Annotated in this window: 53 protein-coding genes (2 of these 53 only partly in view); 16 read left to right on the plus strand and 37 right to left on the minus strand. The window is 43.3% G+C overall.

The features are described 5' to 3' along the window. Positions 1-352 carry the start of a dihydropteroate synthase gene (gene folP / locus EHO57_RS07385; RefSeq protein WP_135644329.1) on the minus strand. It extends 521 nt beyond the left edge of the window, so 352 of the gene's 873 nt are visible here — the first part of the coding sequence; its start codon is at positions 350-352; the stop codon falls past the left edge of the window. A gap of 81 nt (positions 353-433) precedes the next feature. Between folP and EHO57_RS07390 the strand changes: the two genes are divergently transcribed. Genes EHO57_RS07390 through EHO57_RS07405 form a run of 4 tightly spaced genes read left to right on the plus strand, consistent with a single transcriptional unit; the run spans position 434 to position 5,561 of the window. Continuing rightward, positions 434-2,506: an OmpA family protein gene (locus EHO57_RS07390; RefSeq protein ID WP_135644330.1), complete on the plus strand. Its 2,073-nt coding sequence runs from the start codon at positions 434-436 to the stop codon at positions 2,504-2,506. 9 nt (positions 2,507-2,515) lie between these two features. Next, positions 2,516-3,670 (plus strand): DUF1577 domain-containing protein, encoded by a 1,155-nt coding sequence (locus EHO57_RS07395; protein ID WP_135644331.1) that lies wholly within the window; start codon positions 2,516-2,518, stop codon positions 3,668-3,670. Between the two features lie 6 nt (positions 3,671-3,676). Continuing rightward, positions 3,677-4,996, plus strand: coding sequence for a histidine--tRNA ligase (hisS, locus tag EHO57_RS07400; protein WP_135644332.1), 1,320 nt, complete (start codon positions 3,677-3,679; stop codon positions 4,994-4,996). Positions 4,997-5,030: 34 nt separating this feature from the next. After that, positions 5,031-5,561 carry a phosphatase PAP2 family protein gene (locus tag EHO57_RS07405; RefSeq protein WP_135645432.1) on the plus strand — a complete coding sequence of 177 codons (531 nt, stop codon included), beginning with the start codon at positions 5,031-5,033 and terminating at the stop codon, positions 5,559-5,561. Here the strand turns inward: EHO57_RS07405 and EHO57_RS07410 are convergent. The 5 genes from EHO57_RS07410 to EHO57_RS07430 all read right to left on the minus strand — a co-directional run bounded on the left by EHO57_RS07410 (position 5,514) and on the right by EHO57_RS07430 (position 11,691). Continuing rightward, positions 5,514-6,677: a Re/Si-specific NAD(P)(+) transhydrogenase subunit alpha gene (locus tag EHO57_RS07410; RefSeq protein WP_135644334.1), complete on the minus strand. Its 1,164-nt coding sequence runs from the start codon at positions 6,675-6,677 to the stop codon at positions 5,514-5,516. The two genes, EHO57_RS07405 and EHO57_RS07410, sit on opposite strands and share 48 nt — an antisense overlap. 75 nt (positions 6,678-6,752) lie before the next feature. Then, a complete protein-coding gene (locus EHO57_RS07415; RefSeq protein ID WP_425460769.1) occupies positions 6,753-7,688 on the minus strand; it encodes a UDP-glucuronic acid decarboxylase family protein in 936 nt (311 codons plus the stop codon). Continuing rightward, positions 7,681-8,553, minus strand: coding sequence for a M50 family metallopeptidase (locus EHO57_RS07420; RefSeq protein WP_135644336.1), 873 nt, complete (start codon positions 8,551-8,553; stop codon positions 7,681-7,683). Before EHO57_RS07420 ends, EHO57_RS07415 begins: the two co-directional genes overlap by 8 nt. Before the next feature lie 79 nt (positions 8,554-8,632). Next, positions 8,633-10,327: a methyl-accepting chemotaxis protein gene (locus EHO57_RS07425; RefSeq protein WP_135644337.1), complete on the minus strand. Its 1,695-nt coding sequence runs from the start codon at positions 10,325-10,327 to the stop codon at positions 8,633-8,635. A gap of 158 nt (positions 10,328-10,485) precedes the next feature. Further along, positions 10,486-11,691 (minus strand): DUF445 domain-containing protein, encoded by a 1,206-nt coding sequence (locus EHO57_RS07430; RefSeq protein WP_135644338.1) that lies wholly within the window; start codon positions 11,689-11,691, stop codon positions 10,486-10,488. Between the two features lie 102 nt (positions 11,692-11,793). Between EHO57_RS07430 and EHO57_RS07435 the strand changes: the two genes are divergently transcribed. The 4 genes from EHO57_RS07435 (at position 11,794) to EHO57_RS07450 (ending at position 14,487) form a co-directional block, all read left to right on the plus strand. Next, complete coding sequence (locus tag EHO57_RS07435; RefSeq protein WP_135644340.1) at positions 11,794-12,264, plus strand: LIC_10042 family TonB-like protein; 471 nt, start codon at positions 11,794-11,796, stop codon at positions 12,262-12,264. Further along, positions 12,257-12,778 (plus strand): UpxY family transcription antiterminator, encoded by a 522-nt coding sequence (locus EHO57_RS07440; RefSeq protein WP_135644341.1) that lies wholly within the window; start codon positions 12,257-12,259, stop codon positions 12,776-12,778. The genes EHO57_RS07435 and EHO57_RS07440 overlap by 8 nt, the downstream gene beginning before the upstream one ends. Positions 12,779-12,780: 2 nt before the next feature. Further along, a complete protein-coding gene (locus tag EHO57_RS07445; RefSeq protein ID WP_135644342.1) occupies positions 12,781-13,749 on the plus strand; it encodes a KpsF/GutQ family sugar-phosphate isomerase in 969 nt (322 codons plus the stop codon). Between the two features lie 75 nt (positions 13,750-13,824). Then, positions 13,825-14,487, plus strand: a complete 663-nt coding sequence (locus EHO57_RS07450; protein ID WP_342776454.1) for a type I 3-dehydroquinate dehydratase — start codon at positions 13,825-13,827, stop codon at positions 14,485-14,487. Here EHO57_RS07450 and EHO57_RS07455 read toward each other — a convergent pair whose 3' ends face one another. The 7 genes from EHO57_RS07455 to EHO57_RS07485 all read right to left on the minus strand — a co-directional run bounded on the left by EHO57_RS07455 (position 14,488) and on the right by EHO57_RS07485 (position 22,963). Continuing rightward, positions 14,488-16,005 (minus strand): tetratricopeptide repeat protein, encoded by a 1,518-nt coding sequence (locus EHO57_RS07455; protein ID WP_135644344.1) that lies wholly within the window; start codon positions 16,003-16,005, stop codon positions 14,488-14,490. A 108-nt stretch (positions 16,006-16,113) separates the two neighbouring features. Beyond that, positions 16,114-17,727, minus strand: coding sequence for a GMC family oxidoreductase (locus EHO57_RS07460; protein ID WP_135644346.1), 1,614 nt, complete (start codon positions 17,725-17,727; stop codon positions 16,114-16,116). Positions 17,728-17,731: 4 nt separating this feature from the next. After that, on the minus strand, positions 17,732-18,235 hold the full coding sequence (locus tag EHO57_RS07465) for a hypothetical protein (protein WP_135644347.1): 504 nt from the start codon (positions 18,233-18,235) through the stop codon (positions 17,732-17,734). Positions 18,236-18,310: 75 nt separating this feature from the next. Continuing rightward, entirely contained in the window at positions 18,311-20,857 is a 2,547-nt protein-coding gene (locus EHO57_RS07470; protein ID WP_135644348.1) for a ribonuclease R family protein, read from the minus strand. Beyond that, entirely contained in the window at positions 20,854-21,543 is a 690-nt protein-coding gene (gene tsaB / locus EHO57_RS07475; protein WP_135644349.1) for a tRNA (adenosine(37)-N6)-threonylcarbamoyltransferase complex dimerization subunit type 1 TsaB, read from the minus strand. Before tsaB ends, EHO57_RS07470 begins: the two co-directional genes overlap by 4 nt. After that, entirely contained in the window at positions 21,540-22,097 is a 558-nt protein-coding gene (gene tsaE, locus EHO57_RS07480) for a tRNA (adenosine(37)-N6)-threonylcarbamoyltransferase complex ATPase subunit type 1 TsaE (protein ID WP_135644350.1), read from the minus strand. The genes tsaB and tsaE overlap by 4 nt, the downstream gene beginning before the upstream one ends. An 8-nt stretch (positions 22,098-22,105) precedes the next feature. Continuing rightward, the gene (locus EHO57_RS07485) at positions 22,106-22,963 is read right to left on the minus strand and encodes an Hsp33 family molecular chaperone HslO (protein WP_135644352.1); all 858 of its coding nucleotides are present in this window, start codon (positions 22,961-22,963) and stop codon (positions 22,106-22,108) included. A 170-nt stretch (positions 22,964-23,133) separates the two neighbouring features. Between EHO57_RS07485 and EHO57_RS07490 the strand changes: the two genes are divergently transcribed. From EHO57_RS07490 to EHO57_RS07500, 3 genes are read left to right on the plus strand one after another with little or no spacing between them, the layout of a single operon-like run. After that, a complete protein-coding gene (locus EHO57_RS07490; RefSeq protein WP_135645434.1) occupies positions 23,134-25,113 on the plus strand; it encodes a beta-galactosidase in 1,980 nt (659 codons plus the stop codon). Next, a complete protein-coding gene (locus EHO57_RS07495; RefSeq protein WP_135644353.1) occupies positions 25,110-26,060 on the plus strand; it encodes an LIC_10030 family protein in 951 nt (316 codons plus the stop codon). Before EHO57_RS07490 ends, EHO57_RS07495 begins: the two co-directional genes overlap by 4 nt. A 9-nt stretch (positions 26,061-26,069) precedes the next feature. After that, positions 26,070-26,915: an inositol monophosphatase family protein gene (locus tag EHO57_RS07500; RefSeq protein ID WP_135644355.1), complete on the plus strand. Its 846-nt coding sequence runs from the start codon at positions 26,070-26,072 to the stop codon at positions 26,913-26,915. Between the two features lie 48 nt (positions 26,916-26,963). Here EHO57_RS07500 and EHO57_RS07505 read toward each other — a convergent pair whose 3' ends face one another. From EHO57_RS07505 to fliG, 6 genes are all read right to left on the minus strand, one after another. Further along, the gene (locus EHO57_RS07505) at positions 26,964-27,335 is read right to left on the minus strand and encodes a c-type cytochrome (RefSeq protein ID WP_135644357.1); all 372 of its coding nucleotides are present in this window, start codon (positions 27,333-27,335) and stop codon (positions 26,964-26,966) included. Next, a complete protein-coding gene (locus EHO57_RS07510) occupies positions 27,335-28,048 on the minus strand; it encodes a urate hydroxylase PuuD (RefSeq protein ID WP_167882264.1) in 714 nt (237 codons plus the stop codon). Before EHO57_RS07510 ends, EHO57_RS07505 begins: the two co-directional genes overlap by 1 nt. Positions 28,049-28,196: 148 nt before the next feature. After that, complete coding sequence (locus tag EHO57_RS07515) at positions 28,197-29,405, minus strand: LIC10025 family lipoprotein (RefSeq protein ID WP_135644361.1); 1,209 nt, start codon at positions 29,403-29,405, stop codon at positions 28,197-28,199. Then, positions 29,402-29,905 carry a hypothetical protein gene (locus EHO57_RS07520; protein WP_135644363.1) on the minus strand — a complete coding sequence of 168 codons (504 nt, stop codon included), beginning with the start codon at positions 29,903-29,905 and terminating at the stop codon, positions 29,402-29,404. The genes EHO57_RS07515 and EHO57_RS07520 overlap by 4 nt, the downstream gene beginning before the upstream one ends. Before the next feature lie 142 nt (positions 29,906-30,047). After that, a complete protein-coding gene (locus tag EHO57_RS07525; protein WP_135645436.1) occupies positions 30,048-32,027 on the minus strand; it encodes an adenylate/guanylate cyclase domain-containing protein in 1,980 nt (659 codons plus the stop codon). Positions 32,028-32,259: 232 nt separating this feature from the next. Continuing rightward, a complete protein-coding gene (fliG, locus tag EHO57_RS07530; protein WP_008589915.1) occupies positions 32,260-33,273 on the minus strand; it encodes a flagellar motor switch protein FliG in 1,014 nt (337 codons plus the stop codon). Between the two features lie 128 nt (positions 33,274-33,401). On the opposite strand from fliG, the gene EHO57_RS07535 reads away from it, so the two are divergent. Beyond that, positions 33,402-33,764 carry an arsenate reductase family protein gene (locus EHO57_RS07535; RefSeq protein WP_135644365.1) on the plus strand — a complete coding sequence of 121 codons (363 nt, stop codon included), beginning with the start codon at positions 33,402-33,404 and terminating at the stop codon, positions 33,762-33,764. Positions 33,765-33,768: 4 nt separating this feature from the next. Here the strand turns inward: EHO57_RS07535 and EHO57_RS07540 are convergent, their stop codons facing one another. From EHO57_RS07540 to EHO57_RS07560, 5 genes are read right to left on the minus strand one after another with little or no spacing between them, the layout of a single operon-like run. Next, positions 33,769-34,758, minus strand: a complete 990-nt coding sequence (locus tag EHO57_RS07540; protein WP_135644367.1) for an aldo/keto reductase — start codon at positions 34,756-34,758, stop codon at positions 33,769-33,771. Between the two features lie 20 nt (positions 34,759-34,778). Beyond that, positions 34,779-35,396, minus strand: coding sequence for an L-threonylcarbamoyladenylate synthase (locus tag EHO57_RS07545; RefSeq protein ID WP_135644369.1), 618 nt, complete (start codon positions 35,394-35,396; stop codon positions 34,779-34,781). Next, positions 35,393-36,136, minus strand: a complete 744-nt coding sequence (locus tag EHO57_RS07550) for an SDR family NAD(P)-dependent oxidoreductase (protein ID WP_135644371.1) — start codon at positions 36,134-36,136, stop codon at positions 35,393-35,395. The genes EHO57_RS07545 and EHO57_RS07550 overlap by 4 nt, the downstream gene beginning before the upstream one ends. Beyond that, positions 36,133-36,636, minus strand: a complete 504-nt coding sequence (locus EHO57_RS07555; protein ID WP_135644373.1) for a hypothetical protein — start codon at positions 36,634-36,636, stop codon at positions 36,133-36,135. The genes EHO57_RS07550 and EHO57_RS07555 overlap by 4 nt, the downstream gene beginning before the upstream one ends. 39 nt (positions 36,637-36,675) lie before the next feature. Beyond that, a complete protein-coding gene (locus EHO57_RS07560) occupies positions 36,676-37,566 on the minus strand; it encodes a hypothetical protein (protein WP_135644375.1) in 891 nt (296 codons plus the stop codon). Positions 37,567-37,638: 72 nt separating this feature from the next. On the opposite strand from EHO57_RS07560, the gene EHO57_RS07565 reads away from it, so the two are divergent. Then, positions 37,639-38,193, plus strand: coding sequence for a nucleoside triphosphate pyrophosphatase (locus EHO57_RS07565; RefSeq protein WP_135644377.1), 555 nt, complete (start codon positions 37,639-37,641; stop codon positions 38,191-38,193). A gap of 147 nt (positions 38,194-38,340) precedes the next feature. Here EHO57_RS07565 and EHO57_RS07570 read toward each other — a convergent pair whose 3' ends face one another. Then, the gene (locus tag EHO57_RS07570) at positions 38,341-38,559 is read right to left on the minus strand and encodes a hypothetical protein (RefSeq protein ID WP_135644379.1); all 219 of its coding nucleotides are present in this window, start codon (positions 38,557-38,559) and stop codon (positions 38,341-38,343) included. Between the two features lie 107 nt (positions 38,560-38,666). Here EHO57_RS07570 and holA point away from each other — a divergent pair, with 107 nt between their 5' ends. Then, complete coding sequence (holA, locus tag EHO57_RS07575) at positions 38,667-39,776, plus strand: DNA polymerase III subunit delta (protein ID WP_135644381.1); 1,110 nt, start codon at positions 38,667-38,669, stop codon at positions 39,774-39,776. On the opposite strand, the gene EHO57_RS07580 is transcribed toward holA, so the two are convergent. Together EHO57_RS07580 and EHO57_RS07585 are read right to left on the minus strand one after the other, a co-directional pair. Further along, positions 39,721-40,617 carry an AAA-type ATPase lid domain-containing protein gene (locus EHO57_RS07580; RefSeq protein WP_135644383.1) on the minus strand — a complete coding sequence of 299 codons (897 nt, stop codon included), beginning with the start codon at positions 40,615-40,617 and terminating at the stop codon, positions 39,721-39,723. The genes holA and EHO57_RS07580 overlap by 56 nt on opposite strands. 7 nt (positions 40,618-40,624) lie before the next feature. After that, a complete protein-coding gene (locus EHO57_RS07585; protein ID WP_135644385.1) occupies positions 40,625-42,202 on the minus strand; it encodes an LIC10012 family protein in 1,578 nt (525 codons plus the stop codon). 134 nt (positions 42,203-42,336) lie between these two features. On the opposite strand from EHO57_RS07585, the gene EHO57_RS07590 reads away from it, so the two are divergent. Beyond that, entirely contained in the window at positions 42,337-42,891 is a 555-nt protein-coding gene (locus tag EHO57_RS07590) for a lipoprotein LipL21 (RefSeq protein ID WP_135645437.1), read from the plus strand. A gap of 116 nt (positions 42,892-43,007) precedes the next feature. On the opposite strand, the gene lenA is transcribed toward EHO57_RS07590, so the two are convergent. The 10 genes from lenA to EHO57_RS07640 all read right to left on the minus strand — a co-directional run bounded on the left by lenA (position 43,008) and on the right by EHO57_RS07640 (position 55,857). Continuing rightward, positions 43,008-43,760, minus strand: coding sequence for a lipoprotein LenA (lenA, locus tag EHO57_RS07595; protein ID WP_135644387.1), 753 nt, complete (start codon positions 43,758-43,760; stop codon positions 43,008-43,010). A 78-nt stretch (positions 43,761-43,838) separates the two neighbouring features. Further along, complete coding sequence (gene dusB / locus EHO57_RS07600) at positions 43,839-44,792, minus strand: tRNA dihydrouridine synthase DusB (RefSeq protein ID WP_135644389.1); 954 nt, start codon at positions 44,790-44,792, stop codon at positions 43,839-43,841. Next, positions 44,789-47,302: a DNA gyrase subunit A gene (gene gyrA, locus EHO57_RS07605; protein ID WP_135644391.1), complete on the minus strand. Its 2,514-nt coding sequence runs from the start codon at positions 47,300-47,302 to the stop codon at positions 44,789-44,791. The genes dusB and gyrA overlap by 4 nt, the downstream gene beginning before the upstream one ends. A gap of 29 nt (positions 47,303-47,331) precedes the next feature. Continuing rightward, positions 47,332-49,242: a DNA topoisomerase (ATP-hydrolyzing) subunit B gene (gyrB, locus tag EHO57_RS07610; protein WP_135644393.1), complete on the minus strand. Its 1,911-nt coding sequence runs from the start codon at positions 49,240-49,242 to the stop codon at positions 47,332-47,334. An 88-nt stretch (positions 49,243-49,330) separates the two neighbouring features. Beyond that, positions 49,331-49,792 (minus strand): DciA family protein, encoded by a 462-nt coding sequence (locus tag EHO57_RS07615; protein WP_135644395.1) that lies wholly within the window; start codon positions 49,790-49,792, stop codon positions 49,331-49,333. After that, a complete protein-coding gene (recF, locus tag EHO57_RS07620; protein WP_135644397.1) occupies positions 49,782-50,885 on the minus strand; it encodes a DNA replication/repair protein RecF in 1,104 nt (367 codons plus the stop codon). Before recF ends, EHO57_RS07615 begins: the two co-directional genes overlap by 11 nt. Positions 50,886-50,896: 11 nt before the next feature. Next, on the minus strand, positions 50,897-52,018 hold the full coding sequence (gene dnaN, locus EHO57_RS07625; RefSeq protein WP_135644399.1) for a DNA polymerase III subunit beta: 1,122 nt from the start codon (positions 52,016-52,018) through the stop codon (positions 50,897-50,899). 326 nt (positions 52,019-52,344) lie between these two features. Then, complete coding sequence (gene dnaA, locus EHO57_RS07630) at positions 52,345-53,652, minus strand: chromosomal replication initiator protein DnaA (protein WP_135644401.1); 1,308 nt, start codon at positions 53,650-53,652, stop codon at positions 52,345-52,347. A 315-nt stretch (positions 53,653-53,967) separates the two neighbouring features. Next, positions 53,968-54,915, minus strand: coding sequence for a hypothetical protein (locus tag EHO57_RS07635; protein WP_135644403.1), 948 nt, complete (start codon positions 54,913-54,915; stop codon positions 53,968-53,970). Between the two features lie 18 nt (positions 54,916-54,933). Further along, on the minus strand, positions 54,934-55,857 hold the full coding sequence (locus EHO57_RS07640; RefSeq protein ID WP_135644405.1) for a branched-chain amino acid transaminase: 924 nt from the start codon (positions 55,855-55,857) through the stop codon (positions 54,934-54,936). A 112-nt stretch (positions 55,858-55,969) separates the two neighbouring features. On the opposite strand from EHO57_RS07640, the gene mnmG reads away from it, so the two are divergent. Further along, on the plus strand, positions 55,970-57,671 hold the 5' portion of the coding sequence (gene mnmG / locus EHO57_RS07645) for a tRNA uridine-5-carboxymethylaminomethyl(34) synthesis enzyme MnmG (protein WP_135644407.1). The gene runs 221 nt beyond the window's last position; the window shows 1,702 of its 1,923 coding nt (coding positions 1-1,702); the start codon lies at positions 55,970-55,972; its stop codon lies beyond the right edge, outside the window.

Raw genomic sequence — 57,671 nt, forward strand, 5'->3', positions numbered from 1 at the left:
CCACGCCGGACTCTAAAGCCTTTCGCATCACGTACGGACGGAAAGTATCGATGGAGATCGAAACCTTCTGCTTTTTTAATTCTTGGATCAGGCCCTGCATTCTTTCCCATTCCAATTCTTGCGAGATCGGGGCGGCCTTCACATTGGAGGACTGGGCGCCGATATCGATCACGTCGGCCCCTTCTTCCAAGAGGGATCTTGCCTTGGCTAGCGCCTGGTCCTCTTGGAGATATTTTCCCCCATCCGAGAAAGAGTCCGAAGTAATATTCAAAACGCCGAATAGGATGGGTCTTGGAGGCAGAATCCTGGGCGGATTTCCATCCTTAAGAAGGGGTTCAGACTTAGTTTCCATCTTGATACTTACGGTCCTTCTTCCGATACTAAAACCAAATGCTGGAAAATCCAGGGATTTTCTCCGAGTAAAGGATCGCCGATGTTTTTTTCCAATCTCCAGAATCCGAGCAACGCGAGATCGCGAAATCTTCTATATTCTATCCTCGCCGGAATTCTTTTCATTTCCTTTCTTCCCTCGGATAGAGAGGCGCAGCCTATTCCTAGTCTCTTGGAAAGAAATTTCGGATCTCCTCTGAACACTCAGAATGACGAGTACAATCCGATCATCAGTCCTGATGGAAGATACTTAGTATTCCAATCCAATCGCCCGGGCGGAGAAGGAGAATCGGATCTATGGCTTTCCGAAAATGCAAACTATAAGAAAAGGGATGGAGAAGCGGATTGGAGAAAGCCGGTAAACTTGAACCAAGATATTTGGGAAAGGAATAAGAACGAACTCCCAGCCGGAGAAAAGAAATCCAAGCTATTCAATACGGATAAATTCGAAGGAGGGATCTCCATTCGTTTCGACGAATCCGGAAATCCTCTAGAGATCTTTCTCACTTCCGTTCGCAATGTAAGAGCGGATAGAGAAGGTCTGGATGCATTAGATATTTATTATACAAAACGTGACGATAAGACAAAACGCTGGAGCGATCTTATAGGGATCCCCGAGATCAATTCTAACTTTAACGAAAAAATGCCCGCGATCTCTCCCGACGGAAAGTATCTGGTTTTCTCTTCCGATCGCCCAGGCGGATCCGGAGAATACGATCTTTGGATCAGTCATAGAAATATTTCTACAAGTACTTGGTCTTCTCCGATCAATATGGGCTCTGAAGTGAACTCTAAATCCAGCGAGATCCTTCCTTATATTCATCCAGATGGAGAACAACTCTTCTTTTCCACAAATAGGGAGAACGATAGAAAGAAGTTTTCTTTGTTTAGGGTTTTCTTGAATCTCCCCGGCGATTCGGATACGGAAGATCCAGAAGATACATTAACTACCGGAAAAACAAATCTGCCTTATCCTGTTCCGGACCCGGGAAGCTTAGAGAAACTTCCACATCCTTTCAATTTAGAAAATTCCGAGGGAATCGATTCCGAAGGGATTTCCTTCGACCAGGAAGGGGTTTGGGCCTATATTTCCTCCAATCGAATGGGAGGATTGGGCCAATACGATATCTATCGCTTTCAAGTCCCGGAGAATATGAGGAACTCTTACGATGTTTCCTTCCAAGGATTGGTCTTGGACGGTTCCGAGCCGACTATGATCGGATTGGATGCAACAATCAAGATCATCGATACGGTTGGACCTCCTAGAACGATCACCTCTCGTAGAATAGGAGGAGACCTTTCCAAAGGAAATCCTACGAACTTCAAAACTGTTCTGAAGACAGGACGATTGTATAAGGTGGAAATTTCTTCTCCTGGATTTTATCCTACGGAGGACAAACTAGATCTGAGAGGAAATGTAGAGAGAAATAAAAAGATCTACAAGACTTATGTTCTTCTTCCTATCAAAGACGAAGAGAAAGGAAAAGTTACTTCAGTAACGGGTGACGCAAAGGGACTTAATGTTGCGGTGTTAGATGCCACCACTAAAGAGCCAATACCTGGAGCGCTCGCTACAGTGTTTACTCCTAAGAACAGACAGGGAGAAGCGCTTAAATACGACGGTTCGTCAAGAAATTTCCATTTTGAAATGATTCCTGACACCGACTTCGAAATTTTCGCCAAGGCTGAGAAATATATTTCCGAAAGTGTAAACGTAATTAGAAAAGATCTTAAACCCGGATCTACAATCACGATTTTTCTGAGAAAAGAATCGGACGTACCGGTTGTTTTAAGTACTAAGCTTTATTTTGAATTCAATAAGACCGACATAACGGATGCTCATAGCAAACAGCTCGATCTAATTGTGGACTATCTCAAGAAGAATCCGTCCGATAAAATAGAGATTGGGGGCCATACTGATAATATTGCTTCCAAAGAATATAACACCCGACTAAGCGGGAACAGAGCGCGGAAAGTTTACGATTATATTCGTAGCAAGGGGATCCAAGCGACTCGATTGAAAACGAGAGCATATTGGTATTCCAGACCCGATTTTGATAACTCTACCGAAAATGGTAGAGCTAAAAACAGGAGGGTCGACTTCCGCAAACTATAAGGAGTTCAGATGGAAGTCGAATACCGTTCCTTCCTACAATCACCTCGAGTTTGGGATACGATCCGTGATCCTCAAAAGATCGGATATATATTAAAAGAGTACGTACATAATAACGGACTCTTCTTGAAAGAGAATCCTTATAAACAGGAATTACATATCCTGCAAACCACTCCGGATGGTAAAATGCTGCTCAGACTGGATCCGGAGCAGGTAAACGAAGAAGGCGAACTCACAGTATATAAGACTTTAAGCAAGCATATGGAGATCGGGTTCAAAGTGGAATCCGTGAACCAAGAAGACGGCGTAGTCGTTTGCATTCCTGAGTACATCCGCATCGCGAAAGACGGAAGGATCATGCCAAGAGTAGAAGGACTGCAAGGCAAAGTTGTCGCGCATCGCTTTCATATGCTAAAGAAGGAACAAGATTCCACCAAGGTCCTGGGAACTTCCGGACAAATCCTCTTAACGGATCTGCATAAAAATATCCTAGCCGAATATCCTTACTCAAGACTCGTATTTCCTTCGGGAAGAGAATTGAATGTGGAACAAGAACTTGCAAAACGCACTGGTAAGATCATCTTTGTAAAGGAAGCATTCTCACTCGAACCAATTTCTAAAGAAGAAGCGAACGGATTCGATGTGATCGATTTAAAGAAAGAACTAGAAGAAGAACTGATTCTAGAAGACAGATTAAAAGCCTTCCGAATGGGAAAGATCCATTCTTTTGCTATATACCCTATCTATTACAAAGATCCTCTTGGACCTAAGCTTGTGGCTCTCGGTTATGCGGAGACGAAGGATAGGACTTTGGATCCTGCTATTCTTAAAAAGTACGCCGAGTTAGAAGAAGTATTTAACGAAAGGATAGAAGACTCTAATACTGTTGATCTTGATGTTCGTCAGAATGTGATCAATGCTTCCGAAGGAGGGATCCTTTTAGAAGTCACCGAATCCCAATTAGTGGAATCCTTTTTACACAAGCCGTTCTTTACTGCAGACCTGACTTTCAAGATGCAAGCGCCACTGAGATTCGCATTCAAAATCCGACATATTTCTCAGATCGGGGAAATTTATCTGGTCGGTGCAGAAATAGTTGGCTCCAACGATGCCAAGGCGAATATGACTCTATTAAAGAAGAATTTAAGCTTCATTAAGAGCGTCTAACAGGCTTTGGAAAAACAAAAATCCTTTTTACCCACTGCCCCTTACAAGGGCACGAGAGACTTTTATCCCGATGAAATGAGGTTTCGAAACTGGATGTTTTCCGTGATGCGGGAGACTGTCCAATCTTTCGGGTACCAAGAATACGATGGGCCCATTCTAGAATCCTTCGAATTATATCAGGCAAAAAGCGGGGAAGAGATCGTACAGAGACAACTTTACGATTTCGTGGACAAGGGAGAACGCCGTGTTGCGATCCGTCCGGAGATGACTCCCACTCTTGCGAGAATGGTTGCCGGAGAAGTGCGAAATCTTGCAAAGCCGATCCGTTGGTTTTCCATTCCCAATCTTTGGAGATATGAGCAGCCGGGAAAGGGCCGTTTAAGAGAACACTGGCAACTGAATGTGGATCTCTTCGGTGTGAATTCATATAGAGCCGAAGTAGAGATCATCCTGATCGCCGATTCCATTTTGAAGAAATTCGGAGCTCCAAAGGGAAGTTATCAGATCAAAGTCTCTCATAGAGGGATTTTGGATTCCTTCCTGGGCAAAAGCCTGGGTCTCGCTGCTGAAAAATCCCAAGCAGTCTCCAAGCTTTTGGATAAGAAGGCCAAGATCAGCAAAGAAGCATTCGAAGAAGAGATCAAAGTACTATTAGATAACCCGAGCAAGCAATTAGATCTGATCTATAAATATCTAGATAGTAATCTGAATACAGTAGGTGATCTGCCCGGCATCGATCCTTCTTCTGTTGAATTTATAAAGAATTTATTCTCCGATCTAGCAGGCCTGGGAGTAAAGGATCAGCTAGAATTCGATCCTTCTATCATTCGTGGTTTTGATTATTATACCGGATGCATTTTCGAGGTATTCGATACCAATCCTGAGAACAGAAGATCCTTGTATGGCGGAGGGCGTTACGATAATCTGATCGGCCTCTTCTCCAATGATCAACTTTCCGGAATAGGGTTCGGATTGGGAGATGTGACCTTCAAAAACTTTTTAGAAGGACATAAACTCATTCCCGACCTGAACAAAAAGAATGCCGTGCTCATCCCGATCATGGAAGAGAAACTCTTTCCCGAAGTCTTGAAACTCGCAGCAGAATTAAGAGCGGAAGGGATCGGAGTGGAGACCATGTTGGAATCCGCGAAACTTGGAAAACAGATCCAAACCGCGGAAAAGAAAGGCTATCAATTCCTATTATTTCTAGGAGAATCGGAAGTGGCGGAAAACAAAGTCCAGATCAAAGACATTATTTCTGGCTCTCAAGATTTGGTTTCTAGAACAGAACTTATTTCCGTATTAAGGAAATCCCTGCTTGGATAAGACAATCTCCGATAAGCTTTCCCTATTTGAAAGAATGGACTATGCAGTTGCTTTGTTCATTCGAGAGAATATTCATGGCCCGCGTTTGAATCGTATTCTTTCTCAGATCAACCGGGGAGAGATGATGCTTCTTTTGATCATTCCTTATCTGGCTTATGCGGCTTGGAATCATCTGCTACCTTATCCTTGGTGGATCGTAATTCCATATGCAGGCTTGATCGCATATGCGAACGATAGATCCGTCTTGGCATTGAAAAAGATCATCTCCAGAAAGAGACCTTTGATCACTGTCGCCGGAAAAGTGGATCAGAATCCGGACATGAAACATTCCTTCCCGTCGGCTCACGCGTCAAATTCCATGACTGCGGCCCTGGTGCTTGTATTTCTATTCGGTTTTCCGGAATGGTTTTTGGTTTTGAGTCTGATGGCAGGGATAGGAAGATTATTATCCCTGCATCATTTCCCCAGCGACGTGATCGGAGGCTGGGTAATTGGAACTTGCTTCGGAAGCCTTGGCCTATTTCTTGGCCGCTGGCTTCTTCCCGCTATTTTTGGAACCACCTAAAGCGTCCAAAGTTAGCTTATGACGGATCTCTCCATCATAAGTAATTGTGGTGGAAGAAATGATCTCGTCGTTCAGATCCAGATTTATCTTCTTCTCTTTCACAAGTAGTTTCAAGAAATTTAATACGTTCTTAGCGAACATCCTGGACGCATCGGAAGGAAGCGAGCCTGCCAAATTCAAGTGACCAACCACAGAAACTCCGTTCTTGGTAAGAACAGTCTTTCCGTGTTGGGTATACTCGCAGTTTCCTCCGTTTGGAGAAGCGAGGTCCACTACTACGGATCCGGCCTTCATTCTATCCACGATCTTCTTAGTGATAATGATTGGAGCTTTTCTTCCAGGGATCAAAGCGGTCGTGATGATTACATCCGCTTTGGAAGCGAATTTCTCGATCGCTTCTTGTTGGCGTTTTTTGTATTCTTCAGTTTGCTCTACAGCGTAACCACCCGCAGCAGCGGAGTGAGTCGCACCTTCGACTTCTACGAATTTAGCGCCTAAGGATTGGACCTGCTCTTTTACTTCGGGACGAGTATCGAATACATCTACAACCGCGCCTAACCTGCGAGAGCTCGCAATTGCTTGTAGCCCTGCAACCCCTGCCCCGATGATCAGAACGGAAGCCGGAGTGATAGTTCCCGCTGCAGTAGTCAACATCGGAAAGAATCGAGTGAGATGAGTAGAAGCGATAAGAACTGCTTTGTAACCGGACACGGTCGCTTGGGATGAAAGAACGTCCATGGACTGAGCGCGAGTGATACGAGCGATCGCATCCAAGCTGCTTACAGTTACTTTTTGAGAAGAAAGCTTCTTAATTACCTGAGGATTTACCGCAGGTTGGAACATACCTAAATAGATAGAGCCTTTCTTGATCTTAGAAAGAGTGGCTCCGTCAGCCAAATGAATGCTTACTAGAATATCAGCCCTCTTAACAACATCAGCTCTAGAAGCGATGCTTGCTCCGGCTTTCTTATAATCTTCGTCCGAGAAAAATGCGCCTTCTCCGGCAGCTTTTTCAACAATAACAGAAGCGCCGATTTTTTTCAGAGCGTCTACGACGTCCGGGGTTACGGAAACCCTTGTTTCTTCCTTAGCTTCTTTCAATACTCCGATATTCATACAGCCTACTCGAAAGTTTTTTCGGTTTGATCCCAGTTTAGGGGAAAAGTAGGTCCAGATTTTCTTGGCGAACGATTAATCCAAGTGATTTTTGAAGTATTCGACCGTTTTCCGAATTCCTTCTAACAAAGGCACTTTAGGTTCATAACCTAGTTTTTGTCTGGCTAAAGTCAGATCAGGCTTTCTACGGCTTGGATCGTCCTGAGGAAGTGTTTTATAAACAATCTTAGAAGAAGAGCCAGTCTCTTTTAACACTAGTTCGGCAAGTTCTTTTACGGTGAATTCTCCATCGTTGCCCAAGTTAACAGGCCCGTTGAAGTCTTGGGTATTCATCATCTTGATAATCCCATCCACCAGATCGTCGACATAACAAAAGGATCTTGTTTGAGAACCGTCTCCATAAACGGTGATATCTTTTCCTGCCAATGCCTGGACCACGAAATTACTTACAACACGGCCATCATCCGGAAGCATACGAGGTCCGTACGTATTGAAAATACGGACGACTCTGATATCTACTTTATGATTTCTGTGATAGTCAAAGCAAAGGGTCTCGGCGACTCGTTTGCCTTCATCGTAGCAACTGCGGATCCCGATCGGATTCACATTTCCCCAGTAGGTCTCTTTTTGAGGATGCTCCAATGGATTTCCGTATACTTCGCTTGTTGACGCTTGTAAGATCCTGGCCTTTACTCTTTTAGCAAGGCCCAACATATTCATTGTTCCAAGTACATTTGTCTTAATGGTCTTGATCGCGTTAGATTGATAATGAATGGGACTCGCAGGACATGCAAAGTTATAAACCTGATCCACTTCTAATCGGATCGCTTCCGTAATATCGTGTCGGATCAATTCGAAGCGAGGGTTCGAAAGGAGTTTTTCTATATTCTTCTTTCTTCCGGTGTGGAAATTATCCACACAAATTACTTCGTTTCCTTCTTGGATGAGTCTTTCACAAAGATGTGAACCGATGAACCCAGCGCCGCCGGTTACTAGAACTCTATTAGCCATCAACTCTCTCTATATTCGTAAATTCCGGCGGTAAAGGCTTGCCATTCAGATCCAAGCCTCTGCTTAGAAACCATTCCATTACTTCAGGTGTTACTTCACCAGGGAAAGGTGTGTCCATGCCAGGGACGGCTCCTTCTTCAAAACCGGAAGTCTCAACAGGAGCAGAGGCAGGACCAACCGCACGTTTCAATGAAAAGAATATGATGGATACGCTAAAAAAGGACCAGAGTAGAGCAATCAAATATCCCAAGAAGAGAACCGATTTAGGGACCGCTCCTCCAGGCACAGTTCCGGTTGCCCAATGAGCCAAGATGCCTGCGTCCGTATTCTGTATATTGTCCGTGAAGTCCAAGAGATCGTAAAGACTATAGAGACTCACACTAGTCCCTAAGAATACTGTGATGATCCGGTCCCATCCGAACGGAAGAAAGGAAGCTACGAGTATCAAAATGCCCCAGACTAGTCCGGTCCTTTGAGCGAGTCCACCAGCTGTAGTATATTTCAATGTGAGAAGCAGAACTGCTCCGCCTAAAAGAAGAAGAGTAGGACGAACCAAGTTTCCTTTGAAGCCTCGGTTGATCAGAAAGCCACCGACTAAGCAAGATCCCAAATAGCCCGCGGATACAACGAAAACGAAGGGACTCTTTCCGGACATAGGAGAAGCAACCGTTTGGCCCGCCTCATCTCCTTGTAGCTCTATCATCTGCACAGAGCCGCCAGAGATCAGAGTTGCGATCGCATGACCTGCCTCATGGATCAAAACCACAAAGTCCTTCAAATAAGAAACCCATCCGTGATTCCAATAGGAAAGAAGAGTGACTACGATAGCAAGTAAGAGTGCGAGGCGAAGAAACCGATTCTCCATACTATATTGAGTATCGGCTTTTTATAAGAGAACTCTCGCAGAAATGTCCCTGCAGGAAACTTATGCGAAATAGTTTTATTCAGTCGGTTTTAAAATGGCTTAAAATCCCGCCGAATTTTTCGGAATGTTCTAAAGTATCCTGTACAGAATATCTAATATTTTCAGAAGTCTCAGCAATGCTTTCTGCGCTATTTGAGATAAGGTTCATAGAGTCGGAGATCTCTCCGGCAGCTACCTTTTGTTGCTCGGAGGCATTGGACATCATTTTTCCGAGAGTCAGTACCTGATCCGAATTCGCACGGATCTCTCCTAGTTTTTTAGATTGTTCCTCTAAGAGAGTTCTGACTCTGGATGCGGAAGTATGGACTTCCTCTATATAATCCTGAAGGTTCTTAAATACGTTTACGGATTGGCCTACTTTCAGAGCTCCCTCTTCGACAGACGTGGAAGTACTTCTTACAAGATTCGTAATGTCTTTAATGCTTAATTTAGTTTGTTCCGCTAGTTTAGAGATCTCATCTGCAACCACCGAGAACCCTTTTCCTGCTTCTCCCGCCCTTGCGGATTCGATAGAAGCATTTAAGGCGAGCATATTCGTTCTCTCCGAGATGCTTGTGATGATCCCCACGATCTTATTGATCTGATTCGAGAAGGACTTGATCTCTTCCATAGAACGAATGGCTTCATTAAAGATCTGTTTGGCCTGGTTCGCCTTTCCGGCAACATCTCCTGTTTGAGTCTCCAAATTCTCCATTGAATGAGAAGTCTCACCCAAAGAAATATCTATGGAACCGATGCTCGCGTTCACATTAGACAAGCTTCTGGTCTGCTCGCTAATTGTGAGAACGATCTCTTCTATCGTCTTAGAAAGCTCTTGAGAAGCTGCGGCAGTTTCTTCGACAGAAACCACTTGCTGCTGTGAACCGTTTTGGAAAGACTTGGAAGACTGAAAGAGTTGTTGGTATAAATTCAAATTTTTTTGGTAGTTCTCTTTCATTTGAACGAGAAGCCCCCAAAGACTGATGGTCATACAACGGATATCGGAATAGATCCGATCCACGCTTTGGTTCCCTTCCAGTCTGGGAATATCCGTATTTAAATTCCCGTTTACGATCTTTACTACGATCTCTTGGACTTCTCCCATCTTTCCGCGTAACCGAAGAACGGATCGAACCAAGAGAAAGACTCCCAAAAGGATCGAAAGATGAGCAATGACTGAGATAAGAGGATCTTGATCGAAAAGTTTTCGTAGAGCGTAGAGAGAAGGGATCAGAATAAACCCGAGTACACTAAAGGCTAAGATAGCCGAGCCGAATCTGTCTGCGATTTTCTTATAGAAAGAAGAAAGGAAACCGCCTATCTTGTTTTGGCGGTTCATCTGAGTATATAGTTTGTCAGCTTTCTCTATATGTTTTCGAGCCGCTTTCTTCCGGACCGACATATAACCGGTGATGATCCCGTTTTCCAAAACCGGGGTGACAGTAGCATCCACCCAATAATGATCCCCGCTTTTTGCGCGGTTCTTCACGATCCCGTTCCAAGGACGACCGCTTTGTATAGTGTCCCAAAGATCTTGGTATATAACAGGAGGAAGGTCTGGGTGACGAACGATATTATGAGGCTGTCCTAGCATCTCCGCTTCCGAGAATCCGGAAATTTCGGCGAAGTCCTTTGAGACATAGGTAATCCTACCCTTGGAATCGGTTCTGGAAATAATAACTGCGGTCTCGCTAAATTGGATTTCTCGACCTGTAATAGGAAGATTCTTTCTCATATTTTCCGTTCTAAGTTTTAATCTTTCAGAGTATAGTACATTTGGCGACTATTGATTAATTTGGGGTTTCTATGTATGGCTCTGATCTATATAAAGTGACTATTCATATATAATCTTTTTTGCTTATTCCTGAAAGGACAGGTCGATCGACCGTAAGTCTATTTTACAAAAACAAGATATGCTTGAACACAGCCTGCGATCCCGCCTAAAAAGGCGCCTAAACTGATCAAGGTGGCTTCGTCTTCTTTAAATACGGAATGCAATAGTTGCTCAAATTCCGCAGGCGGAAGAACGCTTAGGTTCTCAAATACCAACTTTTCTATCTCTAGACGCCCTTCTATATAGCTTTTCATTCGTTCGGCGGCTTCAGGAACAAGTTCTAAAATTGAACCGCAAATTTTTTCCTTTATCTCGTTCAATTTTTCGGAACCTAGCAAGAGAGAAGCGTACGGGATCTTGGATTTCAATTTTTGATCTAGGAGATCCTTGGTCTTACTGAGGAGCTCCGAGATGATCAGGTCTCCTCCCTTCTCCTTGAATATGATCCGAATTAAATTTTCAGGATTCAACACACGAGATGAGATCACAGAAGCAAATTCCCTCGAAACATCTACTTGGCGTTTTAGAAAAAGACCTTGGTATTTAAATATTATAAAATCCTTCACTTCTAAAGGAGAGAAGATCATCAGGATCGCAAGCCAGTTCGTAAAGTATCCTACAAAGATCCCCATCGCAGGCATGGTCCACCACTGATTCAAGTAAGTAAGAAAGGCGACCTGCACGCATCCGATCAGAAAACCGAAATAGATCCCGGAGCGTACGATAAACTTGAACTCCGGACCCCCGCATCGTCTGAAGATCTCGGTCAGGATCTTCGCGTTTTCTCCCGAAAGAGAGTCTCGGATGAGATCCTTGATCCGTAAGACTTGGTCCAGATCTTTTCCGAAAGCTTCATAGATCTCTTGTATCTTAGTAGGGATCTCTTCTCTAATCTCCTTTTCTAAGATCATTCTAGCCTCTTCAGGGAGTATAGACCAAAGAGCAGGACTTTCCGCTACGAGTATATCTCTTACTATGGATGCGGATTTTTCACCGATCTTGTCTCGGATGGATTCTGTGATCTGAGTTGGTTCTATCTTTTTATACAGATCGTAAGGCTTGATCAATCGATCTGTTAATATCTCCGCAATGAGTCCAGCCATCTTACCGGCATGTTTGGGAATGATCCCTTGCCAGCCGAAGATCCACCAGCCTTTGAATTTCAATGGAAAGAAGATCATCTGAACTGCAATGTAGTTTGTGATCCAACCGACAAAGGAACAAGTGATCAGGATAGAAGCAATTTCCACATATGAGTCCTTCATCGCACCGCAGCTTACTAGAATGCAAGCGGACAATTCAAGAAGAAATAAAGCTGGGAAAGATGGCTTTGTCTTTTAATTTGTAAAATATCGGAACAAGATCCTATGGAACTCAGAACTTCTCTCTTCGTTTCCTTTCTCATTCATTCGATCTTTTGCTTCCTTCTTATCTTTGTTCCATTACATAAAGAAGAAGTCTCTGAACAGATCCGACTCCAACTGAGCAAGGGTCAGATACCGAGTTTGTTCTTTCATCTTCCTCAAAATGAAGGGCAGGGGCAGGAAGCATCTAAGTTAGGCGGCCTTGCAGGAACTCCCGAAGCGGAGATTGAGAGATTCAAGAACGAGATCCATTACCCGCCTGCAGCCTTGGAGCAAAGACTGGAATCGGATTGTTCTTGGGAATTGGAGATCGGACCGGAGGGCATCGCTAAAAAGATCCGAACAGTAAAAGGCTGTAAGTATCCGATCTTTGAAAGTCATTTCAGAAGAGCAGTTTCTAGCTGGAAATTTCAACTACCCGAGGGAAAGGTCATACTTATTCCGGTATCGTTCCGAATCGAATCAGATGAATGAGATCCAAAAATCTTGGTATGCCGTGTATACTCTTTCCCGTTCGGAAAAGAAGTTGGCCCAGGAATTATCCAAGAAAGGAATATCGAATTATCTTCCCCTTCTCTCCGAACGTAAACGGTGGTCCGATCGGATCCAAACCGTTCAAACACCTCTGTTCGCCTCCTATGTATTCGTGAACGTCGATATCCGAACCGAAAAATTAAAGGTACTGGAGACATCCGGTGCTCATCATTTTTTATCCGTTTCCGGGATCCCTCATCCGATCCCGGATGACGACATAGAGAATACCCGGATTTTTGTAACGGAATATCCTGATAAAATAAAAATAGAAAGAGAAGAAATGATGCTCCCCGGTAAACCTGTATTAATCACAGGCGGTCCCTTTAAGGGAAGGAGAGCCTTGGTAGAAAGAAAGGGAAATAGATCTTCCATATATGTTTCTATTTCCGGGATCCAAACTCGCATCTCATTGGAATTGGATCATGAGATGCTGGAAACCGGTGAGGAGAGTTAGAGTTGAGTGATATATTAGAAAAAGTTAAAAAAGCCCTGGATACTGAAATTGAGGCGATTGCCCATTTTAGACAGAATCTGGATCCGAATGTGGAGAAGGCGGTAGAGATGATCTTTTCATCCAAGGGAAAGACGATCATTACCGGTGTGGGTAAATCGGGAGATGTGGGAAAGAAGATCGCATCCACACTTTCATCTACCGGAACTCCTTCCTATTTCCTGCATCCCTCCGACGCGGCCCACGGGGACGCGGGGATTATCGCTCCCAACGACGTGGTCGTTGCCATTGGCAAGAGCGGAGAAAGCGAGGAATTACTGAACCTTCTTCCAACCATAAAAAGCATCGGTGCTAAGCTCATCGGACTGACTGCCAATCCGCAGTCTAGACTAGCATTGGACTGCGACCTAGTGGTCCTCACTCCAGTTTTGAAGGAAGCCTGTCCCTTGGAATTAGCTCCAACTTCCAGTACTACAATCGCATTGATGTTAGGTGATGCCATCGCAATGGCTCTCATGGAACTCAGAAATTTCCAGAAAGAGGACTTCGCACTCTATCATCCTGCAGGCAGACTGGGAAAACGTCTCTCCTTGAAAGTGGACGATGTAATGCGGAAAGGAGAGGCACTCGCGAAGATCCATCCGGATGCGAACCTAGATGAAGTTCTTTCCGAGATCACTACCAAACTCGTAGGTGCGACCGGAGTCGTAAATCCGGAGGGAGATCTCTTAGGCTTCATTACCGATTTTGATATCCGCAAACTCCTGAAAGAAGGCAAATTCGATAAGAGCACAAAGGCAAAGGATATGATGAATCCGAAGCCGATCGTATTTGAAAGCGGGATCATGGCCTACGATGTATTGCAATCTATGGAAAGAAGAGAAAAGCCGATCTCCGTGGCCCCGATCCTTTCTAAGGATGGAAAATTGCTCGGGATTGTTTCTATCCATGACTTACTGCAAAAGGGTCTATAAGATAAGACAATGCCTTTGCCCGGAAATCAGAAAATCCACATAATACTTACTCTAAATGAAGAGGAGTTCTTCGGTTTGGAAAAGAAACCGGAGGCGGATTTTCTAGAGATCCGTTTGGACCAATTTTCTTCCAAAGAAGGAAATGCGAACAAGATCCTAAAGCAGATCGAAAAGCTGAACGCTGCCTGCGTTCTAACGTATAGACAACCCGAAGATTCGAGTTTACAAAGCGTAGGCATCTGGACCCAGGAAAATGTACTACCCCTAATCAACGGCCTAGAATCAGAAAAACATTATATAGATCTGGAGCTGGATAAGGACAATTCCATATTCACGAATTTGGATGAGAGCCGATTCGGGATCATTCGTTCCATTCATAACTTTTCAGGTGCTCCAAGTAGAGAAGAGCTCCTATTCTATCTCAATCCTGTCATGGAAGAAGTTTTAGCAACTCGTAAGACAGAGCTTCCTTTTGAAAGGATATTTAAGGTAGCTGCCTTACCGAAATCTCAAGCTGAGATAAAGAGCTTCTTAGAATCTTGTTCTTATATAGCTTCTCAATGTGCAAAACAGAATATGCCCATCGGATTTTGCGGGATCCTAATGGGAGAAGAAGGGCAGGAATACAGGATATTTCCGGAAAGGATAGGATCCCAATTTACATATTGTTGTCTCGGAAAGCCCAAGGCGCCCGGGCAAGTGGACCTGAAAACTCTCTTGGAAAAAAGATCCAAGTAATCAGTCGTCCGAAGAACCTTCTCCATCTTCCTTGTCGGCGTTTGGCTCGACTTTCTTAGGATCTCTAGTTCCGCCTCTTGTTTCTAGGAATTTACGGAAGTTCTCGTTATTAGAATATTTTTGGAATGCCTTGTCTCTTTCGGCAGAACCCCAAAAGGAAGAATTAGTATTTCCTGCTTTTTTGATATAAGACATTGCCTCGTCTATATCGTCTTTGCCTGCAAAGCACTTCGCGAGCAGATAATATGCGGCAGCTGAATCGCTTACTTTCTGAAGGAGGCCGATCGCCCTATCCGGTGAGCCGGTATAGTAGTAGGTCTTTCCTAAATAGAATCTGTATTCTCTTAATTCTTCTTCGTCAGGTTGAACAGATTGGAAATAACGGAGTGCTTTTTGGTATTCCCCATTATTCGTATAATAGCGAGCCAACTTCAGGATCCCGTCGTAATAAACATCCGGAAGATCCTTCATATCAGGATTTTCCTTTTCGATCGCGGCACCAACTTCTTTTAGTAGATCGTATCCTTCCGTTTTTTGTCCCAGTTGGATCTTGCAGAGACCGATATACATTTTGATCTCTCTGGTCCTTTCTCCAAACTCGAGTGCTTTTTCAGCGTTCTTGATCGCACCTTCGCAATCCTTAAGCTGCCATTTGATCTTGGTCAGTCCGATCAATGGTTGGACCGTATGTTTATTATTGTATGCCTTGCGATAATATTTGGCCGCTTCCTCAAAATCTCTCTTTTTATGATACGCAGCAGCCTGAGTGAGATGAGTGAAATGTAAGAGTTTTTCTCGTTCGGAAGGGATCTTAGGTTCTACTTTGTTCAGAACTGCAATCGCCTCGTCGTATTTTCCATTGCGGACCAGAACTGCCCCGTATTTGTATCCGAATTCTATATTGTCCGGTTCTTCGGACACAAGGCTTGCGAGTAATTTCTCGGACTTAGAGAATTCTTTTTCATTATAATAAGATAATGCAAGCTGCCATTGGATATTCTTGTTCGACGGATTCTGCCTTAACTTCTTTTCCAGACTGGAAACGCTTTCCTGCTCCGAATCATCTTCGTGATAAACAGGTCTACGACTTCCTCCGGAAGAATGTCTCTCTTCTGCGGCAGCTCTGATCTTTTGGATATGAGTGAGATCCGGATCTATCTTAAGAAGGCGATTCGAATAAGAGATCACTTCTCCGTAGTCTCTTTGGTAATTATGATAGAGAATGATCTTGGTGAGAGAATTTACTAGATCTTTTTTAGCTAGGTTTAAGGAGACCGCTTTCTTGAAAGCTTGAATGGATTTAGTATAATCCTTTTTACTTTCGTAGATATAGCCCATATACATCCAAGCTTCTCCGGAACTTGGGTTGCCATCGTTGTATTTCTGGAATTGTTTTAAGGCTTCTGCATAATCTTTTCTGGAGTAAGCCTTCTTTCCATCCTTTAGATCCGCAAAGATAGGCGCAGATATAATAAAGATCAGAAGAAGGAGGAGTGAACCTGCTCCCGTATCGACCATGTTCGGTTTACAGGTTCTCCTCCGGTTATGGCGAGAAAAAGAAGGCATTTATCCAATTTTGGACGAAAGTCCTACGAATAAAGTGGAATTCTCCCTTCTTATGAGGAATTATTTATTTCCTAAAACTTCCGCCTTTCTCGCAGCTAGTGCTCTCGCTGCCCTTAAATTCACACTCATAGTGGTTATCTGAGGGTTTACAGACAAGCCTGTAGGATAGACAGAAGCATCCATTACGAAAATATTCTGATGTCCGTACAGTTGGAAGTCCATATCCACCGCTCCTTTCTCGGGAGAATCGGCAGCTTGGATGGAACCGTGAGGGTGAGCGGAGCCTACCGCAATCCTACCTGGCTCTATACTCTTCTCCAAGATCCAATCGAATTTCGAATTCTTATCCACTGGCATAGGTTCAGTCATATCTGGGAATGGGAATACGATCGCCTTTGCACCTGCGGCAACCTGCACTTCTGCGAGAGACTTAAGTCCTTTCAGTAGATTCTTTCCGTCGGTAGGAGTTAATTCGAAATATACCTTTCTTCTTCCTAAAGACCATTTTACGGAAGCATTCGCCTCACCGTCTGCTCCGTCCCGAACGAGTACGATACCACCGCTCATGTTCGGATACTTCTTCATTACATCGAATTGCTGTTGTCCATAGTAAGGAACAAGGGAACTCGTAAGAGTAGGGCGGAATGGGGCTACTTCTAACCAATATCCATAACCGGTATTGTCCTGGTTATGACCATCTTTGATCACTGCGGATTGCGGAGGGCCAGAGAACATATTGATCTTCTCGTCGAAGATCGCAAAGTTCACGCTAGTCGGATGGACTTTTAAGTTCCTTCCCACCCAATCGTTTCCAAGGCCAGACCTCTGAAGAAGTGCAGGTCCTTCGATAGCGCCTGCGCTCACAATCACTACGGAAGCCTCGATCACCATTTTTTCTATGATCTGATTAGGAGCCTTTTCATATGCGTCCGGAGTAAATTCTGCGATAACCGTTTTTACTTTTCCATCTTCCTTGATGTACTGTGCTCTCATATTGGAGATCACAGTCGCTCCGGCTTCGATGGCATCCGGGATCCAAGTCAAGAATGCGGATTGTTTCGCATTGATCGGACAACCCAAACCGCAGCGGCCAAGACCGATACAACCTCTATTATTATTCTTTAATACTTCCGGATGCAGACCTAAAGCCTTTCCACCCTTCATAAGAGTATTGTTGTTCGGGTTGATCAGGTTGGGAGGGACCTCGTGAACCCCGATCCTCTCATGTACTTCGGAAACGAATGCATCCATTTCCTGCCTTCCATAATTCTTCCAACCGAAACGTTTGTCCCATTCATTGGTCACGTAATCGGGAGGATAGAGAGAGGTCTGCCAGTTCACAGTAGTGGATCCACCCACGGATCTTCCCTGTAAAATAGAAAGAGTTTGCTCTTCCGTAATGATAAAGCCTGCGTCTCTATAAAGACGAGCCTGAGAAAGAAACTCGTCTCCCGTAAATTTCGCGGGAGTAAAATAAGAACCTTCTTCGATCAGGATCACTTTCCAGCCTGCTTTCGCAAGAGTGGCTGCGACCACCGCTCCTCCGGCCCCGGAACCGATGACTACTGCCTCGGTCTTCAGTTTCCAAGTGTCCTTGATCCCTTCTTTTTTTATGATCTCCGCATGTTTGTTCGGAGTAATGATCTGATCGTTTGCAGCAGGAATTCCGCCCATCTTCTTAGCCCTCGTAGCCTACTAGTTTAGAATAATCTTTTTCCATGGACACAAGGAAGAAGGATAACTGACGCATGATATTATATGCCCCGCGCTTTAAGGAAAGTGAGGAATTCTTCCAAGAAAGAAGTCGCTTCTCGCGATTTTCCTTAGAAAGTCCTGCAAGAGAAGTAGGAGAGAAATCCAGAGCTAGAGAAACAAGAGTAGAAGTCGGTAAGAAAGCCAATAGTTTCAATACGGATTCTGTCTCGATTGGATACGGATGTCCGTAGATATACTTGTCCGCGGCAACGCCTAGGTCAAATCCTTGGATCGGATTCCCAACCAGAAAGACTTCCTCTAAAGACTTGAAAGCCCAGTACTGATCGTCACTTAACCCGTGTAACTTAGGAACAGGACCTGATTTACAAGAAGCTTGAGGAAGGAGAATCGCGGAGATTGCCGCGGTCTTGAATAAGAATTTAAGAAAGCGACTACGAGAGACTCTTTCATCCAGAAACGATTCCAACTTTTTACTCCTCAACTCTGTTCGAAAAACAGAGTTTTATCGTAACGAATGTTTTGGAATATGTTTTACTTTTGTCTATCCTTTCTTTTGGAATTTCTTCATCTTAACGTAAATTTTGATTTCTTCGAAATCAATTCGATCTAGTTCGACTTCAAAAGTTTCTCCTAAAGAATACTGTTTGGTATATTTCTTAGAGTAGAAAGAGAAGTCTGTCTCTGCCTGCAGTTCGCCTTCGTCGGTAAATTCGATTGCAGAGATCACAGCCTCTACTGGAGGATTGTTTAATTCCACAAATGCAAATGCAGATCGGAATCCTACAAGAGTTGCAGTGAATTCTTTAAGTCCTGTTTTCTCCAAGAACCTGCAAGCCTTGAGTTTATAATAATCCCTTTCTGCGTCGGTTGCCTTTCTTTCTTCGTGAGAAGTATGGAGTCCCATAACCTTGATTTCTTCGGCATCGTACGGATTCTCATCGGAAAGAAGAATGCTCTCCAAAACTCTGTGACATACAAGGTCTGGATATCTGCGGATCGGAGAAGTGAAATGGCAATAATCCTTAAAGCCAAGTCCCCAGTGGCCGAGTTGCTCTCCGGAGTAGTATGCCTGCATAAAACTTCTTAATAGAGAAATATTAAATAATCTCTCGGCAGAACTTCCTTCTAATACATGCAACACGGAACGAATGGATTCGTAACTAGTATCGTGAAGTTGCTTATTGATCCCATTCAAACGTAAGAAGGAATTCAGCATTTCCAGCTTTTCTATGTCCATGGGTTCGTGAACGCGATAGAGAGTGGGGCGGTCCTTCTTACGGATGAACTCCGCCACCTTGATATTAGCGGAAAGCATGAACTCTTCGATCAGGATATGTGCCTGCAATCGATCTACAGGTTTGATCTCGACCACATTATGCTCCGAATCTGTGACCACCTTAGTCTCTTTCAGATTTAGATCCACTCTTCCCGAATCCAAACGTCTCTTGCGAAGAATATTAGCAAACTTCATCATCTGGAAGATCCAATTCTTAGGATCTTCTTCTTGGATCTCCTTCTCCGCTTTGTTATAGGTATAACGTTCTTCTACTCGAATGACGGACTTATAGAATTTTGCGTGAAAGATATTTCCACTCCAGTCCGCTTCCATCTCGACCGTAAATGCCAAACGATTCTTTTGAGCTACGAGACTACAAAGATTCTCGGAGAGCTCTGGAGGAAGCATGGGAACCACTCTACTTCCTAAATAGACGGAAGTTGCCCTTCCGTAAGCTTCCGCATCCAGATCGGAGCCGGGCCTTACATAATGAGAAACGTCAGCGATATGCACATAGAATCGGATATTCTTACCTTCGTCTATAAAGGAGATCGCATCGTCAAAATCCTTGGAATATTCACCGTCTATGGTAATGCATTTGAGTTCTCTTAGATCTACTCTAGAATTCCAATCATCTACCGAGGATTCTTCTACTTCGTCGGGAAGCTGCTCCAGTTTCACTTCTTCCGGATAAAGAATATTATAATTGTATTTCATAAGCATTCTCATCAGATCCGTGTCTTCCTTGGTATCCGATTCGAAGCGAACAAAATGCACCTCGTATAGATTTCTCTCTTGATCCGAATCTTCTTTCAGAGTGACTACGATCAAGTCTCCGGTGGAGATCTCATCTTGAAGATCTTGCAATAAACTCCTACGAGGAAGAAACCCTTCTTTATGGTCCCCATCCATATCTAAAAAGGAGCCGATGATAAACTTAGAACTCTTCTCTGTGACCTTCATTCTATAGAGTTCTCTTCCTCTACGAATGATAGAGACCACTTCTCCTTCTAACTTTCCTTTACGACCAATGCCTGTAGGTAGGATCTCTACCAAGTCTCCTTGGATCGCGGACGAAGTATACTGGCTCGGGATAAAGACTTCTGTGCCCGTAGTAAGTTTTGCGAAGCCATCTCCCTTCTTGCTTAAAGAGATCGTTCCTTGCAGGGTTTGGCTTTCTCGAACAATGATATTCTTTCTCTGGATCTCTATTAAGCCTTCCTTTTCGAAGAAGGTGAGTATCTCTTCGGCGGAACGCTTCTGTTCCTGAGCTTCCCATCTCTCTCTACGATATCCTTTCTTCTGACCTGCATGAGCAATAAACTTGGAATAGACTTCTTGCAAGGAGAGGACTTTGCCCGCCTTGGATCTAAAGAATTTTAGTAGTTTGCGACCGGGTTCATGTTCTCTTTCCCAATCCTGTCCTCCAAATCTCCGATCTCCATGTCTAGTATGATGACCGGGAACGTGGGATTCCCTATTTTTGTGAAATGGCTTCTGCAGTTTCTGGGAAAAAGATTCCTTTGCAGACTTAGGAGATGCATGTTCCTTCTTCTTGGGTTCTTCGTAGGTCTCTACAGGCTCGACTTTATGGGTTTCGATCTGTCTTTGCTTCTTTTTCCCTTTTGAAGAAGTAGACGTACTTACAACTTTCTCTTCTGTAGGAAGGATCTCGAATTTCTTGGACCGAGAGCTTTTATGGTCCTTCTTCTTTTTGGAAGATGATTCTCTCTTAGATTTAGGTTCCGTTTTTGACGTTACGGTTTTTTTCTTTTTGGTTACCGAACTATCGGTTTTCTTTTTTTCTTTCATGTATAGTATACCTTGGGTTTATCATCCGCATACGTTCCGCGGAGATAATGGGGAACCAAGCGATCATACGAATAATCCGCCGGGTTCGAAAGCGCCTTCGTGAGCTCATTCGCTTTTTCTAATAAACTTGCCATTGGGGAAGGTAGGTTCTCCTTCATTCCTTGGCCAGGATACAGATCCGGAGAATCCGTAAATTTCAGTCCTGTAATATAAGATCCTAATCTATCTTCGGGTATTTTCTCAGGGATTAGGTCCGGAGGAATATCCAAGGTACCGCAGTACCCTCTGGAATCTCTCAGTCCGAAATATATTTTAGACTGCTTCGCTTCTATAGAAACGGAAACCGCGGTCTCATTCTCCGTAAAGTAATGCGCTGTATATATCTCTAAACTATCGAACCCGATTGCTGGAATATTCCAGATCTGCGAGAGATTTCGGGCAGTTGCGACTGAGATACGAATTCCTGTAAAGGAGCCCGGACCTAAAGCAGTCACGATCAGATCCGGTTTTTCCCAATTCGCTTTTTGAAGACAATTGCGGATCTCCGCAATCAGAACTGTGGAAGATTCTCTGTTATGCAATTCCTCATACTTGGAGAGAACGTTTAGTTTTCCGTCTTCTTCTCTAGAATAACATCCTACCAGGATCCAGGTGTTCGTTGCGTCAAAGAATAGGATCTTATTCATTTAGACTTCTCCTGTGAGGAAAACTCGAAGGAGAGGTCCAGATCATTCCATTCAGGACCAAGCAGCTCAATTTCCATATTTCTGGTCTCTTCTTCCTCTTCTTCAAGGGAAATTCGGATCAGAAATTTATAATTCTTTAATTCGGACTCCGCCTTCTCCCACCATTCTATAAGAGAGATTCCTTGTTTTCCCCAGTATTCCTCGAAACCAAGGTCGGAGATCTCTTCCGCAGAACCCAATCGATACAGATCGAAATGATATACCTTCAAGGATTCCCCGGAAGAGTTCTTGGTATTCGGAAAAGGATATTCGTTCATCAATGTATAGGTAGGAGAATTCACGAACAAGGTAGATCGATCCGTTCTATCTTGCAGGAAATCGAGCAGTGAGTTTACGAATTTTGATGTGAAGGTTGTCTTTCCGGACCCCATTTTTCCGGAGAGAAGAAGAATAGGATATTGCCCCCGACTCCAAACCTGTCCGGCCAAACGGGAAAGGTAGATCGCCGGTATTTCAATTTTTTCTAATGTAAGGTTCCGAAACTGTTTCCGCATTCCGCCGTCTAAAATAACTCTAGGACCCTGTCCTTAGGAAATCTATAGATAGAATTGCAAAACTCACAGGTGACCTCTATCTGGCCCTGTTCTTCTGCGATATCCATAGCTTCCTCTTTTCCTAGGTTCTGTATGAGTTCTTTGATCTTCTCTTCGGAGCAATCGCATCTGTACTCGGGCCTACCTTCTTCCAGAATGTCGAGTTTAGTATTCCAAAGCACTTGTAGTTCAGCCAAAGCCTCGGACACAGTCTTGTCAAAGACCTGATTCTTCTTGGCTTCCAGGTCGCCGGCCCATTCCCTTACTGCGTCTATATGCTCTTGTTTTGCTTCGGGCAATGCTTGCAATAAGATCCCTTTTACTCTCCAATGCAATCCGTCCAACTTCACATACGCGATCAGAAAAGAAGGGACTTGCTCCGAATCTCTTAGATAATTCTCGATATTCTCTTCAAAGCTAAGATTCCTGAAAGGAACAATGGATTGATAAATACATTCTCCGTTCTTCCAACGAAAAACCTTTAAAATGCCTATATTCTCTTCGGAGATCGGTCCGGATTCAATATCCTCTTCGGGACGATGTCGGAGTGTTGCCTTCATTCTTCCGTCTCTTGTACTATAAGCAAGTACGGAATGGATCTCCGAATTATCGTAGAAACGGATCTGAACGCTAAGCTTGGTTTCTTCCTTTACTAAGTCCGCTAAGAAGAATGCGGAAAGCATAGTCCTAGCAAGAAGTTCCGTACCTGCATCATCGAAACCGTGCAAGTTAGATGCAGCAGTTACCGCATAAGAAATTTCCGCACTGGAAAAACGAAAATGAACGTCGGGAAGGATCCCATAATAATATGTATCTTGGTTTTGCATGAAGCTTAGGCTTCCCGACCTTTGTAGGATGAGTTCCTATCTATTCTCTCCGAATCGTATCGAAAAGACAGTATTTTTTCCCGAATCCGATCGTATTTCGCGGTTTTCTTTCTGGAAAGATCGCCTGCTTCATGAAAGATCGTCCTACTTTATTTTTCAGAGAGGACCCGATGATTTTCGGAGCGGACTATTATCCCGAACAATGGACTTCTAAAGATTGGGAAGAAGACATTCGCATCATGAAAGACATGGGTTTGACCCGAGTTCGTTTAGCCGAATTCTCTTGGGCACTCGTAGAGCCAAAAGAGGGTCGCTTTGATTTTTCCTTTTGGCAGAAGATCCTAGATCTGTTTCACAAACATAAGATGGATGCGATACTAGGAACTCCTACCGCAACCTTTCCTCCTTGGTTAGCCAAGAAGTATCCTGACATTCTTCAAGTGAGAGATGGTGTGCTTAGGGGTATAGGCACCAGACGTCAGGCATGTTTTTCTTCTCCCAATTATCGAAAGGCAGTCGTTCGAGTGGTGACCAAGATGGCACAGGCCTTGGGCAAACATCCTGCAGTCATAGGTTGGCAAGTAGACAATGAGATCGGTCACGAAGGTTCCGACATAGATCATTCCGATACTTCTCTGAAAGCGTTTCGAGTCTGGCTTAAGAACAAGTACAAGACAGTTGGTAAGCTAAACGAAACCTGGGGAAATGTTTTCTGGGGAGTGATGTTTAACGATTGGAATGAGATCCCAATCCCTGGTCCTCACGTGAGCGCGGGATACAATCCTTCTATGATCCAGGACTTTTACAGATTCCATTCGGATACCGTAGTGGATTTCGTCCGACTCCAAACGGAGATCCTACGAAAACATTCTCCCGGAAGAAAATTGACCACAAATTTGTATCCGAGCCCATTTCTTCCGGTAATCGATATGTCTGAGTTGTTTACTCATTTAGACTACGTGTCTTGGGACAATTATCCGACTTGGGGAGATCAGGCAGAACCTTTTCCTCATCCGTTTATTTCGGCAATGCATCAGTACAATCGCGGCTTAAAGAACCAATCCTTCACAGTGATGGAACAGATCTCTGGTTTTCAAGGCCACGATCTACTCGGATATCTTCCCGCTCCAGGTCAGATCAAACTTTGGATGAAGCAAGCAATCGTACAAGGTTCGGATCAGATCGTATTCTTTAGATACAGGACTGCAAGATACGGGCAGGAGCAATTGTGCTATGGGATCTTGGATCACGACAAGGCTCTTACAGAAAGATATTTCGAATTGCAAAAAGGGATCTCGGAAATCCTTCCTCAGGCAGAAGACTTTGCCTCTGAAGAATTTCCGGCCGATGTCGCTCTTCTTCACGATATCGAGAACTCAAGGAATTTCAAACACCAACCTGTTTCTTCCGGTTTAAAGTACAATCCGGTTCCCTTCGCCGAAGTAGGCTATGATATCGAGATGGCCACCTGGTTCTCAGGTATGAATATCTTGAACGTCAATACTCATTTCTCTCCTATTTCTAGAACTGACTTTAGCAAGTACAAAGTATTGGTCCTTCCCCTCTATTCTATGATAGATGATACGATCGTAGAAAGACTGAGAGAGTTTGTGAAGAAGGGAGGAACGTTAGTCTTAGGTTATCGGGCCGGAGCCAAGGACAAAAACTCCTGGATGTTGGACTCCCAGATCCCGGGACCATTCTCCGAGATGGCAGGAGTAAGAGTGCGCAAATTCGAGGCTGTTTCCAACCGAGAGGTTAAATTTAGATTTAGAGTGTTACCAGGGACCTGTTCTAAGATCTGCGAGATTTTGGAGCCTACGACAGCCAAGGTCTGGGCAAGATATACGGATAAAAATAAATTCTATAAAGGAAAACCTGTAATCACCTGCAATAAATTCGGAAAAGGTTTTGTCGTATACATAGGATCTAGTTTGAGCCCCGTCTCTCTTATGCTTTTGTACAGAAGGGTCCTAAGGTTAGCCGGAATACCGTTCCAATTTTACGGGCCAAACGTGGAGAAGACCTTTCGAAAAGGAAAGTCTAAGGATTACGAGATCTATATCAATCATTCCGGAAAGAAGAGTCTGGCTGGATTCAAATTATTGAAGCCCTTCGAAGTTAGGATCTTACCCAAAAATAAAAAATGAAGCTTAATGAGATAAAAGAATTAAATAAGCTTTTACAGACCGGGACCAAAACTAAGAACGAACCGGCATCCTTGTATGTGGATAATCTTCATACTTCCTTCTTGGAATTCGAGGAAAACTATATCCTTCCTTCTACCTCCGTCTTCGAGATAGAGTTCCCGGCTGCAGAGTCGTTTTTAAAGTCCCTTCTTCATTTGGCTCCCGAGTTAGTCGCTAACTGTTTGGTGCTTCCCGAACCAAGACCTAAGAGGGACATAGATCGTCTTTTTCTAATAAAGCCGTTTTACACGGAAGGCGAGATCTTTAGAGAGAACTCTCCCGATATCTGGCAGGACAAACTTCCCCCCTATGCGATCGTGACCAGCTTTCATTTGATGCATCTTGGAGGTGCAAATAAGGAAGAGATCTTTCAGCCGGCCTCTCAGGGAAAGACAATGTCCGTTTATACCAAGAGAGTGTATTTTTCCGTCCGAGTTGTCCCTTTGGATTCCCTTAAGGTGCACGAAGGTGCGGTCATTGATTTTAGTCCGAAGAAGTACCAGGAATCCGACTTTATGGTGCAGATCTCCAGAGAGGCAACCGAGGGAGTTAGGCATACCTATTCCGAGATCTTCGACGAAGTGGACTATTCCAAGCAAATCGCGATCATCCATGAAACACTTGGCATCACTTCCGGGGATTGGACCTTGGGAAAGATTTTTGCTCCGATCGCTGTGGAATATCTTACTTTGACCGCCCGCTTCTTGGATCCTTCCCTCGAGAGCATTGCAAAGGATTTTATTTCGTTTCACCAAGTAGTTGATCTTTTGTTAAGACCGGACAGCATGACCTTAGAAGAATCGGCCCGAAACTTCTTCTTTGCTTGGCTCCGCTCTCATAAGGCGGAAAGAACCATTTCCCCATCCGGAAACATGGCCTGGAAGATATTGCGGGAGGAAAGGACATAAGACCCGCATATGGAATCGTTAGCACCACCCATTGACTTCCCGCTCGAAGAAGTGAAAAAGCGAGTCAAGTCCGTACAATCCGTATCCGGACTCATTCTAGAGTCCGCAAGAAAGCTCCAAAAAGAAATCCGAGTCTTCGGCATCATCAGCGACTCCGAAGAGAAAGAAAGGATCACCAAAGCAGACGAGTTGATGGGAAAATTCCTGATCGACTTTATCCGTCAAAACTTTCCGAACGATTCCATTATCTCTGAGGATTACTTTCGCTACGAAGGAAACAATTCCTTTCGTTGGGTCTTGGACCCGATAGACGGTTCCATGAATTTTGTAAGAGGGATCCCTCTCTATTGTGTATCGGTGGGTTTAGAACATAGGGAGACACCTGTAGCAGGAGTCGTATTCGCTCCGGAATTGGACACACGTTACTCTGCCATTCTTAGTCAGGGAGCCTTCAAGAATGGGCTCAGGATAGATGTCTCTAATACGGACGCTCTTGCTCGTTCCCTTCTCGTATCCAGTTTTCCTACGAACAGAAAGGAAATATTAAACGAAGTCATTTCTGATATCACCGCATTCATCAGCTGCGGACGTTCCATGAGAAGGACCGGTTCCTTTGTTCTAGATACTTGTTGGGTTGCAGAAGGTGTTCTGGACGGGATCTGGGAGAAGGGTGTAAAGCTCTGGGATACGGTCGCGAGCTCGGTCATTCTAACGGAAGCCGGTGGAAAATTAACCGACTTTCAAGGAAAGCACTTCTTATCCGGTCAGGCGGAAGTAGTCGCTTCTAACGGAAAGATCCACAAACAGATCATCGATATCTTGAGAAACGTTCGGATCTCAATCGGACGAAACTAAGAAGAAACTCCGGCGAGAGTAAATCCTCTCGTCGAAGCAAAGTTCCTATTACTTCAGAAATTCTTCCAAAGACTTCAATTGAGACTCGTTGAAATTGAAACGGGTCATCGCCGCACTCGGGCGTTTCGGAGTATAGCCGGGAGGATATTCTCCTTTCATTCTCGCTTCTAATAATGCAAAAGAAGAATTTGCAACGGAAGGCCCGACGGCTCCGTCAATCTTAGGATTCACATTATGACAAGCAATGCAGTTCGCCATATAGATGCTCTTTCCCTCTTCTGCCTGAGGAGAAAGTTGTTTCTCCGGCTTGCAGTTCATCACGAATTGAAGTAAGAAGAAGAGCGCTACTACACCTAAAAAAGAAAAGCGGTGAATACCGCTTTTCCTTCTCTCATTTAGAGTGATTCTTTGAGATCTCATTAAGCCGCTTTTGCCGTTAAGAGAACTTCCATCAGAATGTAAGTCAATAGAGCGAGGATAACTCCGCTTGTAATGACTCCTTTGATCGTTTTGATCGGCTTGATAGTCGGCCCGTTTTGGTCCGCAGTCAATGCATTCACTTCGATAAGAAGAGCGATCACAGCGATAATTCCTAAGAACACTCTCAATCCGTCCGGGCTATACGCCAGAGGAAGGTTGCGAGCCGCTCCCATAGCGAATAACATAGGGATAGAAAGCAATACGTTGGTTCTAGAAGCTACAAACGCTCTGTTTGCATTCGGAGCAGGATCCACAGTGGTCTCTCCTTTTGCTTTTGCGATCACAACTTTTTGATTCGGCCAAATGACAAACCATACGTTTGCCCACATGATGATCCCGAAAAGAGCGCCCACAAGGATTACCACAACCCACTGAGAGTTATGAGGGTATCCAAGAGGTCCCACTGCAAGAGCGATCATAGTAATACCGGAAAGGAAGGTGAACATTGCTCCCCATCGGAACCACCAAAGTACACGAGGTAGTAGTTTTTGAGTGGCGTTCTTTTTCGTTTCCGCGTCGGTTTCAGCAAAGAAAGGACCTTGAACAAAATTCAGATAATACAATAACCCGATCCAAGTGATTCCCGCTAAAAAGTGGATGTACTTAACTAAGAAGTAGAGACCCGTCTGAGTAGTAAAGAGGGTGAATTCCATGATTCCTCCGCACACAGTTCTAGAATAAAGTTCCGGCGCATAACGCCGAACCCAATTAGAATTATTTGTTGAAGGAGCTAAGTCAAGCAGTTTTAGAAAGTTTCTAAAATCGTTTTGCAAACTTCAAGTTTACTTGAAGTTAGTAGGATCATTTTCCTCTTAAGTCTTTCACTAATGCATTTCCGAGTTCCGTAGAGAAAGCAGGCTCATCATCTTCGTCTTGGGATTTGAAAGGAAGAAATCTATCTCTGAAAATTTCCGAACTCGCAGTTAGCACTACTTTGGTCCGACTTCCGTTTCTCTTGGTCCTCGTTTCAAATCGATTTCCTCCCTTGCCGTCGGAACCGTTCACGAGTAATTCGAACATATCTTCGAAATATTCGTCTAGATCGCTAGGAACGAATAAGCTGATCGCACTGGGAGGAAGAATGGAGAGAAACCTACCGCCTATATTCGTTTCTGGCATCTTGGTAAACTCCCCGGTCACGATATCCGTATTCCCGGTTCTATGGAATTTGAATGTATAACCAAGTCCTCGAACGTCTATCTTCAGGCCATAGACACTCAAGTAAACGTAACTCCGTAGATGCAATGTTTTCGGCGAGGACCAATATCCTCTATGAGAATCAGGAATTCCTAATATAATATTTTGTCCTTCGTTATAGAATTCTAAACCCTTTGAAAAACCTCCGGGCTGGAATAACTGGAATCGAAATGTAAGTTGCTTTAGCCTCTTGTGCCACTTTTTATACATGATCGGGAATTTTTCCTTCATGCTCTCGGACAAAGTATAGGTTAAAAAAGTGACCCCGTCTTCTCTTCGGATACTGCATTCGAAATTACTGCACAGGAATCTTTGTAGTTCCGAATAATCGGATACGCTCTTTGCATCCGCAGTCTTCAAATGATGGATCGTGCCGTCTATCATCGGAAACATATCGAAGACACTGGTTTCGGGAGAGATCATTTCTACAGTTCTTTTGATCTTGAACGTTTTCTTGGAATGAAACTCGTTCTCCTGAGCATCGACATAGATAGAATACGGATTTCCGGGACTGACCGTAAAAGCCGAAGCCGCTAGTTCCTTTTTATAGCCGTTGCCATTTTCCGAAAGATGGAAGCCCAGGATCAAATGATCGTCCTTCTTGTAGAACTTTTCTCTCGCTTCCTTGTCAGGATTGCCGGAGAGGACATTCTTAGTAGAATCTTCCTTAAATTCCTTCTGGATAACGTCTTGGTATAGAAAGTATTTCTCGAAATATTCCGCAGCGTGCGGATTCTTATGCACGCAATTTAGGAAGGAATGAGAACTAATGATTAAAACCAGATATGAATAAATTCTCTTCTTTCGATTCATTTCCTTCTTCCTTTTTTTACGAACTCGAAAAGCTCCAATACTTTAGCATCGTCCACAGTTTGGAAGTACTCCGAATGAAGAAGACTTCCTTTAGGAGAATACACCCTTAGGTATGATTTCCCTCCGACTAAACCTAGAGAAAGAATTCCTTGCTTATCCAAGAGAATACTCTCGTAATCCTTATCCTTCTCTTGTAAGATATAATCGAAAACAGTTTGAGGAGCATTCTTCAGATCTAAGTACGCGGAGAAGATCACTTTGTCCTCGTCTTTCAATAGAGTTTGCATCTTCCAATAGATCTTTCTTCCGTGTTTTCTGCATAAGACGATGTCTCTGAATCCGCAGCCCAATAGAAAATACGTATTTCCCTTCACGGAACTGGAGCTAAAAGCCACCCCTTTTTGATCCTGAAGTTGGAAGCGAGGAAGAGTAACCTGGGAATCCGAGAAGAGAAGAGCAGGCAAAAGTAAATACAAGAAAACCAAAGTTCTTTTCTTCATTCTCATCACTTTCTAGAAACCAGATCTTAATCCTTCGTAAGAAGTCTTGGCAACTATTTATTATCCAGATAAGACATCTGAATAGATTACATGTTCCACAAATATTATGTAAATTCTGAGAATTAAGAGGAAAGGAGGGAGTTTATTTTCTGTGCAATCTAAAGATCCCATCCCAGTCACCGGAAGGGAGTTGGTTCAAGACCAATTTAGTTCGCTTAGCATACAATCTTACAATATTGTCTGATGGGTTCTGCTTATATAGTTCTTTGAAAATAGAAAATGCGCTCTTAAATTGACCCGCCTTGTATAAAGTAATCCCTTCGCTGAGTTTACTCTTTGTCTGATCCTTTTGGTCTGCCATTTCCGGTGGATCCGCTTCAAAGATCTCGTACAAGATCACAGGCTGTGTCTTTCCTTTTACGATAACTGTGTCGATCTCTCTGGCTCGGATCTCCGAGAGCAGATTCAATCTTAGAAAAGTATGATGAGTGACTAGGATCTTAGTCTTGTAAAAACCAGAAAGGCTCTGCACTCTAGAAGACAGGTTCACCGTATCTCCTACCACGGTGGTATCGATCCTTCTTTCACTACCGACGGTTCCCAAGATCAAAGGTCCAGTATTCACTCCGATACCCAGATCGGCCCCTATACCTATTCCATCGTTCAAGGAATGGACATGACGCACCATATCGATTGCGGATTGCAATGCGTTGTCCGCTGAATTGAAGTTATCCTTCTCCGCTCTTTCACTATGATCGGAGAACAATGCCATGATCGCATCGCCTATGTACTTATCCACAAATCCTGCATTCTTAAAGATAATGTCTTCGAATGCGGAGAAGTATCTATTCAGGTACTTTATATTCTCATCAGGACTCAACTTCTCGGAAACCGTAGTATAACCTCTAAGGTCGGCGAAGAAGACAGACATGGTCTTCTCCTTGGAATCTCCGATCTTGATCTCCACAGGACTTTCTCGGTCCAAAATTGAAATGAATTCGGAAGGGACGAACCTGTAGAACGCATCTCTTTGCTTTGAGATCTCTTGGTTCAATGCCTGCGATTGCTTATATAAACTTACATAGCGAGAAACCAGAAGGCTGATGATCACCAAAATGAAAACGGAAAATGAGATCTTGAAGAACGGATAATGAAATCCAACGATCTTAGTCATGGCGTCCAAGGTATCCCAAAGACCGAATATCCCGCATATACCTATGCCGATCGCAAGCTTCACAGAATCAGGCTTTCTTTGGCGAATGGAATTGATCGAGAACAAGATCACATACAAAAGCATCAAAAGAAGGAGAACTTGATATACCAACAGATTAGGAAGCACATACTCAAACGGTAAAAGCCAGTTCGCAAGAAGAGAGACAAAGCTCAACCCACAGAAGATCCGTATCATCCAAAATTTTCCATCCTTCTGATAGAAAAAATCTTTCGCAAACAGCATAAAGATAGGAACGATCGGAATAAGCGCGGAGATCTCTCCTCTAAAGAAGAATTCGGTATCGGGGCCGCCTGGATAGTTTATGTATGTATTATATAGATGATAGGTAGTTAGATAAAAGTAAACGGAGGAAAGAAGAGAAAAAAGCCCAAAGTATAGATAATAAATATCCTGTTTTCTAGTAACAAAGAAAAGAACATGATAGAATCCGAATATGAAATATATTCCGAATAGAAAAATATCAAAATATTCCGATGTGGAGTTATAGATCCCTTCCAAAGACGAAAGGCGAAAATTCTTAGTATGATAAAAACCGAAATGATCGTTCGGTTTGAACGGGTTGCTATCCGCTTCTCCTAGGAATTGGATCTTGATCTCGTTCTTTCCCGGTTTCAGGATCCCGTTATTGATCGGAACGACTAAACCTTTTAAAGAACGGTTTACGCTTAAGGAATCTTCTTTGATTGGATACCATTCCTCTCGAATGACGATACCGTTTAATTCTATCTTCCAATTTTCTCCGATATCCGGGAAGTACAGCCCGGCAGGAACTTTTAAGAGTTGATCGTCTTTGTTTAGATGAAATTCAGACTTCACATCTACTTGGTGGAGTCCGCTTCTCTGTGGGATCTTAAAGATAGTATTGAAGAGCCAAGGGATCGGAGGCATATCGATCCATTCTTCTTCTGTATGGGGTTGCTTTTTGTTCTTAAGTTCCTGTTTTGGATCTGGACTTTCCGATCTACTTGGGACTAAACGTCCCTTCCATTTTAACTCGGAAAGATCTATCTTCCTTTCGGTTGTATCTTCCTGCAAACAGCCTGACTGTAGAAACAGTAAGGCCGCGCATAGAAAGAATACGAATCGTCTGGATCGAAGAAGGTCCAAAATCTGTAAGAGCTCACATTACTAGTTCGTCTTCGCCGGCACGTGCGACCACAATGTCTCCGGACTCTTCCAGTTTACGTATGATGTTAACGATTTTTTGCTGAGCGTCTTCCACGTCCTTAATCCTGATCGGACCCATAAAGTCCATATCTTCTCGAAGAAGGTTCGCAGCACGTTTCGACATGTTCTTAAAGATCTTCTCTTGCACTTCGGTATCCACCGACTTCAACGCTTTTGCTAGGTCGGAGTTATCCACTTCTCGCAATACTTTCTGTATCGCGCGGTCATCAAGTAGAACGATATCCTCGAATACGAACATCCGTTTCTTGATCTCTTCCGCAAGTTCCGGATCTTCTTCTTCAAGAGCTTCGATGATTGTCTTCTCTGTTCCACGGTCCACCAAGTTGAGGATCTCCACAACGGAGTCGATACCACCGGCAGAGGTATAGTCCTCGCTCGCGAGTGTGGAAAGTTTCCTTTCCAAGACCCGTTCCACTTCTCGAAGAACGTCAGGCGAAACCCGGTCCATGGTTGCGATCCGTTTTGCTACCTCTGCTTGGATCGTATGAGGTAGCCCGGAAAGAATACTAGATGCCTTTTGAGGATCTAGATAAGATAAAATTAATGCGATTGTCTGAGGGTGCTCGTTCTGGATAAAGTTCAATAAGTGCTGAGGGTCAGTTCTACGGATAAAGTCGAACGGACGAACCTGTAAACTCGAGGTCAGTCGATTGATAATATCGATCGCTTTTTGGTTACCGAGTGCTTTCTCGAGAAGTCCCCGAGCGAAGTCTATACCTCCGTTCGAGATGAATTCCTGAGCCATCATAAGCTCGTTGAATTCTACAAGGACCTTCTCCTTATCTTCCGGAGTGATCTTATCTAAACGAGCGATCTCGAAGGTGATCTGTTCGATCTCATCTTCTCGTAAATGTTTAAAGATCTCAGAGGATACGTCGGATCCTACGGCAATCAGAAAGATGGCCGCTTTTTGTCTTCCGGTTAGACTAGTCTTCTTATTCAGCACAGTGAGCGCGTCCTACGAGATATTATCGGCAAAAACCCCAATTTTCAAGGTAAAGTTTTTTCTCCGCTTCCCGCTTGCAAACACGACATAAAATCCTAATCTGGACCCATTCTGTAGGAGATCCTACCTTGAAACTGAAAGTTTACGAATATAAGAACTGTAGCACTTGCCGAAATGCTCTCAAATACCTAGACTCTAAAAAAATAGAATTCGAGAAGAAGGCAATCCGGGAAACCCCTCCCACAAAGGCCGAGCTTAAGAAAATGCTCAGCTATTTAGGTGGGGATTCCAAGAGGCTGTTCAATACATCCGGCGGAGATTACAAAGAATTGGGACTCAAGGACAAACTGGCTAAAATGAGTTTAGACGAACAGTTTGAGCTTTTGTCCCAAAACGGGAACTTAGTAAAGCGGCCCTTCGTTCTTGGAGAAGGTTTCGGCCTAGTCGGCTTCAAAGAAGAAGAATGGAAGGCCACCTTGCCTAAAAAATAGGATCTTATCGACCTAAGGAGCTCATAGCGGCTGCCGGATAACGTAGCCCATGAGCCGCTCCTTTCGGAGCCACAGAATCGATCCTGTTCAAGTCTTCTTTTGTTAAGCGAACCTCGCTTCCTTTCGCATTCTCTTCCAAATAAGAACGTCTCTTGGTACCAGGAATGGGAACTATATCATCTCCTTGAGCCAGAACCCAAGCAAGAGCCAACTGTCCCGGAGTCACCGATTTTTCCTTTGCGATCTCCTTGATCTTGTCCACTAGTTCCATATTCTTTTGGAAGTTCTCTCCTTGGAAACGGGGAGAAAATCTTCTGAAGTCACTCTCATCCAGATCCTCGAATTTCTGGATCTGTCCAGTTAGGAACCCACGGCCCAAAGGACTGTAAGCAACGAATCCAATTCCAAGTTCTCTACAAGTCTGCAAGATCCCATCTTCCGGATCTCTCGTCCAAAGAGAATACTCCGTTTGCAATGCACTGATCGGATGCACCTTGTGAGCTCTTCGGATCGTTTCTACACCTGCCTCGGAAAGTCCCAGGTATTTTACCTTTCCTTCTTTCACAAGTTGTGCCATTGCCCCGATTGTCTCTTCGATCGGAGTGTCCGGATCTACTCTGTGTTGGTAATACAGATCGATTTGTTCTATTCCTAATCGTTTCAAGCTGCCTTCACAGGCTTCCTTGATATATGCAGGCTTGCTATTATACCCTCTTTTAGTCGGATCGTTCGGATCTCTCACAATACCAAACTTAGTAGCGATCACTACTTGGTCTCTTTTACCTTTCAAGGCCTTTCCTACAAGAATCTCATTCGTATGAGGACCATACATGTCCGAGGTATCGAAGAAATTAATGCCTAGATCCAAGGCCCGATGGATTGTCTCTATGGATTCGGAGTCCTCCCTGGGTCCGTAAAAATCGGACATCCCCATACAACCCAGTCCTTGGCTCGAAACCAGCGGACCGATCTTTCCCAATTGTCTTTTTTGCATAAAGCCTCCCTAAAAATACTTTATAAATTACTAATACGTTCCATTCCCTTTCCTTCTCTGAGAATGGAGATGCCGTCATCGGTGCAATCCAAGATAGTAGAAAGCTCCAATTCCAAAATACCGCCGTCTACGATCCCATCCACTCGACTTCCGTATTCTTCCTCTATGCGATCCACATCGATGACGAACTCATCCTTAAAGAAAACGGAAGTTGAGGTAAGAGGATTTGGATGGATCTCTAGTAGAGCCAATAGATATTTAGAGTCCGGGATCCGAATCCCTATATTCTTTTCCTTCTGGTTTGAAAAGGAAACCCTAGGTAGATGCTTATTTGCCTTAACCACGAACGTGAAAGGTCCAGGCGTGATCCGCTTCATCAAACGAAATGCTTCATTAGAGAGTTGCTCCATATAATTTGAAGCAGTAGAAATATCTCCGCAAAGCAAGGAGAGAGGTTGGTTCTTGGAAATATTCTTTAGTTTATAAAGCTTTTCAACTCCTGTATGGGATTGAGAGTCCGCCACCAAAGCGTATACGGTATCGGTTGGAAATATATACACCCCTCCCTCGGACAATCGTTTTGAGATTTGCCCGAGTATCCTCTTCTCCGGATTCTGGGGGTGTAGTTCAAGGATCATATACCTGAGGTAACACCTCCATCCACCACTATGGCTTGTCCTGTTACGTACGCTGCCGCATTGGATGCTAAGAAGATTGCAGCCCCGGCTAGATCTTCCGGTTTTCCTAATCTTGCTAAAGGGATCCGAGCTTGCATTTGTTGTAACACTTCCGGTCTTTCCTTGATCATATCCGTCATATCGGTGTCTATAAACCCGGGACAGATTGCGTTAACTCTATATCCGGATCCCGCCCATTCTACCGCAAGAGCCCGAGTCATATTGATCACAGCTCCTTTGGTCCCACAATACACGGAGGCGAATTTCGTTCCGGCTAGTCCTAAGACTGAGGCGATATTGATAATGTTCCCACCTTTTTTCTTTTGGATCTTGTAATACGCCTGGCAGGATCTAAAAACGCCGACAAAATTCGTTTGTGTAACATTTTGGATATCGTCTTCCTTAAAAAATGCCGCAGGAAGATTGGTGGCTACGCCCGCGTTATTCACCAGAACATCTAACTTTCCATGCTTCTTTCCGATAGATTCGATGATCGGATCCATGGAACCGATTTGACGGATGTCCGCTGCAAAGGCTTCAATGCCTGTCCCTTCTAAACGTTTGATGGACTCGGCAGAAGAGCCCGTTCCATAAACAATTGCTCCTGCGTCTAAAAAGCCTTGTGCGATCTGTCTTCCTATGCCTCGAGTTGCACCCGTGACCAATACTGTTTTGCCGCTTAAATCAAATACGTTCTTCAAAATTCCCTCCCGTTCGATTTTGTATTCGGATCTGAATAATACACTTTAGGTTTGCCTCCGTCTCTCAGAACGCCACATGGATGCTTTGCTTTATCCTTGTCCGACCTTCTGCCTGCGGAGATATCGTATCTCTCGAATAGCTTCTTAGAATCTATTCTCATATTGTTGCCGTAGTCGGTATTCCTAGCCTTGATCTTTTCTTTCTTCTTAGGAGAAGGTTCCGTAGGATCCTCAGGCTCTTTTTCCTTCTTTGCTTCTTCTTCGATCTTATAATCGTTTTTTAATACGTCTCTGTCTATATAATGGGAATAGCCGTCGTATTCTTCGTGAAAAGGATCACAATCAGACAGATCCGGAACGACTACCATCTGATCGCAAAATAGATCCAACCAATTGCAAGTGGCCTTGATCGTGTTTTTTTTGAAGTTTTGAAGATTGAATCCTCTACAAGAGCCCAAGAACAGAATGGATAGAAGAAGAAGCACTTTATATAATTTCATATTCTCTATCCTTAATTTCGGATGAATTTCTCTCTTTTCTTATTTTTTACCATCTTCAGTGCTCGAAGATTTAGATGAGTCCGGCTGACCTTTGGCTTCGCCAGGTCTTTTTCCCTTTCGATCTTGGTACACATTCCGAATAGCTTGTTTTTCTTTAGCTCGATTCTTCTCTTCTTGATCGTGAATCACTTCCAGACAATCGTCCCAGTATTTTACTTCTTCAGGGCTTAGATAGTCCGTTTCCAGCACCTTATTCTTGGACAATTTTTCTTCGGATTCTAACTTCCCTTCTTTTGCTTTTTCCAAAAGGATCTTGGCCTTGTATAATTGAAGCAGGCCTTGTTTTGCTAAGTATAAGTTCTGTCCTTGGTTCCCATTCTCTCTTTCTAATTTTGCAGCAAGCCAGGTATCTCTATAGATCTGCAGATGTTTTTCCATCACAGGAATGTATTGTCTGCCGGGAGCATCCGTGTCTAACTTCATGTCCACAACCTTTGGCTGGATATCTTTCTCTAAAGCTTCGGAACGGGAGAATACATCCTTCGCTTGCGCTTCTGCAGATTGGTCCAATTTCGTTTTCAAAGCTTGGAATTGATTTCCTGCCGAATCCCATTCCCCTCTCTGGAAACTAGACTCTGCCTTGGAATAATCGCTCAGATAGGAATCCCAGTCCGCCTTCTTACCGAAATTCAGCAGACTAGTTCGTAGATAGCGCAAAGAGATCCAAGATTTTTTTCGAAGAGAGTAAGCTCTCGATTTAGGATCCGAATTCGGGTTAGAGGTGGTGGAAGCAACCTTAGATTCTTGTCCTTCTTTCTTTTGAGCCTGACTCCCTTCTTGAGACAATAAGGAAGAACTGAATAAAATACAAAAGAAGATACCGATCGCAATTTTTGAGAATATCGCAAAACGCTTATAAAAGAAATTCATCGAATCAATCCGTGCAGACATTGATACTGGGAAAAGGAGTGTCTGGCAAGGCTTTTCTTTTAGGTTGGATATATGTTGATTTTAAGGTCCCAATCTCCTAGACGAAAAGAGATCTTGCAGTCCTTAGGCTTAGAATTCCAAGTCTTGCCCTTGCCTATAAACGAAGCAAACCTAGACCAAGAAAAACCATTAGAGTATTTAAAGCGCGTTACCGTCGCGAAGTTAGGACCTTCTTCCGCAGATACCGAACAGGTGATCGTTTCTTCCGATACGATCGTAGTTTACCAAGATAGAATTTTACAAAAACCTGCTGATGATGTGGAAGCTTTTCAAATGTTATCCATGTTAAGTGGAAAGTCTCATCGAGTATATTCCGGTATAGGGATCCGAACTGCTAACTCAGAGATCTTTGATTACGATTCTTCCGATGTAGAGTTTCATGATTGGAAGGAAGATCAGATCAAAGCATATATTTTGGAGGCAAAACCATTTGATAAGGCCGGAGCATACGGGATCCAAGACAGGAATTCTCCTGCAAAATCCTACCAAGGTTCTTATACCAATATACTAGGATTTCCCATCCGAAAGTTTTTCTTATACCATTCTCTTTGGTCAAAATTTCTTTGATCCGATATTTTGAGATCAGACTCATAGAGAAGCTGAGAAGAGATTCTTCAGAAAGAGACGAAATCTTTATTCTATAGAGGCCCGTCTCTTAAACTAAAGAGACTAAGCCCGGATAATATATTAGAAAAATCGAATAAATTCGGAGAATTAAGCGTAGAGATCCAGAAGTCTTCCTTTGGCGGAAGTCTCTTTGCCTGGAAGTTCACCTTCTTTTCCATAAAGCTGGAGTGCTTTTCCGAGATCGGAAAAATCTCTCTGGCGGATCGGTTCGATCGCAGGGACTTCCGATCTATTTAAGATAGGTTTGATATAAGTAAGATACTCTTCGGGAGTAGAAATTCTTTGAACGCCGTCGCTGATCCTCATATTTCCTCCTGGCAGAGCTCCGCCTGAAGTAAATATCGGAAAAACCCCGAACCCACTTTAGGAAAAGAAAAGGATCTAGGCTTGACTGTCCGAGAATCGGCCTCAATATGAATTCCGTGACCAACCCGAAGGAAGCGACCGTTTACGAGAATCTGATCGATTTTCTACACAAAACCAAACCGAGTATAGAATCGCTTCCTCAGGTTCTATTTGTGGTCTCCCAGGATTCTTACGAATTCGGGGTGGTCAGCGATCTCTACAAAAACGCGTATAAGAGGAATGCGGACTCGTACGAGATCGTAGTCTTCGTGGCAGAGCCCGGCGACCTGGAGAACTTCCAAAGCGAGGCCTCAAATCTAGACATGTTCGCGGCCCAGAAATTATTCATTATCAAATCAGGAGTCGCCTTCTTCAAACCCTGGGTAGGAAAGAATAAGTCCAAGACTTCTCCCAAAGCGAACTCCATCCATTTGCCCGAATCAGTAAGAGTGATTGTGCATTACGACCATTGGGATATTCCAAAAGAACTTCTTTCGATTTTCGGACAAGGTTCCTCGTATTTTAAATCCTCTAAGATCTTTCCAGACAAACGAAAAGATGCCTTTTTAAGAGCTTGCAGAGAAGTAGAAGTCAAACTAGACGAAGAGGCAGAAGAAGAGTTCCTACTAAAAGTAAGCCCGAGTGCCGGAGCCTACTTACGTAATCTTGAAAAACTCAAACTCTATTTGGGAAAGAAATCCTTTGGGATTGCAGACCTGAGAGAAGTATTATTCCAGAGTTCCGAGTTCAGCTCTTCGGAGATCGTGGATTATTTTTTTGAAAAGGATTACGGAAGATTTTCCAGAGAATTTTCCAAATTCAAGATTGGAAAGGATTCCATCCTGATCTTTCTCTCCTTATTAAAAGAGCATTTGGACCAGTTGAGGATCTACAAGATCATTCTTCGGCTGTATGAAAAGGTTCTCAGCGAGAAAGAGCAATCCTCGCTATTAGGGATAGAGGCTTATTCTCCTGCAAGAAAAAGCCATATATTCAGACGACTGCGCAAAGAAAGTTCTTCTTTCTCAGATATGGAGATCAAAGAACTTTATGAATTCTTGATAGATATGAATCAGAAAGTTAAAACCGGTTCGGAAAAGGAAGAAACCATCTACTATTTCTTCAGGAAGATGGAGGAGTTTTTCCATCCTGCGAGTCGAACAGCTCGAACTCGGTGATCTTTCTATAGATCGTTCTTTCCGAGATCCCAAGGATCCTTGCCGCCTTCTCTCTATTCCCGTTTACCAGGATTAAATTGCGACGAATGATCTCTCTTTCATAGTCCCGAAGTGGGATCCCGGTTCGGACTGAAAGATCGCTGTTTTGCTTGTATCCTGTTTCAAATAGTTCGGGAGGAAGATGCTTGGTATCCAAAGTCTTTACATTATGCAAGGAAACCATTCCCTCCAAAAGATTCTTTAACTGGTGTAGATTTCCTGGATAATCGTATTCCAAAAGGAAGCGTCCTAGCTTTTCAGAGATCTTAATATTCTTTCGGTTATATCTCTTCCCTATAAGTTCCAGAAAAAGGCGAGTGAGTGCGGGGATATCTTCTTTACGATCTCTTAATGTAGGAAGCCGGATCTGTAAAGTTTGCACTTCCACAAATAAGGATTCTTGGACCTGACCTGCTTTTACCTTCTCCGCAAAACTAAGATCGTCCGAGAGAAGATATCGATTCTTTCCTTTTTCATTCCGGATCTTCTGAAGAAGTTGGACTTGAAAATTTGGCCCCAGATTAGAGACGCCTTCTAAAAAGATCGTACTGCCGACCCTTCCGTCTAACCTAGAGAAGAATTCTCCGACTTCCTCTTCCGATTCGGAAACGGAGAAATCATACGATTGGTATTGGGGAAATCGTTCCTTACAAAGGGAATAGAAAGCTAAACCGAGGTGACTCTTTCCTGTCCCGCTCTCTCCAAGTAGTAAGAGAGGAAGGTCGGATGAAGCGGCTTGTTTCATCCTCTCCAAGATCTTTCGAGTCAGAGGGGATAATGCAATAAAACTAGATTCGTCCATCTTCTGCCTACGGCTGAGAAACTTCCAATATCTCTCCTCGGATCAGGCAATCGAATTTGAATTTCTCCGTATTCCGAAAATAGTTTCGGGCGATAGACGGATCGCATTCTAATGTCTTTGCCGGCGAGAAAGGATAGGATTCCAATGATTCCGGTATTACTTCGACCCCCTCCGATGAAAAAGAGGATGAAAGAAACGTAGCGGCCCAAAGACCTTTTTTACCTTCTCCGAAACCGTTGGATTGAGGGATCCTGATCCAAAAGGCCTTCGCACCCGATTTTACGAGAGCTTTCGGGAAATTCCCGAAATATTCCGCATTCGATGAATTACTTACGATCTTTGCCAGTTGCGAAGAGAAATTACTTCGAACGGGTTCAGATGTGATCACCTTCTCCTTGCGGACTTCTTCATAGATCGAAGCTAGGCTCCAGGGATTTAGAAATTCTCCTACCGAATATTTTCCGGCAAATTCGACCTTCTCTAAATCTGATGTTTCCAAATTTACTTTAGAATCTGGGGTCTGAGGAGTCGTGTAGAGTTTTCCTTCTCGAAATACTAATGTTTTGGAGTCCCGGGACGTGGTGATTCTCTGAAAATAAGTGATTTCTTTGAACTCCGCTCCTCTCTTTGCTGCTTCTTTATGTTCCCTTCTGGATTCTGGGCCGGAATAAGAAGAATACAAAATGGAAACGGGAGTACCCGACTGTCTCAATCCTTCGATGGCAGAACCGTATCCACTGACTACGTTCGCAAATTTCGCGTTTGTAAGAATAGTAACGCTTCTTTCTTTTTTTCTTCCGGGAGAATCCTCCGAAGCTAGAACTCTTCTGAGCCGGAGTAAGGCGTTGGTGAGATTCTCAGTATCCGATTTTCCTTCGGATTTAAAATCCTTCCATTGTTTGATGAATTCCGAACGGCTCGACTCCGGATAGACTTTAGATCCATTCTCGCTGAAAACAACGAGCCTAAATTTTGTTTCAGGCTGCCAAGAAATCGCCTCCAATTGAGACATAAATTCTTTCCTTTCAGGAGCGTAGGAATATGAGGCATCCAAAACAAAGATCTGGGTCTTATTCGTACGAACCGTTTCCCTGTTATAAGTTTCTTTTCTTTGCTTTTTGGGAACCAAAGGAAAGGAATCCTTGGTCAACCTTTCTATCGTGTCGAAGAGATCTTTTCGACCAACGACGGAGTATTCTTCCATTCTTGATAAATTGCAATCGTAGACAGATCGATCGATCCGGATCTTTTCATGGATCTCGATCATGTCTCTTACTACATAATCCGATTTGAGTCGGTAACATGTTTGTTTGAATTTCTCTCTCGATACTTGAGGAACTAGAAAATCTTTTATTTCCGGGTCGGATGAATTTAACATCTGCTCTTTTAATTGAACAGAATAGATCCTGGTCGCGTAAAACTGACCAAGTCTTGCGAGTTCAAAAGGTTTTTCACCTGTTCCCTCGATGGATTGAGGTGCCTGACCCTCCCAACTTCCAGGAAGAAAAGCGATCGTCGTCGCTATTGCGTCGTTACTCGTTAGAAGTAGCAGAGCCAGTGTGATAGAAAGGAAATTTATTGACAATTGTGCATTGCGAATTAACTTAATTTTCCCCGTAAGTGCACCAAATTCAATTTTAAACGTAGTCATTAAAAAATAGCTTGCGGAATCCGTTTATCGGATATATTCCTCAATTCCATCTGATCAAGGAGAAAATGATGATCAAGAAAGTTATCGCTATTTCGCTTTCCGCTGCATTACTAACCTATTGCGGAGCAAATACTGCCCAAAAAGACGCTACTTCCGTAGGTGACGGAGGATGGTCTTTCGAAGGTTGGGGTGGACCACCTGAGCAAAGAAACGACGGTAAAACTCCTAAGGACACGAATCCAAAAGATTATTACTACATGAAGTTCTCTTCTCGCGCATCTGCTAAGGCAGTCGCTAAAAAAAGCCCTGCAATGATGCAGTCTACTTGCCGCGAAGCTTCTCGTCTACAAGGCGCTTCCGACGTAGTTAAGAAAATGGTTGGTGAGACTGTTGAATCCGCTTCCGGAGTATCCGACGGCGAGGCAACTGCTTCTGTAATCGTTTCTCAATCTGCAGGTGTTGTTAAAGGTGTGGGAGTTTACGAGTGTAAAGCTACCGGCGCTGGTTCCGATCCTAAAGATGTTTCTAAAGACAACTGGGAAGAATGCCAATGCGTAATTTACGCTAAGTTCCCTGGTGGACGCGACGCTCTAGTTGCAAAAGCACAAGAGGTCGGAAAATAATCCAATTTTCCTGACTTTTTAGTCTGCTTAAATGCAAAACCCCACTGCTGAATGGTAGTGGGGTTTTTTATTTTCTGAAGGCTTATCCTTCTATTTTTTTCTTACGGGGAATAAACCTATTCGGTTAGAGATAGACCGAACTCAGTCGCAAGAGTATTTGCATCGTCTTGGAATTGGTCACCCTTCTCAGCTACGGTCTTGAGAGTCTTAATAGCTTCTGCTTTCAGTTTATCTTGCTTAGCTGTATCATCCGTAACTTTTGCAAGTTCGATTAGAGTTCCACTGGCAGCCTTTAGATTGCGTAGGCTATCTCCGAGTAAAGGATCTCTGGATAGAGTAGGGGAATTCGGTTGGATCCAAACTCCTAAAAGATTATTTAGCTTTCCGCTCTTCAAAATAGATCCGTAACAATTGACCTTCGCAAAATCGCCGTTGGTTTCGATCTCGAAACAGTACATTCCTCTTTCTAGTTTTCCCTTGGTGGGAGAAGTTAAAGAATTCTTAACGAATGCTTGGTCTCCGTCGCCAACTGCAAATAGCACTGCCTCGAAAAAGTTTTTAGAAGGAGCGTAACCTTCTTTATTGTCCACTGTCTTCAGTTTTAGATACTCGGTAACCGTTTTGTTTCCCTTCGCATCCAGACCTTCATGATTTACTATCTCGAGTCCGGTCACTTCTTCCATTCCGTAAACTGTCGTAACGAATTCGGCCTTGTTTGTTGTACCAGGTTTTTTGTAGATCGATTGATCGAATCCGGAGTACTTAGTTCCTACGATCTGTGGAACCGGAGCCTCCTCTTTTTTGCATGCGATTAGTACGAGTAATGCCGCAAATACAGATGCGGTCAGAATTTTATTGCCAATTCCCATTCCAAGAATCTCCTTTGGAAAACTCATCATCTGCCTATTTTGAAAATCCTTTGTCAATCCCATTCTTGGGAGAAGGGACTAAACACTCAACACCGGTTCTCGATTCAATTCTTCTAATGTTTTGATAAGAAGATCAGGATCTTCCATTCTAAGAAGTTCTACTCGGATCGGTTGGATCTCTTCTCTGCCTTGCAAGTATCTCACTAAATGCTTTCTAAGAAGGGTGACTCCTAGTTTATCTCCGAAAGTCTCTCTCATCAATTGCAAATGATCGAAAGTAGTTGATAGGATTTCCGAAAATGATTGCTCTTCTCTTGTCTTATTGGAAAAGATCCAAGGATTTCCGATCGAATTCCTTCCCACCAAGACTCCATCTACTCCGGATTCATTCTTTCTTCGAACTGCATCTTCATAGGAAGAAACGTCCCCATTTCCGAAGATCGGGATCTTTCTTGCCGCTTTTATATCGGAGATCGCATCCCAGTCCGCTTTTCCGGAATATCCCATTTCTCTGGTCCGTCCGTGGACAGAAATCGCCATAGCACCGGATTCTTCCAAGATACGGGAGACTTCCATATAATTTCGAGAAGAATCATCCCAACCCAAACGGATCTTTGCGGTGACCGGGATATCGAGAGCCTTGCGCATCTCTTCTATTATTTTTCCTGCATATACAGGCTTCCGTAAGAGTCCTACTCCGGAACCTCGCATGGATACGTTTCGGGCTGGGCAACCCATATTCAGATCGATAATATCGGGATTTAATTCTCGAATTCGTTTGGCAGCTTCGACGATGACTTCAAGGCGATTCCCGAAGATCTGAAAAGTGATGGGTCTTTCTTCTTCACGAAATCTTAATAGAGATAATGCTTTTTTCGAACCTACTGCAAGACTATCAGTGGATACGAATTCAGTGTATGAAAAGGCGGAACCGTATCTTCTGGCCATGGTCCGAGTCGGACTGTCGCTGATCCCGGCCATGGGCGACATGGCCAACCAACCGGGAATCTCGACTGATCCGATCTGAATCATTTTTCCTTACTTTCTCGGATCACCGTAAAGTCTTGGACCTTATCGTTGTCTTTGATATCCACAACTCGTACTCCGACTGCGGTTCTTCCCATCTTGGAGATTTGGCTGGCCTCGGTTCGGATCACCATTCCTTGCTGAGTTACAAGTATAATCTCATCCTCTCCACCTACGGAGCCCACACCTACGGCGGCCCCGTTCTTTTCTCCTACTTTTAAGAAGGTCATCCCTTTCCCGCCACGTCCTTTGGTCCCGAACTCCTCGAAGCCCAAGCGCTTGCCGTAACCGTTCTCAGAGATAACAAAGATATCATCTCCTTCGACCACTTTAGAGAGCCCGACAATCGAATCGTCTGCAGATAAGCGCATTCCCGTCACACCCTGGGCAGTTCGTCCTTGCGCACGGATCAGATCCATTTCGATTCGGAGCGCTTGCCCGTTTGCGGAGAAGATCATGAAATCGTCTCCTTTCTCTACGGAAACGACTGCAATAAGCTCGTCGCCTTCTCTCAATCCTATGGCGATGATCCCTGATTTCTTTACATTCGAAAATTCTGATAATTCAACTCGCTTGATAAATCCTTTCTTGGTCACGAGAAGAAGATCCTTTTGTTTGTCTTCTGCTCTGAAAGTGAAGACAGCGGAAACATTTTCTCCTTCGCTCAGACCGATAATTGCTTTTAAGGATTTTCCGCGAGCCTCTTTGGAAGCTTGTGGAAGTTCATAAGCTTTCATCATATAGACTTTTCCGATATTGGAGAAGAACATCACGTTATCATGAGTCATAGCAGACTTCATGATCTTAACGACATCGTCTCTCTTCTGAGAAAGTCCTTGGATCCCTTTACCGCCTCTTCTCTGTCTCTTGAAAGTATCCAGAGGCAAACGTTTCACGAATTGATCGTAGGTTATCTGAATAACCATCTCTTCGTCAGCGATCAGATCTTCCGCATTGAAAGAAGAAGACTCGACGCTTTCTAAGCTGATCTCAGTCTTTCTCTTATTTCCAAACTTATCGGAAACTTCAGAAAGTTCCGTGCAAACGATGTCGGCAACTCTCTCCGGTTTAGCTAAGATATCCTTGTAATCCAAGATCATGAGTCTGACTTCTGCTAACTCATCGATGACTTTTTGTACTTCTAAGGAAGTAAGTCTCTGCAATCTCATTTCGAGGATCGCATCAGCCTGAACATCGGAGAGAACGAAGCGAGCCATCAATTGCTCTTTTGCTTCCGCTGCATTTTTAGAAGCACGGATGACCTTGATCACTTCTTCGATATTCTCTAAAGCGATCTTCAATCCTTCTAAAATATGAGCACGTTTTTCTGCCTTATCTAGATCGAATTGAGTTCTACGAACAATGACTTCTTTTCTATGAATGGAATAAGAAACCAGGATCTCTTTGATATTGAAGATCTTCGGTTTATTATCCAGGATCGCGAGCATGGTGATCCCGTAGCTGACCTGCAATTGGGTCAGTTTCAAAAGTTGGTTCAGGATTACCTGAGCATTTGCATCTTTTTTAATATGGATCTCTACTCGGATCCCTTTTCTGTTCGAAAGATCCAATATCTCGGAAACGCCTTCGATTTGTTTCTCGTTAACCAGTTCGCCGATCTTTTCCAGAAGAGTTCGCTTATTAACCTGGTAAGGGATCTCAGTGATGACAATGACTTCTCTTCCCTTCTTTGTTTCCTCGATCTCTACTTTAGAGCGGATACGAATAGAACCGCGACCTGTATGATACGCGGAGAGCAAACCTTCCCCGCCTATGATGATGCCACCTGTAGGAAAATCCGGACCAGGAATGATCTTTAATATTTCGGGGATCGTAATATCCGGGTTCTTGATCACTGCAACCACTGCTTCAATACATTCCGCCAAGTTGTGAGGAGGAATGTTCGTAGCCATTCCCACTGCAATCCCGGAAGAACCGTTTACTAATAGGTTCGGGAAATTTGCAGGAAGTACATCCGGTTGCTCTTTGGTATCATCGAAGTTCGGAGAGAAGTTTACGGTTTCCTTTTCGATATCCCGTAGCAGCTCCTCCGCAATCTTTTCGAGACGAGCCTCGGTGTATCGGTAAGCAGCAGGGTTATCGCCGTCGACAGATCCGAAATTCCCCTGTCCATCGATCAAAGGAACCCGCAGAGAGAAATCCTGGACCATACGAACTAATGCGTCGTATACAGCACTATCACCGTGAGGATGATAGTTACCGATCACCTCTCCCACGATCTTTGCGCATTTTACATAAGGACGATCGCTTCTCCATGCTCTTTCATTCATTGCATGAAGGATACGTCTATGAACAGGTTTTAAACCATCTCTTACGTCCGGAAGGGCCCGTCCTACGATCACGCTCATGGCGTAACCGAGATAGGCCTCTTTCATTTGATCCTCTATTTCGACCGGAATGACTCGGACACCGTTCTTGAGCGCCTCGCCTATATCCGGGCGAGAAGCAGGGCTGAACCCTAGGGTCTTTGTCTCGTTCTCCATCTCTTGGCTCATTCGATTTTAGAGCTCCCTATTTCTATCTTTCAAAGATCCAGGTTTGCGACTTTTGCCGCATTAATTTCGATGAATCTACGTCTAGGGACGACTTCATCTCCCATCAATATATTAAATGTATCTTCGGCTTCCACATAGTCGTCTAACTTCACTTTTAATACGACACGTTTTTCCGGATCCATGGTTGTTTCCCATAGTTGCTCCGGATTCATTTCCCCTAGACCTTTATAACGCTGGATGACAGCCTTTTCCGTTCCCAATGCTTTCATGTATTCGTCTTTCTCTTTATCCGAATACAAATAGGTTGCAGTCTTTCCATGACGGATCAGATAAAGAGGAGGTTGGGCCACATACAAAAACCCTTTTTCAATAACCGATTTCATGTAACGGAAGAAGAAGGTTAATAATAAAGTTCTAATATGCGATCCGTCAATATCCGCATCCGTCATGATAAAGATCTTGTGATAACGGATCTTATCCACGTTGAACTCGTCCTCACCAATCCCGGTCCCAAGGGCGGAAACCAAAGTTCGAATTTCTTCGTTTCCTAGGATCTTATCCAAACGGGATTTTTCAACGTTTAGGATCTTTCCTTTTAACGGAAGAATTGCCTGATAATTTCGATCTCTTCCTTGTTTAGCAGAACCGCCAGCGGAATCTCCCTCAACAATATAAAGTTCGGAAGCAGCAGGATCTTTTTCGGAACAGTCGGCAAGTTTACCAGGAAGACCGCCACCTTCGAGAACTGTTTTTCTGCGAGTTAGATCTCTTGCTTTACGAGCTGCTTCTCTAGCTTTAGCAGCTAATATACATTTTTCTAATATTTTCTTAGTAACCGTCGGGTTCTCTTCGAAGAAGAGAGAAAGACCTTCTCCCGTAAGAGTTTGCATGATCCCCTTGATCTCTGCGTTCACTAATTTTTCTTTCGTTTGAGAGTTGAACTGAGGCTGAGGGATTTTTACGGAAATGACCGCAGTAATTCCTTCTTTCAGGTCTTCCCCAGAAAGAGCCGCCTGTTTTTTGGAAAGCTGTTGGTCCTTCTTTAAGAAATCGTTAAGTGTTCTAGTAAGCGCGGCGCGGAAGCCTTCTAAGTGGGTTCCACCCAAGTTATTATTGATATTATTGGTAAAACAGAAGATATTCTCAGAATATGTATCGGAATATTGGATGGCGATCTCAGCGATCACATCATCTTTATTCCTTTCAAAGTGAATGGTCTTATGTAGTGGATGCTTATTCTCATTCAAGTATTCAACGAAAGAAACAATCCCGCCATCGAATAGGAATTCATGCTTTTCCGATTCGGATTTTCTCTTATCCTGAACGATCAATTTTAGCCCTTTATTTAAGAAGGCTAATTCCCTAAAGCGAGAGGTTAGGACGTCATACTGGAATTCTGTAGTAGTGAAGATGGTCGCATCCGGCTTAAACCGGACCACGGTGCCTCGGTCGGATGAATCTCCAATGACTTGGACCGGGCCTTGGGGTATCCCTCTGGAATACTTTTGCTGGTGGATCTTGCCGCTTTGGTACACTTCCACTTCCAGCCACTCGGAAAGGGCATTTACTACTGAAACCCCAACTCCGTGCAGACCACCTGATACCTTATACGCGTCGTTCTCGAACTTACCACCCGCGTGAAGAATGGTCATAACCACTTCGATTGTAGAGATATTTTTCTCCGGGTGAATGGCAGTAGGAATTCCCCTACCATTATCTTTCACTTCGATAACATTGTCAGGAAGAATAGAAATAATGATATCGGTACAATGACCGGCCATGGCCTCGTCGACGGAGTTGTCCACGACCTCATATACCATTTTATGGAGCCCGGTCTCATCCTGGGTTCCGATATACATTCCGGGACGCTTGCGTACGGCCTCTAAACCCTCTAGGATCTTGATCTGACCTGCACTGTAACTACTGTCTGGTTGGCTCATCCAGTCCTCCGGAATCTAGGAATAGTTTTCCTGAATTCCCTAGGGAGGCAAGGAAATTCGGTAAGAGTTTTAGAAAGAATATCCCTCGCTAAAGATATTCAATTAGCTCTAAAAGTCTTTTTTTGGCGATAGGATCGGTTTCTTTTTCAAGAAGAGAGATTAGGTCTTGTTTGCCGTCTAGACCAGTTTTGTCGACCGGTTGATAAGCTTGCTTTTGCTGTTTGCGAGATAGATTTCCGATACGAACTTCTACTTTCCGGACGGTATCTTTTCCCAGGTAACGTGCCGAATAACTTAGGATCCTTTTCTTTAAGAATAAGATCTCTTGTTTATATGCAGTATGAGAAGTTACTATGATTAAGACATCGCCCTGTATTGAATAGGGTTCGGATTGATTTGCATAAATAGGACCGATTATGTCCGCCCAACGTTTACTCAAGGTTTGGACAGCGATCCGATTCGAAAGACTTTCTTCAGAGAGTCCCAATTCTTCTAAGACCTTCTTGAATTCCTCAGTCTTGATCTTATGCATACCGGAACTATCTTTCATTGTGAGGAGTTACCAATCCATTTTTTACAAGAAAGATCTGTTTCTCGTCCTCTAATCTTCCCACATAATCAGAGATCCCTTCCAGGTCGGTCGTGGTAAAGAATGCTTGTCCAGAATTGAGTACCAGCTCCACGAAATATTCCCTTCTTTTTACATCTAATTCTCGGATCACATCATCAATGAGAAGAATGGGCGTTCTACCCAGTTTTCTTCTATAATACTCGAAAGCGGCAGCCTTTAAGGAAATTACAGTACTTCTTTTTTGGCCTTGGGAAGCGAAATCCATAATATCTCGACTATCTTCTCCTACAAAAAGATCGTCTCGGTGAATTCCTACAGAAGTATATCCGAGCTTCCTATCCCTAGCTAAATTTCGAGAAAGAGTTTGTTTGAAATCTTCTAAGTCTTGAAAGCTGGGTTTGTATTCTAGAATGAGTTGGTCCCTTCCCCCGCTAAGCTTTTTCAGATTTTCTTGATAGATGGGATCGAATTCGAGAATGAATTCCTTTCTTTTTCGGAAAAGGATCATACCCTTATCGATCAATCTTTGGTTCCAAACCTCATACAAACCAGCATCCGAAGAACCGGTTTTAAGAAGTGCATTCCGTTGTTTTAAAATTTTATTATATTCAATCAAATCTGCAAGATAAGAAGGATCTAAAGAAGAAAGTAAACTATCCAGGAATCTTCGTCTTTCTACCGGTCCACCTTCTACGATGACCAGATCCAAAGGAGTCATTAAAACGCTTAAAAATTTTCCGACTAATTCGGATCTTCTTTTGACTTCTTCCTGATTGAATTTAAGTTTACGGCGGCTGACAGGCTTTTTAGAAAAACCTAATTCATAGATCTCCTTTTTATGATCTCTTTCTACTTCGCCTTTGATATAGTAACCGTCGGAATCCCAACGGATAAGATTTGCTTCTTCCGATTCCCTAAAACTTTTTAGCCAGGAGATCATAGAGATAGCTTCTAAGAGATTGGTCTTTCCTTCTCCATTTTCCCCCACAAAGAAAATAAGCCTGGAATGGAACTCCAGGCTTATCTGTTCGTGGTTTCTAAAGTTGAGAAGCCTCAGGCTTCGTAAAAACACGATTCTCTCTTTTAAATTTTCATCGGCATGATGACCGATATAAAGTCAGGATCAGAAGGATCCCTAAACACTACCGGAGAACTTGAATCACTGAACTCGATCCTAAATTCGTTATCATCGATAGACTTGAATACGTCGGAAAGATATTCGCCCTTAAACGCTACAGTAATCTCTTCGCCGGAGTATTCGATCGGCATATTGATGCTGACTTCGTTCACTCCTTGCGTCTGTGCATAGAAGTTCAGATTTCCTTTAGCAAAAGTTAATCTAATCTGACGAGTAGGCTCTTCTGCAGCGATCAATGCTTGGCGTAAATAGATCTGGAATCCTTCCTTAGGAATCACTGCACTATATTTAGAACTCTTAGGAATTACCTGTTCATAGTTCGGGAAGTTCCCTTCTATTAATTTACATAGAAGCTCGATCTGATTTGCATTAACATAGATCTGATTATCTATGATACCGATCTTTCCTGTTTCGGCAGTTCCGATCATCTTAGAGATCTCACGGATCGCTTTTGAAGGAATGATCACCGAATCTTTAAACTTCAAAGAAGAAGTGAGAGGTCTTTCTATCTTACAGAGTCTTCGACCATCGGTGACAGCGAATACGAGCTTGTCTCCTTTAGGGACCATATAAAGTCCGTTAAAGATATAACGTTGGTCTTCGTGAGCGATCGCATAAGAAGTCTTGCGGATCATCTCTGCAAACATAGAGGTTGGAAAATCGGAAATCAATGAAGGATCCACTTTAGGGATCGTCTTGATCTCTTCTGCATCCATTCCGTTCAGTTTATTCTTATAATCGTTCTTCTTAGTTGCATCTGTAATATAAGTGATGTTGGAATCCGAATCGGAATCCTCAGTAGATAACAAAGCCTCTTCGAAGTGGATCGTTTTAAAGATACTGGAAAGTTGTTTTGCCGGTAAGGAAATATTTCCAGGCTTATCTATATTAGCATTTAAAGATGTTTTAATGGATATCTCTAAGTCCGTCGCGGAAATAGATACGGAAGAATCTTCCGCCTCCAATTTTAAATTGGAAAGAACGGATCGAATTTCCCTAGCAGAGATAACTCCTTCTACAGCGTGGATCGCTTTTAGAAATTCAGATGTGTTCACTTTGATCTTCAATTTACTTTCTCCATTATTAATGAATGGTCTAGATATATATTTCTTATATGTACTGTCGTTGTACTTGTACCTGTAAGTATGTAGATAAGAGGCATAATCCTTTAGATAAAGGAAATATGTCGCATTTATATTGAAAAGTACAATTTCCAGGAACCGGAAAAAACTCCTGTGTATCTGTTATGTTAACAACATATTTCAGATTCTATAAGGGACAATAATTTGTCCTTATGTCTTATACAGATGTTATGAATACTCGATGAACTAGATATTTACATCTTATATTCAGATCTATGTCGTATGAAAGAAAGATCTGTAAATGGGTTTTCTTATTGGAAACGGAATCGATTTAGAATTTCTTCCACTTTAATGGAAAAATCTTTATCTTCTTTGATCTTCTTTTCTATGTTTCGAACGCCGTGGATAACTGTGGTATGTTCGCTGCTGAACATCCGGCCAACCTGACTTTTGTTCAGACGGAATCCAATATGCAATACATACATGCAAAGATGACGGGGAATAACGTATTCCGGCTTGCGGCTTTTTCCCATCACCTCTTTCGGATCCAATTGATACAAAGCGGAGATATGTTCGATCACCTTGTCTTGGCTGAGTTGGAAGTTCTTTTTACGGAAGATCCTGTTCTTTAGGATCTCTTCTATCATTGCGCTTGTGAAGAATAAATGAGAGAAGGCCCGTTTATGAAGAGCTAGATCGTTTAAAGCCCCGAGCAATGCTCTAGTATCATCTTCGATCAGATCGGCGATCAAGGCTATGTGTTCATTGGAAAGACCAAGATTTAGGATCTGGCAGTTCTTCTCCAAGATCCCGATGCGAATCTCTCGATCCGGGACTTGGATATCTGCTTGGACTCCCGTTACGAATCTGGATTTCAATCGGTCATGCAATGGGAGTTCCGAACTAGGACGATCGGAAGCGATCACGATCTGTCTTTTTCTTTCGAATAAGAAGTTGAAGATGGTAAAGAATTCTTCCTGGGTCTTTTCCGCTCCTGTGTTCAAGAGTTGGATATCATCGATCAAGAGACAGTTGTACGATTGGTACTTAATTTTAAAAGATTCAATGGAATCCCTGGATTGAAGAGCGAATAAAAACTCGCTCATAAAGGATTTGATATCCACATAATGGACCGTCTTCCAAGGTTCTTTCTTTAAGATCTCCGCCCCGATGGCATGAAGTAGATGGGTCTTGCCCACTCCTACTTTTCCAAATAAGTAAAGAGGATTGATCTCCGCTGGATTCTTAACACATTCTGTAGCAGCGCTGAACGCCAAGCGGTTCGTACTTCCTACAATAAAATTATCAAACGTATAATCTTGATTAAAAGAATAAGAACGATCTTTAAAGTTTTCCTTTAAGACCTGTTTTAAATTAGAAGGAGATTCAAGTACGATCTCTACAGGAACACGATTGCCGCTAGCGCGAAAGATAGCTTCTTCGATATAATTTTGGTACTTCTTCTCCACATGTGTTTTGATATTAGAAGAAGGGGCTATAAGAATACAACGATCGTCCGTAAGACTCTCTAATTGCAGGATATGTATAAACTTATCGAAGTAAGTAGGAGGAATTTCCTTGGAAACTTCCTCTAATACACGTTGCCAGCTAGGGTCCAAGGAACACTCCAAATAAAAAATTCAAAACGCAACGATGACAAATCGATAATCGATTACCATTTGTCTCGGAAAATAGATAAAACTGAAGTGGAAAACGATCAGCGAGATCGTTCGACGAGATTACACTATTTTTCTTCAGTTGGTCACCTACAAATGAAAATTCGGAAATCAAAGAAGAAACCTGAGGAAAAACAAATGGGATTGGTGATAGATAAATCATTATGTCTCTTACTTATTTAAGTAGATTTTTGTAATGATTAATCGTTGTTATGCGAACTAATGCACTAAAGGACGGCTATGTAGTGAGTGGGATTCTTATTTTTGTTCTAGTAGAGCCAGTTCATGAATGAGTAATGAGAGAGAAATATTCTCTTGGCCATGTATTTTCTCATGCAATTTCTCTTTGAAGCGAAAGACTGCTTCCATCTTAGGAAGATTGGATTCGAAGTCCCTTTTGGAATACTCTTGCAATAGGAATAGACCGACTAGATCCAGAAAGTCTTTGAAAGAAAAGTCTTCCTGCCAATCCGGATGATCATCCTTGTACGCCAAGATCCATTCTTCTAAACGAAGATAGTCCAATGGTTGTCTAAGGTTTCCGTCGATCTTTTGCGAGATCTGTTCCAGGACTTGCGGTGGACAATCGAAGGGATCCATGCTTCCACCTTGGGCCGCAATGTATGTTAACGAATTCTTATTATATAGATCCTTGACTATCGCTTGGGGCAAGTACCCAAAAGGAATACAGACCGCTCTACTGATGATGGTTTCTTTTAGCTGATCCAAGTTGGTTGTTATAAAGATGAATCGTGTAAAAGAAGGAGCTTCCTCTAAGGATTTTAATAAAGCAGTCTCCGCTTCGTTTCCAATAAGAGAAGCGTCCGGTATTACGATGAATCTTACTTTAGATAGATGAGGTCTGTAGTAGAGCCTGGTTCGGATCAACCATCGGATGGTAAACTCTTCAGGGTTATCTTCTTTTCCGATTGCGATCTGTTTGTTCTTTTCGAGAGGGAACCAGACTATATCAGGATGGGATTGGTGCATGAATGCACGGCAAGAAACACAGTGTCCGCAAGAAGTTCCTTCGATACAGAGAACATGTCGGATAAATCTTTCGACTGCGGATTCTTTCCCTGTTCCTTCAGGTCCGTGAAAGATGAGAAGGGGAGGCAATAGCTCCGGCTGAGAGCTGTACTTTTTTAAGAATACTAAGGCTCTCTCTTGTCCTTTGATTTCATCGATCCCGAATGAGGAAGACATGCTCTCTCTTATCAAGGATCAATAAATAGGAGTCAACCAGTGTTTGTAATTCGGATTCTTTCCGATCACTAGATCGAAGAAAGTAGATTGGAGTTTCTTTGTCATCGGACCCATCTCTCCACTTCCGATCTTTCTCTTGTCTACTTCGCTGACCCAAGCGATCTGCACCCCTGTTCCGGAGAAGAAGATCTCATCCGCTATATAAAGTTCACTACGAGTGATATCTCTTTCGATTACTTCGTAACCAAGATCTTTCGCAAGCTGAAGAACGGAACGTCTTGTAATCCCTTCTAACAAAGAAGAAGAAATAGAAGGAGTGATGATCTTGCCGTCTCTTACTAAGAAGATATTCTCCGCAGAGCCTTCGCTCACGAAACCTCTTCCATCTAAGAAGATGGCTTCATCGTATCCGTTCTGAACTGCTTCCGATTTTGCAAGTGCAGAGTTTACATAGCCGCCTGAAACTTTAGAGAGAGTAGGGATGACTGTGTCGTCGAACCTTCTCCAACTAGAGACCATTGTGGTAAGCCCACGCTTTGTGTCTAAGTAGTCGTCCAATTCCAATACATAGATAGCAAGTTCGGTTGGAACATCATGGAATCTCGGAGATAATTGAAGAGCCGATGTATAAATGAAAGGTCTAAGATAAACATTTCTCCTATAGCCGGACTGCTTTAGGAGCTCTATCGTTATGTCTCGAAGTTCTTCCGGAGTCTTGGTGAACTGCAGTTGCATGATACGAGTTGAGTTTACCAATCTTTTATAATGATCTAAGATACGAAAGACGTAGAGGTTCTCGGTCTTCTCATCGTAGTAACCACGGATCCCACCGAAGACGGTTGTTCCGTATTGAAGAGCGTGAGTCTTGATATTGATGTTTGCTTCGGACTCGGGGACTATTTTTCCTTCGAAGTAAGAGAGTTTCTTGATGGATTCGGGCATGTACAGGGAACCTGAAAGTGATACTATGTATTACATGATTCTAAGGACAGGCTCTATTGTCGACTAATGATCTGCTGATCATTCGAGCTTGTCCGAGAGTCGAAAGGATGTAATGACTTCTTCTTTTTTTCCAAATCGTTTTGATTGTGTGGTGGTGGGTGCGGGTCATGCAGGATCCGAAGCAGCCTATGTCTCATCGATCGGCGGCGCCAAAACTTTACTGATCACAATGAACTTAGATACGATCGGACAAATGTCCTGCAACCCTGCGATCGGTGGGATTGCGAAAGGGCATATGGTGAGAGAAGTAGATGCACTCGGTGGACTTATGGGTAAGGTCATCGATGCAACAGGTATTCAATTCAAGATGTTGAATACTTCTAAGGGCCCGAGTGTTTGGGCGCCTCGTGCACAAGCTGAGAAGAAAGAATACCAACTCAAAGTAAAACATACCTTGGAATCGATACAAAACCTTTCGATCAGACAGGATACAGTTGAAGATCTTATCATAGAAGATGATAGGATTGTTGGGATCCGTACCGGAAGAGGGTTCGAGATCTTCACGAACCATGTGATCTTAACCACAGGTACTTTTCTGTCTTCTATCGTTCATATAGGAACCTTTCAAAAAGAGAACGGACGCTTCGGCGAACCGACTGTAAAAGGACTCTCTCATTCCTTAGCGAAGTACAATCTGAAATTAGGAAGATTGAAAACAGGAACTCCTCCTCGCATCCATATGAACTCAGTAGACCTTTCAGTGATGAGCTTGCAAGAAGGGGATCCGGATCCTTCTCCTTTCTCTTTCTCGACGAAGAAGATCACTCGAAAACAGATCCCTTGCTATATTACTTACACGAATGAAAAAACTCATCAGATCATAAACGAGAACATTCATCTTTCCCCTATGTATTCAGGTCAGATCAAGTCGACCGGTCCTCGCTATTGTCCTTCTATCGAAGATAAGATCGTTCGCTTTGCGGATAGAGAGAGACATCAGATCTTTTTGGAACCCGAAGGATATGAAACGCAAGAGGTCTACTTGAACGGAGTCTCCACTAGCTTGCCGGAAGAAGTACAATGGAGGTTGGTTCGTTCTATTGCTGGCTTAGAGAATGCAGAGATACTAAGACCTGGATACGCAATTGAGTACGATTATGTAGATCCTACAGAGTTGAAACCTACTCTAGAAACGAAAAAGATCAAGGGCCTATATCATGCTGGCCAGATCAACGGTACCACAGGCTACGAAGAAGCTGCAGCTCAAGGATTGGTCGCTGCTTATAGTGTTCTTTCTTCCTTAAGAGGAGAAGAGCCCATGTTATTTTCTCGCGGAGAATCTTATATCGGAGTTCTTGTCGACGACCTAGTTCATAAAGGCGTGGAAGATCCATATAGAATGTTTACTTCTCGTGCCGAACATAGATTGCTGCTTCGCCAAGACAATGCGGACCAGAGATTAATGAAGTATGGATATAAGATGGGCATTGTTTCAGAGGAAACATTCTCTGAAATGACGACTCGCTATCAGAAGATTGCAGAGGTAAAAGAGAAAATTCAATCTGTTCCTCTTAAGCCTCTTCCTGAGTTTGAAGCTTTATTGGAAAGAAAAGGAATTCAATCCTTGAAGTACGGTGCGAAGCTGGATTCTTTCTTGAAGCGACCTGAGATCTCTTTCGAAGATATCCATTTCCTTCTTCCTGAGTCGGAAACTTTAAACGCACAAGATCGCAAAGTGATCGAGATGGAGATCAAGTACGAAGGGTATATTAAGAGAGAACAAGACACGATCGATTGGAAGAATCGATATCTTA

Origin of the sequence: Leptospira langatensis (assembly GCF_004770615.1) — a bacterium.
GTDB classification, from domain to species: Bacteria; Spirochaetota; Leptospiria; order Leptospirales; family Leptospiraceae; genus Leptospira_B; species Leptospira_B langatensis.

Coding starts and splice junctions, on each gene's coding strand:
- EHO57_RS07390 (WP_135644330.1), top strand. CDS start 434: ATGTTTTTTTCCAATCTCCAGAATCCGAGCAACGCGAGATCGCGAAAT.
- EHO57_RS07395 (WP_135644331.1), top strand. CDS start 2,516: ATGGAAGTCGAATACCGTTCCTTCCTACAATCACCTCGAGTTTGGGAT.
- EHO57_RS07405 (WP_135645432.1), top strand. CDS start 5,031: ATGGACTATGCAGTTGCTTTGTTCATTCGAGAGAATATTCATGGCCCG.
- EHO57_RS07410 (WP_135644334.1), bottom strand. CDS start 6,677: ATGAATATCGGAGTATTGAAAGAAGCTAAGGAAGAAACAAGGGTTTCC.
- EHO57_RS07415 (WP_425460769.1), bottom strand. CDS start 7,688: ATGGCTAATAGAGTTCTAGTAACCGGCGGCGCTGGGTTCATCGGTTCA.
- EHO57_RS07420 (WP_135644336.1), bottom strand. CDS start 8,553: ATGGAGAATCGGTTTCTTCGCCTCGCACTCTTACTTGCTATCGTAGTC.
- EHO57_RS07425 (WP_135644337.1), bottom strand. CDS start 10,327: ATGAGAAAGAATCTTCCTATTACAGGTCGAGAAATCCAATTTAGCGAG.
- EHO57_RS07430 (WP_135644338.1), bottom strand. CDS start 11,691: ATGAAGGACTCATATGTGGAAATTGCTTCTATCCTGATCACTTGTTCC.
- EHO57_RS07435 (WP_135644340.1), top strand. CDS start 11,794: ATGGAACTCAGAACTTCTCTCTTCGTTTCCTTTCTCATTCATTCGATC.
- EHO57_RS07440 (WP_135644341.1), top strand. CDS start 12,257: ATGAATGAGATCCAAAAATCTTGGTATGCCGTGTATACTCTTTCCCGT.
- EHO57_RS07455 (WP_135644344.1), bottom strand. CDS start 16,005: ATGGTCGATACGGGAGCAGGTTCACTCCTCCTTCTTCTGATCTTTATT.
- EHO57_RS07460 (WP_135644346.1), bottom strand. CDS start 17,727: ATGGGCGGAATTCCTGCTGCAAACGATCAGATCATTACTCCGAACAAA.
- EHO57_RS07470 (WP_135644348.1), bottom strand. CDS start 20,857: ATGAAAGAAAAAAAGAAAACCGATAGTTCGGTAACCAAAAAGAAAAAA.
- tsaB (WP_135644349.1), bottom strand. CDS start 21,543: ATGAATAAGATCCTATTCTTTGACGCAACGAACACCTGGATCCTGGTA.
- tsaE (WP_135644350.1), bottom strand. CDS start 22,097: ATGCGGAAACAGTTTCGGAACCTTACATTAGAAAAAATTGAAATACCG.
- EHO57_RS07485 (WP_135644352.1), bottom strand. CDS start 22,963: ATGCAAAACCAAGATACATATTATTATGGGATCCTTCCCGACGTTCAT.
- EHO57_RS07490 (WP_135645434.1), top strand. CDS start 23,134: ATGATTTTCGGAGCGGACTATTATCCCGAACAATGGACTTCTAAAGAT.
- EHO57_RS07495 (WP_135644353.1), top strand. CDS start 25,110: ATGAAGCTTAATGAGATAAAAGAATTAAATAAGCTTTTACAGACCGGG.
- EHO57_RS07500 (WP_135644355.1), top strand. CDS start 26,070: ATGGAATCGTTAGCACCACCCATTGACTTCCCGCTCGAAGAAGTGAAA.
- EHO57_RS07505 (WP_135644357.1), bottom strand. CDS start 27,335: ATGAGATCTCAAAGAATCACTCTAAATGAGAGAAGGAAAAGCGGTATT.
- EHO57_RS07510 (WP_167882264.1), bottom strand. CDS start 28,048: ATGGAATTCACCCTCTTTACTACTCAGACGGGTCTCTACTTCTTAGTT.
- EHO57_RS07515 (WP_135644361.1), bottom strand. CDS start 29,405: ATGAATCGAAAGAAGAGAATTTATTCATATCTGGTTTTAATCATTAGT.
- EHO57_RS07520 (WP_135644363.1), bottom strand. CDS start 29,905: ATGAAGAAAAGAACTTTGGTTTTCTTGTATTTACTTTTGCCTGCTCTT.
- EHO57_RS07525 (WP_135645436.1), bottom strand. CDS start 32,027: ATGCCTCCGATCCCTTGGCTCTTCAATACTATCTTTAAGATCCCACAG.
- EHO57_RS07540 (WP_135644367.1), bottom strand. CDS start 34,758: ATGCAAAAAAGACAATTGGGAAAGATCGGTCCGCTGGTTTCGAGCCAA.
- EHO57_RS07545 (WP_135644369.1), bottom strand. CDS start 35,396: ATGATCCTTGAACTACACCCCCAGAATCCGGAGAAGAGGATACTCGGG.
- EHO57_RS07555 (WP_135644373.1), bottom strand. CDS start 36,636: ATGAAATTATATAAAGTGCTTCTTCTTCTATCCATTCTGTTCTTGGGC.
- EHO57_RS07560 (WP_135644375.1), bottom strand. CDS start 37,566: ATGAATTTCTTTTATAAGCGTTTTGCGATATTCTCAAAAATTGCGATC.
- EHO57_RS07565 (WP_135644377.1), top strand. CDS start 37,639: ATGTTGATTTTAAGGTCCCAATCTCCTAGACGAAAAGAGATCTTGCAG.
- EHO57_RS07570 (WP_135644379.1), bottom strand. CDS start 38,559: ATGAGGATCAGCGACGGCGTTCAAAGAATTTCTACTCCCGAAGAGTAT.
- holA (WP_135644381.1), top strand. CDS start 38,667: ATGAATTCCGTGACCAACCCGAAGGAAGCGACCGTTTACGAGAATCTG.
- EHO57_RS07580 (WP_135644383.1), bottom strand. CDS start 40,617: ATGGACGAATCTAGTTTTATTGCATTATCCCCTCTGACTCGAAAGATC.
- EHO57_RS07590 (WP_135645437.1), top strand. CDS start 42,337: ATGATCAAGAAAGTTATCGCTATTTCGCTTTCCGCTGCATTACTAACC.
- lenA (WP_135644387.1), bottom strand. CDS start 43,760: ATGGGAATTGGCAATAAAATTCTGACCGCATCTGTATTTGCGGCATTA.
- dusB (WP_135644389.1), bottom strand. CDS start 44,792: ATGATTCAGATCGGATCAGTCGAGATTCCCGGTTGGTTGGCCATGTCG.
- gyrA (WP_135644391.1), bottom strand. CDS start 47,302: ATGAGCCAAGAGATGGAGAACGAGACAAAGACCCTAGGGTTCAGCCCT.
- gyrB (WP_135644393.1), bottom strand. CDS start 49,242: ATGAGCCAACCAGACAGTAGTTACAGTGCAGGTCAGATCAAGATCCTA.
- EHO57_RS07615 (WP_135644395.1), bottom strand. CDS start 49,792: ATGAAAGATAGTTCCGGTATGCATAAGATCAAGACTGAGGAATTCAAG.
- EHO57_RS07635 (WP_135644403.1), bottom strand. CDS start 54,915: ATGTCTTCCTCATTCGGGATCGATGAAATCAAAGGACAAGAGAGAGCC.
- EHO57_RS07640 (WP_135644405.1), bottom strand. CDS start 55,857: ATGCCCGAATCCATCAAGAAACTCTCTTACTTCGAAGGAAAAATAGTC.